The 56,533-nt window shown below is 70.4% G+C and carries 55 protein-coding genes (2 of these 55 cut by a window edge); 29 read left to right on the plus strand and 26 right to left on the minus strand.

Features of this window, described 5'->3' with window-relative positions:
* On the plus strand, positions 1-31 hold the end of the coding sequence (locus ACLQ2S_RS14145) for an amidohydrolase (RefSeq protein ID WP_309222700.1). The gene continues 1,229 nt to the left of window position 1, outside the view; only the last 31 of its 1,260 coding nucleotides appear in the window; its start codon lies beyond the left edge, outside the window; it ends in the stop codon at positions 29-31.
* Here ACLQ2S_RS14145 and ACLQ2S_RS14150 read toward each other — a convergent pair.
* On the minus strand, positions 1-959 hold the 5' portion of the coding sequence (locus ACLQ2S_RS14150; protein ID WP_425701829.1) for a DUF4349 domain-containing protein. The gene continues 13 nt to the left of window position 1, outside the view; only the first 959 of its 972 coding nucleotides appear in the window; its start codon is at positions 957-959; its stop codon lies off the left edge, out of view. The two genes, ACLQ2S_RS14145 and ACLQ2S_RS14150, sit on opposite strands and share 44 nt — an antisense overlap.
* 114 nt (positions 960-1,073) lie before the next feature.
* Between ACLQ2S_RS14150 and ACLQ2S_RS14155 the strand changes: the two genes are divergently transcribed.
* From ACLQ2S_RS14155 to ACLQ2S_RS14165, 3 genes are all read left to right on the plus strand, one after another.
* On the plus strand, positions 1,074-1,706 hold the full coding sequence (locus ACLQ2S_RS14155; protein ID WP_155215155.1) for an MBL fold metallo-hydrolase: 633 nt from the start codon (positions 1,074-1,076) through the stop codon (positions 1,704-1,706).
* A gap of 4 nt (positions 1,707-1,710) precedes the next feature.
* Positions 1,711-2,634 (plus strand): hypothetical protein, encoded by a 924-nt coding sequence (locus ACLQ2S_RS14160; RefSeq protein ID WP_155215154.1) that lies wholly within the window; start codon positions 1,711-1,713, stop codon positions 2,632-2,634.
* Between the two features lie 71 nt (positions 2,635-2,705).
* Entirely contained in the window at positions 2,706-3,443 is a 738-nt protein-coding gene (locus ACLQ2S_RS14165) for an SCO6745 family protein (RefSeq protein ID WP_155215153.1), read from the plus strand.
* A gap of 94 nt (positions 3,444-3,537) precedes the next feature.
* Here the strand turns inward: ACLQ2S_RS14165 and ACLQ2S_RS14170 are convergent, their stop codons facing one another.
* Positions 3,538-3,993: a gamma-glutamylcyclotransferase gene (locus tag ACLQ2S_RS14170; RefSeq protein ID WP_093406228.1), complete on the minus strand. Its 456-nt coding sequence runs from the start codon at positions 3,991-3,993 to the stop codon at positions 3,538-3,540.
* A 106-nt stretch (positions 3,994-4,099) separates the two neighbouring features.
* On the opposite strand from ACLQ2S_RS14170, the gene ACLQ2S_RS14175 reads away from it, so the two are divergent.
* Positions 4,100-5,503 carry an NAD(P)H-quinone dehydrogenase gene (locus tag ACLQ2S_RS14175; protein WP_309222770.1) on the plus strand — a complete coding sequence of 468 codons (1,404 nt, stop codon included), beginning with the start codon at positions 4,100-4,102 and terminating at the stop codon, positions 5,501-5,503.
* Here ACLQ2S_RS14175 and ACLQ2S_RS14180 read toward each other — a convergent pair.
* A complete protein-coding gene (locus tag ACLQ2S_RS14180; RefSeq protein ID WP_425701830.1) occupies positions 5,437-6,117 on the minus strand; it encodes a DUF998 domain-containing protein in 681 nt (226 codons plus the stop codon). The two genes, ACLQ2S_RS14175 and ACLQ2S_RS14180, sit on opposite strands and share 67 nt — an antisense overlap.
* A gap of 117 nt (positions 6,118-6,234) precedes the next feature.
* Positions 6,235-6,849: a DedA family protein gene (locus ACLQ2S_RS14185; RefSeq protein WP_309222699.1), complete on the minus strand. Its 615-nt coding sequence runs from the start codon at positions 6,847-6,849 to the stop codon at positions 6,235-6,237.
* 488 nt (positions 6,850-7,337) lie between these two features.
* Between ACLQ2S_RS14185 and thrS the strand changes: the two genes are divergently transcribed.
* On the plus strand, positions 7,338-8,558 hold the full coding sequence (gene thrS, locus ACLQ2S_RS14190) for a threonine--tRNA ligase (protein ID WP_155215151.1): 1,221 nt from the start codon (positions 7,338-7,340) through the stop codon (positions 8,556-8,558).
* A gap of 293 nt (positions 8,559-8,851) precedes the next feature.
* On the opposite strand, the gene ACLQ2S_RS14195 is transcribed toward thrS, so the two are convergent.
* From ACLQ2S_RS14195 to ACLQ2S_RS14205, 3 genes are read right to left on the minus strand one after another with little or no spacing between them, the layout of a single operon-like run.
* Positions 8,852-10,291, minus strand: a complete 1,440-nt coding sequence (locus ACLQ2S_RS14195) for a GuaB1 family IMP dehydrogenase-related protein (protein ID WP_309222698.1) — start codon at positions 10,289-10,291, stop codon at positions 8,852-8,854.
* A 14-nt stretch (positions 10,292-10,305) separates the two neighbouring features.
* The gene (locus ACLQ2S_RS14200) at positions 10,306-10,902 is read right to left on the minus strand and encodes a LysE/ArgO family amino acid transporter (protein WP_155215150.1); all 597 of its coding nucleotides are present in this window, start codon (positions 10,900-10,902) and stop codon (positions 10,306-10,308) included.
* A 56-nt stretch (positions 10,903-10,958) separates the two neighbouring features.
* On the minus strand, positions 10,959-12,710 hold the full coding sequence (locus tag ACLQ2S_RS14205; RefSeq protein ID WP_309222697.1) for an acetyl/propionyl/methylcrotonyl-CoA carboxylase subunit alpha: 1,752 nt from the start codon (positions 12,708-12,710) through the stop codon (positions 10,959-10,961).
* 185 nt (positions 12,711-12,895) lie between these two features.
* Between ACLQ2S_RS14205 and ACLQ2S_RS14210 the strand changes: the two genes are divergently transcribed.
* Together ACLQ2S_RS14210 and ACLQ2S_RS14215 are read left to right on the plus strand one after the other, a co-directional pair.
* On the plus strand, positions 12,896-13,855 hold the full coding sequence (locus ACLQ2S_RS14210; RefSeq protein WP_155215149.1) for an ATP-binding cassette domain-containing protein: 960 nt from the start codon (positions 12,896-12,898) through the stop codon (positions 13,853-13,855).
* A 17-nt stretch (positions 13,856-13,872) separates the two neighbouring features.
* Positions 13,873-14,628, plus strand: a complete 756-nt coding sequence (locus tag ACLQ2S_RS14215) for an ABC transporter permease (protein WP_155215148.1) — start codon at positions 13,873-13,875, stop codon at positions 14,626-14,628.
* A gap of 103 nt (positions 14,629-14,731) precedes the next feature.
* Here the strand turns inward: ACLQ2S_RS14215 and ACLQ2S_RS14220 are convergent, their stop codons facing one another.
* The 5 genes from ACLQ2S_RS14220 to ACLQ2S_RS14240 form a co-directional block, all read right to left on the minus strand.
* Complete coding sequence (locus ACLQ2S_RS14220; protein WP_155215147.1) at positions 14,732-15,385, minus strand: O-methyltransferase; 654 nt, start codon at positions 15,383-15,385, stop codon at positions 14,732-14,734.
* A gap of 9 nt (positions 15,386-15,394) precedes the next feature.
* A complete protein-coding gene (locus tag ACLQ2S_RS14225) occupies positions 15,395-16,051 on the minus strand; it encodes a Maf family protein (RefSeq protein ID WP_309222696.1) in 657 nt (218 codons plus the stop codon).
* Between the two features lie 92 nt (positions 16,052-16,143).
* A complete protein-coding gene (mycP, locus tag ACLQ2S_RS14230) occupies positions 16,144-17,307 on the minus strand; it encodes a type VII secretion-associated serine protease mycosin (RefSeq protein ID WP_425701831.1) in 1,164 nt (387 codons plus the stop codon).
* 1,319 nt (positions 17,308-18,626) lie between these two features.
* A complete protein-coding gene (locus ACLQ2S_RS14235) occupies positions 18,627-19,094 on the minus strand; it encodes a hypothetical protein (RefSeq protein WP_425701832.1) in 468 nt (155 codons plus the stop codon).
* Positions 19,095-19,217: 123 nt separating this feature from the next.
* Positions 19,218-19,430, minus strand: a complete 213-nt coding sequence (locus ACLQ2S_RS14240; RefSeq protein WP_155215144.1) for an acyl-CoA carboxylase subunit epsilon — start codon at positions 19,428-19,430, stop codon at positions 19,218-19,220.
* Positions 19,431-19,521: 91 nt separating this feature from the next.
* Between ACLQ2S_RS14240 and ACLQ2S_RS14245 the strand changes: the two genes are divergently transcribed.
* Complete coding sequence (locus ACLQ2S_RS14245) at positions 19,522-21,885, plus strand: serine/threonine-protein kinase (RefSeq protein ID WP_155215143.1); 2,364 nt, start codon at positions 19,522-19,524, stop codon at positions 21,883-21,885.
* 123 nt (positions 21,886-22,008) lie between these two features.
* Here ACLQ2S_RS14245 and ACLQ2S_RS14250 read toward each other — a convergent pair whose 3' ends face one another.
* Positions 22,009-22,761: a GH25 family lysozyme gene (locus ACLQ2S_RS14250; RefSeq protein WP_155215142.1), complete on the minus strand. Its 753-nt coding sequence runs from the start codon at positions 22,759-22,761 to the stop codon at positions 22,009-22,011.
* Positions 22,762-22,913: 152 nt separating this feature from the next.
* Here ACLQ2S_RS14250 and ACLQ2S_RS14255 point away from each other — a divergent pair, with 152 nt between their 5' ends.
* The 3 genes from ACLQ2S_RS14255 to ACLQ2S_RS14265 all read left to right on the plus strand — a co-directional run bounded on the left by ACLQ2S_RS14255 (position 22,914) and on the right by ACLQ2S_RS14265 (position 25,096).
* Entirely contained in the window at positions 22,914-23,654 is a 741-nt protein-coding gene (locus tag ACLQ2S_RS14255; protein ID WP_155215141.1) for a M50 family metallopeptidase, read from the plus strand.
* 67 nt (positions 23,655-23,721) lie between these two features.
* Complete coding sequence (locus ACLQ2S_RS14260; RefSeq protein WP_309222695.1) at positions 23,722-24,222, plus strand: SigE family RNA polymerase sigma factor; 501 nt, start codon at positions 23,722-23,724, stop codon at positions 24,220-24,222.
* Entirely contained in the window at positions 24,215-25,096 is an 882-nt protein-coding gene (locus tag ACLQ2S_RS14265) for a hypothetical protein (protein WP_155215140.1), read from the plus strand. Before ACLQ2S_RS14260 ends, ACLQ2S_RS14265 begins: the two co-directional genes overlap by 8 nt.
* A gap of 69 nt (positions 25,097-25,165) precedes the next feature.
* On the opposite strand, the gene ACLQ2S_RS14270 is transcribed toward ACLQ2S_RS14265, so the two are convergent.
* Positions 25,166-26,749: an acyl-CoA carboxylase subunit beta gene (locus ACLQ2S_RS14270; RefSeq protein ID WP_309222694.1), complete on the minus strand. Its 1,584-nt coding sequence runs from the start codon at positions 26,747-26,749 to the stop codon at positions 25,166-25,168.
* 75 nt (positions 26,750-26,824) lie between these two features.
* Between ACLQ2S_RS14270 and ACLQ2S_RS14275 the strand changes: the two genes are divergently transcribed.
* A complete protein-coding gene (locus ACLQ2S_RS14275) occupies positions 26,825-27,700 on the plus strand; it encodes a biotin--[acetyl-CoA-carboxylase] ligase (protein WP_309222693.1) in 876 nt (291 codons plus the stop codon).
* Positions 27,701-27,816: 116 nt separating this feature from the next.
* Complete coding sequence (locus ACLQ2S_RS14280; protein WP_309222692.1) at positions 27,817-28,374, plus strand: PH domain-containing protein; 558 nt, start codon at positions 27,817-27,819, stop codon at positions 28,372-28,374.
* Between the two features lie 77 nt (positions 28,375-28,451).
* Here ACLQ2S_RS14280 and ACLQ2S_RS14285 read toward each other — a convergent pair whose 3' ends face one another.
* Both ACLQ2S_RS14285 and ACLQ2S_RS14290 read right to left on the minus strand, forming a co-directional pair.
* Positions 28,452-29,165 (minus strand): GtrA family protein, encoded by a 714-nt coding sequence (locus tag ACLQ2S_RS14285; RefSeq protein WP_155215138.1) that lies wholly within the window; start codon positions 29,163-29,165, stop codon positions 28,452-28,454.
* A 63-nt stretch (positions 29,166-29,228) separates the two neighbouring features.
* Entirely contained in the window at positions 29,229-29,810 is a 582-nt protein-coding gene (locus ACLQ2S_RS14290) for a GtrA family protein (RefSeq protein WP_425701852.1), read from the minus strand.
* A 391-nt stretch (positions 29,811-30,201) separates the two neighbouring features.
* Here ACLQ2S_RS14290 and ACLQ2S_RS14295 point away from each other — a divergent pair, with 391 nt between their 5' ends.
* The 3 genes from ACLQ2S_RS14295 to ACLQ2S_RS14305 all read left to right on the plus strand — a co-directional run bounded on the left by ACLQ2S_RS14295 (position 30,202) and on the right by ACLQ2S_RS14305 (position 33,858).
* Positions 30,202-32,052 carry a phosphoenolpyruvate carboxykinase (GTP) gene (locus ACLQ2S_RS14295; protein WP_425701833.1) on the plus strand — a complete coding sequence of 617 codons (1,851 nt, stop codon included), beginning with the start codon at positions 30,202-30,204 and terminating at the stop codon, positions 32,050-32,052.
* Positions 32,053-32,083: 31 nt separating this feature from the next.
* Positions 32,084-32,929, plus strand: coding sequence for a hypothetical protein (locus ACLQ2S_RS14300; RefSeq protein WP_155215135.1), 846 nt, complete (start codon positions 32,084-32,086; stop codon positions 32,927-32,929).
* Between the two features lie 158 nt (positions 32,930-33,087).
* Entirely contained in the window at positions 33,088-33,858 is a 771-nt protein-coding gene (locus tag ACLQ2S_RS14305; RefSeq protein WP_155215134.1) for an isoprenyl transferase, read from the plus strand.
* A 21-nt stretch (positions 33,859-33,879) separates the two neighbouring features.
* Here the strand turns inward: ACLQ2S_RS14305 and otsB are convergent, their stop codons facing one another.
* The 3 genes from otsB to ACLQ2S_RS14320 all read right to left on the minus strand — a co-directional run bounded on the left by otsB (position 33,880) and on the right by ACLQ2S_RS14320 (position 35,726).
* The gene (gene otsB / locus ACLQ2S_RS14310) at positions 33,880-34,704 is read right to left on the minus strand and encodes a trehalose-phosphatase (protein WP_309222691.1); all 825 of its coding nucleotides are present in this window, start codon (positions 34,702-34,704) and stop codon (positions 33,880-33,882) included.
* A gap of 67 nt (positions 34,705-34,771) precedes the next feature.
* Positions 34,772-35,125, minus strand: coding sequence for a hypothetical protein (locus ACLQ2S_RS14315; protein WP_155215133.1), 354 nt, complete (start codon positions 35,123-35,125; stop codon positions 34,772-34,774).
* A gap of 160 nt (positions 35,126-35,285) precedes the next feature.
* Positions 35,286-35,726, minus strand: coding sequence for an XRE family transcriptional regulator (locus ACLQ2S_RS14320; RefSeq protein ID WP_425701834.1), 441 nt, complete (start codon positions 35,724-35,726; stop codon positions 35,286-35,288).
* Positions 35,727-35,990: 264 nt separating this feature from the next.
* Here ACLQ2S_RS14320 and ACLQ2S_RS14325 point away from each other — a divergent pair, with 264 nt between their 5' ends.
* The 5 genes from ACLQ2S_RS14325 (at position 35,991) to ACLQ2S_RS14345 (ending at position 40,363) form a co-directional block, all read left to right on the plus strand.
* The gene (locus tag ACLQ2S_RS14325) at positions 35,991-36,335 is read left to right on the plus strand and encodes a hypothetical protein (RefSeq protein ID WP_309222689.1); all 345 of its coding nucleotides are present in this window, start codon (positions 35,991-35,993) and stop codon (positions 36,333-36,335) included.
* Positions 36,336-36,363: 28 nt separating this feature from the next.
* A complete protein-coding gene (locus tag ACLQ2S_RS14330; RefSeq protein WP_155215131.1) occupies positions 36,364-36,792 on the plus strand; it encodes a hypothetical protein in 429 nt (142 codons plus the stop codon).
* Between the two features lie 440 nt (positions 36,793-37,232).
* Positions 37,233-38,648, plus strand: coding sequence for a PhoH family protein (locus ACLQ2S_RS14335; RefSeq protein WP_309222688.1), 1,416 nt, complete (start codon positions 37,233-37,235; stop codon positions 38,646-38,648).
* 283 nt (positions 38,649-38,931) lie between these two features.
* The gene (locus ACLQ2S_RS14340) at positions 38,932-39,609 is read left to right on the plus strand and encodes a lytic transglycosylase domain-containing protein (protein WP_309222687.1); all 678 of its coding nucleotides are present in this window, start codon (positions 38,932-38,934) and stop codon (positions 39,607-39,609) included.
* Positions 39,610-39,709: 100 nt separating this feature from the next.
* Complete coding sequence (locus ACLQ2S_RS14345) at positions 39,710-40,363, plus strand: rhomboid family intramembrane serine protease (RefSeq protein WP_309222686.1); 654 nt, start codon at positions 39,710-39,712, stop codon at positions 40,361-40,363.
* Here the strand turns inward: ACLQ2S_RS14345 and ACLQ2S_RS14350 are convergent.
* The gene (locus ACLQ2S_RS14350) at positions 40,293-41,309 is read right to left on the minus strand and encodes a DMT family transporter (RefSeq protein ID WP_155215370.1); all 1,017 of its coding nucleotides are present in this window, start codon (positions 41,307-41,309) and stop codon (positions 40,293-40,295) included. The two genes, ACLQ2S_RS14345 and ACLQ2S_RS14350, sit on opposite strands and share 71 nt — an antisense overlap.
* Positions 41,310-41,314: 5 nt before the next feature.
* Positions 41,315-42,346, minus strand: a complete 1,032-nt coding sequence (glpX, locus tag ACLQ2S_RS14355; RefSeq protein ID WP_155215130.1) for a class II fructose-bisphosphatase — start codon at positions 42,344-42,346, stop codon at positions 41,315-41,317.
* Positions 42,347-42,490: 144 nt separating this feature from the next.
* Between glpX and ACLQ2S_RS14360 the strand changes: the two genes are divergently transcribed.
* The 3 genes from ACLQ2S_RS14360 (at position 42,491) to ACLQ2S_RS14370 (ending at position 45,062) form a co-directional block, all read left to right on the plus strand.
* Positions 42,491-43,117 (plus strand): DUF4245 domain-containing protein, encoded by a 627-nt coding sequence (locus tag ACLQ2S_RS14360; protein ID WP_309222685.1) that lies wholly within the window; start codon positions 42,491-42,493, stop codon positions 43,115-43,117.
* 144 nt (positions 43,118-43,261) lie between these two features.
* Positions 43,262-44,059 (plus strand): hypothetical protein, encoded by a 798-nt coding sequence (locus ACLQ2S_RS14365; protein WP_309222684.1) that lies wholly within the window; start codon positions 43,262-43,264, stop codon positions 44,057-44,059.
* Between the two features lie 172 nt (positions 44,060-44,231).
* Positions 44,232-45,062 (plus strand): hypothetical protein, encoded by an 831-nt coding sequence (locus tag ACLQ2S_RS14370; protein WP_155215129.1) that lies wholly within the window; start codon positions 44,232-44,234, stop codon positions 45,060-45,062.
* A gap of 82 nt (positions 45,063-45,144) precedes the next feature.
* On the opposite strand, the gene ACLQ2S_RS14375 is transcribed toward ACLQ2S_RS14370, so the two are convergent.
* Positions 45,145-45,375 carry an exodeoxyribonuclease VII small subunit gene (locus ACLQ2S_RS14375; protein WP_375335285.1) on the minus strand — a complete coding sequence of 77 codons (231 nt, stop codon included), beginning with the start codon at positions 45,373-45,375 and terminating at the stop codon, positions 45,145-45,147.
* Positions 45,376-45,422: 47 nt separating this feature from the next.
* Complete coding sequence (xseA, locus tag ACLQ2S_RS14380) at positions 45,423-46,589, minus strand: exodeoxyribonuclease VII large subunit (RefSeq protein WP_425701853.1); 1,167 nt, start codon at positions 46,587-46,589, stop codon at positions 45,423-45,425.
* Between the two features lie 208 nt (positions 46,590-46,797).
* On the opposite strand from xseA, the gene ACLQ2S_RS14385 reads away from it, so the two are divergent.
* The 4 genes from ACLQ2S_RS14385 (at position 46,798) to ACLQ2S_RS14400 (ending at position 48,857) form a co-directional block, all read left to right on the plus strand.
* Positions 46,798-47,787, plus strand: a complete 990-nt coding sequence (locus tag ACLQ2S_RS14385) for a 4-hydroxy-3-methylbut-2-enyl diphosphate reductase (RefSeq protein WP_309222683.1) — start codon at positions 46,798-46,800, stop codon at positions 47,785-47,787.
* 56 nt (positions 47,788-47,843) lie between these two features.
* A complete protein-coding gene (locus ACLQ2S_RS14390; RefSeq protein ID WP_155215125.1) occupies positions 47,844-48,290 on the plus strand; it encodes a hypothetical protein in 447 nt (148 codons plus the stop codon).
* A gap of 70 nt (positions 48,291-48,360) precedes the next feature.
* Positions 48,361-48,585: a hypothetical protein gene (locus ACLQ2S_RS14395; RefSeq protein WP_425701835.1), complete on the plus strand. Its 225-nt coding sequence runs from the start codon at positions 48,361-48,363 to the stop codon at positions 48,583-48,585.
* Complete coding sequence (locus tag ACLQ2S_RS14400; protein WP_425701836.1) at positions 48,543-48,857, plus strand: hypothetical protein; 315 nt, start codon at positions 48,543-48,545, stop codon at positions 48,855-48,857. Before ACLQ2S_RS14395 ends, ACLQ2S_RS14400 begins: the two co-directional genes overlap by 43 nt.
* Positions 48,858-48,956: 99 nt before the next feature.
* On the opposite strand, the gene ACLQ2S_RS14405 is transcribed toward ACLQ2S_RS14400, so the two are convergent.
* The 3 genes from ACLQ2S_RS14405 to ppc form a co-directional block, all read right to left on the minus strand.
* Positions 48,957-52,217 (minus strand): S8 family serine peptidase, encoded by a 3,261-nt coding sequence (locus tag ACLQ2S_RS14405; protein WP_425701837.1) that lies wholly within the window; start codon positions 52,215-52,217, stop codon positions 48,957-48,959.
* Positions 52,218-52,380: 163 nt separating this feature from the next.
* Positions 52,381-53,550, minus strand: coding sequence for a DNA recombination protein RmuC (locus tag ACLQ2S_RS14410; protein ID WP_155215123.1), 1,170 nt, complete (start codon positions 53,548-53,550; stop codon positions 52,381-52,383).
* Between the two features lie 67 nt (positions 53,551-53,617).
* Complete coding sequence (gene ppc, locus ACLQ2S_RS14415; RefSeq protein WP_425701838.1) at positions 53,618-56,404, minus strand: phosphoenolpyruvate carboxylase; 2,787 nt, start codon at positions 56,402-56,404, stop codon at positions 53,618-53,620.
* Positions 56,405-56,533: the final 129 nt, after the last annotated feature.

The raw sequence follows: 56,533 nt of genomic DNA on the forward strand, positions 1-56,533 counted from the left end.
CGCGCTCCAGGCACTGACGGCGGCACGCTGACACTCGGCGGTGGTGGCGCGCCGACCGGTGCCGTCGGTCGGTTCCGGCGGCGGCGACGGACCAGCCACCACAGCGCAGCCACCGGCACGCCGAGGACCAGCAGCCACGGCAGGATCGCCCCGAGCACGGTGAGCAGGACGTTCATCGAGGCCAGGAAGACCTTCCAGCCGCCCTTGAGCCCGACCAGGAAACCGGTCTGGTTGTCCTCCTCGTCGCTGATGGTGACACCCGGACCCACCAGGGTCACGGTGATGGTGGACAACGCGGTCAGGTCGGCGAGCCGCCGCTTCTTCGCCTCCAGCGAGGCGAGGTCGGCCTCCCGCCGGCCCAGTTCGTTCTCGATGGCGACCAGGTCACTGATCGAGTCGGCCTGGGCGAGCAGCCGTCGCGCGCTCTCCACCCGGGCCCGCTGGGTGGTGATCCGGGCGTCGAGGTCGACGGTCTCCTCGGTGACGTCCTGCGTGCTGATCTCCCGGCGTTCCTGACGGCCGAGACCGGCCAGCTCCTCCACCACCGCGTGGAACCGCGGCGCCGGTACCCGCAGTTCGAGATCGGCGACCGCGTCGTCGTCGGAGCTGCGGCGTTGGTCCCCGCCGACGAAACCGCCGGCCCGGGTGGCCGCGGCGGCGGCATCCCGTGCGGCGGCATCCACATCGTCCACCTGCACCCGGATGGATCCGGTGTAGATGATGGCCCGCTGGTCGACCCGGGTGTCCGTCGCCGCACCGGCACCGCCTTGCGCGTCGGCCCGGGCGCCGCCGCCCTCCTGCGCGGCGGCACCCTCCCGCGCCACCGCGGGCGCCTCGGCCGCCGCGTGGTCGGACCCGGAGTCGCTGCCGCCGCCGCTGCCGCAACCGGCGAGCATCAGCAGCGCGGCAAGTATCGCCACCGCCGTGGTCCCACGGCGGTGGGTTCTGCCCATTCTCATCCCCGTTCCCCTTTCGACTGCCCGAGTGGGCAATGGCTCGGACGTCGCACACCACCGCCCGGGTTCCGGCAGACTGCGCTCAGGACGTCACGAATCGATATGGGAGGCATCACGATGCGGCTCACCAAGTACGCCCACTCGTGCCTGCGGATCGAGCACGACGGGGGAGTGCTGGTCATCGACCCGGGGGTGTTCAGTGATCCGGCGGAGGCGCTGGACGGGGTCGACGCCGTGCTGATCACCCACGAACATCCGGATCACCTCGACCTGGCCGCGGTGAACCAGCAGCTGGCGCGACGCCCGTTCGCCATCCACGGCCCGGCGTCGCTGGCCGGTGCCCTCGGTGACGCGGCTGACGTGCTGCGCCCGGTGGCCCCCGGGGAGTCGTTCACCGCCGCCGGGATCCCGGTACGCGCCCACGGTGGCCGGCACGCGGTCATCCACCCCGACATCCCGGTGATCGACAACCTTGGCTACCTGGTCAACGAGGTCGTCTACCACCCCGGCGACGCCCTGTTCGTCCCGGAGGACGTCGAGGTCGACACCCTCTTCGCGCCGATCCACGCGCCGTGGTCGAAGTTCTCCGAGGTGGTCGACTTCATCCGGGCGGTGGCACCACGTCGGGTCTTCGCGCTGCACGACGCCCTGCTCAACGACAACGGCTACATGGTGCTCGACCGGCAGTACACGGCGCTGTCCGGCAGCGAGTACCAGCGGTTGGAGCCGGGCACCCGGATCGACGGCTGAGCCGATGCCCGACCCCCCACCGGACCTCGTCGAGCAGCTGTACCGCACGCCGCCCGACCGGTTCGTCGCCGCCCGCGACGCCGCCGTCGCGCAGGCGCGTCGTGCCGGTGATCCGCGTACCGCCCGGGAGATCGCCCGGCTGCGTCGGCCCACCGTGGCCGCCTGGCTGGTCAACCTGCTCGCGCTGGAGCGGCCCGAGCTGGTGTCCGAGCTGGTGCAACTGGCCGAGGCGCTCCGGGAGGCCCAGCGCGAGCTGCGCGGCCCGCGACTGCGGGAACTGTCCGCACAGCGGCGGGCGGTGGTCGGTGCCCTGGTCGCCGAGGTCCGTCGGCTCGCCGCCGACGTCGAGGGTGCCCCGTCGGGCGGGAAGTTGCCGCTGGCCGAGGTCGAGGCGACGCTCAACGCCGCGCTCTCCGACGTCGAGGTGGCCGAGCAGGTGCGTTCCGGACGGCTGCTGCGGTCGGCGCACTACGCGGGGTTCGGCGAGGTGCCCCGGCCGCAGTTGCGTCTGGTGACCGGCGGCGAGGAACCGCCGCCCGCCGCGCCGGTCCGGCAGCGCCCAGCGGACCGTGGTGCGCTGCGTACCGAACAGGCGCAGCGAGCCGCACGCGCCGAACGGGCCCGGCGCCGCCAGGCGCTGGAGAAGGAACTGGACCGGGCGCGTACCGACCAGGAACGGGCCGAGGCGGACCTGGCCGGCGCGGCGGCGGCCGAACGCGACGGCGCCGCCGCGCTGGATGCCGTCGAGGCGGAGCTGGCCGAGCTGGAACGCCGCCGGGCCGTCGCCGAGCAGGAACTCAGCCGGTCCCGGCTGGCCCGCCGGGCTGCCGAACGGGCGCTGACCAGCGCGCGGCGACGTACCGGCGAAGTTGAGGCCGCAATGGAGGCGTTGGCCGCCGAGGAGGGGGATGCCGACCCCGACGGTTGACCGGCAGACTTGTCCCTCATGGACGGACCTTCGGGCGGATCCTTCATGTGCGCGGGTGTGGGCGGGGCGGGATGACGCCGGAGCAGGTCGCGACGGCGAGCAAGCCGGCGGTGCTCGCCCTCGGCGAGGCGTACACCCGATGCCCCACCACGTTGCGCCGGGCGCGGCTGCTCGGCATCTCCGGGTGGGCCTTCTACGTCGCCGGTCGAGCCGGCGCGCTCGGTGACGTACGGGCCGAGACCGTGGCCGCGGCGCTCGGCTTCATCGCCCCCGACGCCGTGGCCGACGGCTGGGACGCCGCCGTTCGCGTGGTCCGGCCGTCCGAGGTGGCCGCTGTCAGCCTCGCCGAGTGTTGTCGGTGGGGTGAGGAGGTGCTCGGTGATCTGCCCCGCCTCGACCGACTCACCGTGCTGGTGGAGCGGGCCGTGGCGGCGGCCGACGCCAGTGGGATGCCGCTGTTCGCGGCGTGGCGGGCGATGCCGTTGGACGTGCCGACCCCCGGCGCCCGGGTCGCCGCCGGCCTACGCCTGCTGCGGGAGCACTTCACCGGCGCGCACCTGGTGGCCGTACGCGCCAGCGGGATGACGCCGCTGGAGGCGGTGCTGGCGGGCCCCGAGGGAGCCAGCGGCGCGTTGGCCTGTGGGTGGCCGCCGCCCTACCCGCCGGTCGGGCCGTTGGTGCGACGGCGGCTGTGGGCCGAGGCGATGACCGACCGGCTCGTCGCGCCCGCCTTCACCGCGCTGGGCCCCGCCGAGGGCGCGGAGCTGGTCGAGTTGCTGACCACGGCACGTAGCCACGCGGAGGGCTGAGAATCCGCCCATTCTGGGATGATCCACCCGGAGCACCGGGGTCGACGCCCGGTGCCATGACGCCCGGTAGCAGACTGGAGAGGTGGAAGACGCGCTACGCCGACGCGGTGCCGGTGGGCCGGGACCGCAGCTCGATGACGTAGTCGTCCGGCGCGCCGGCCTTCTCGGCGGCGTTCGCGATCTCCGAGAGGTACCACGAGGTGGGCAGCCCGCCCTCGTAGCCGTCGAAGACGTAGACCCAGGCCGTCACGTCGCCGTCCAGCGTCGAGACGCGCACGGTCAGCTTCCGGTACGTGCCGGAGGTGACGCCCTCGATCTCGTCCAGCTGGGCCGCGTCGTAGGGGTGGATGTCGTAGAGCGCCACGAAGACCCGGTCGCCGGGCGACTCGACCACGGTGCTGACCGCGCCCTCCCAGCCGATGACGTCCTCACCGGCGAAGGTCAGGCGCCATCCCTCCAGCCAGCCGATGCCCACCATCGGCGAATGCGGGCAGTAGGCGCGCATCCGAGCAGGGTCCAGGTTCGAGCCGTAGGCGGCGTAATGACGCACGGCGATGACGATAGCCCGGCTGGCGCGTGGGGGAGAATACGACGGTGCGTGTCGGACGCGTCGGGGAGAAGAAAGTCACTGTGAGTACGGAGAAGGGGCGGTCGTGGTGAGCCGGATCGTGATCATCGGCGGGGGTCCGGCGGGCTACGAGGCGGCCCTGGTAGCGGCGCAACTGGACGCCGACGTCACCGTCGTGGAGGCGGAGGGCGCGGGCGGCGCCTGCGTGCTGTCCGACTGCGTGCCGTCGAAGACGTTCATCGCCAGCTCCGAGGTGGTGACCGGCTACCGGGACACCGAGGTGTTCGGGGTGCACTCCGACGGGCTGGAGGCGGTCACCGTCGACGCGCAGGCGGTCAACGAGCGGGTCAAGCGGCTCGCCCTGGCGCAGTCCGGCGACATCCACTCGAAGCTGGTCAAGGCCGGGGTCACCTTCGTCTCCGGGCGCGCCCGACTCGGCGAGGACACGCTCGGCCACACCCACCGGGTGATCGTCACGCCGCACGGCGAGGAGGCCGCGTACGCGATCGACGCCTCGACGGTGCTGATCGCCACCGGTGCCACGCCGCGCCAGTTGCCCACCGCACTGCCCGACGGCGAACGCATCCTGACCTGGCGACAGGTCTACGACCTGCCCGAGCTGCCGGAGCACCTGATCGTGGTCGGCTCCGGGGTGACCGGTGCCGAGTTCGCCAGCGCGTACCTCGCGATGGGCGTCGAGGTGACCCTGGTCTCCAGCCGGGACCGGGTGATGCCGCACGAGGACGCCGACGCCGCACAGGCGATCGAGCAGGTCTTCCGGGCCCGGGGCATGAGCATCCTGAACAACTCCCGCGCCGAGAGCGTCCGCCGCGTCGGTGACGGCGTCGAGGTCGAGCTCTCCGACGGGCGTACGGTGACCGGCTCCCACGCGTTGATCGCCGTCGGCTCGATCCCCAACACCGCCGAGCTGGGCCTGGCCGAGTACGGCGTCGAGTTGGCCCGGGGCGGCTACGTGACGGTGGACCGGGTCTCCCGGACCAACGTGCCGGGCATCTACGCGGCCGGTGACTGCACCGGAGTGCTGCCGCTGGCCAGCGTCGCCGCGATGCAGGGGCGGATCGCCATGTGGCACGCGCTCGGCGAGGCGGTTCGGCCGCTGCGGCTGCGTACCGTCTCCGCGAACGTCTTCACCGACCCGGAGCTGGCCACGGTCGGGGTGTCGCAGGACGAGGTGGACTCCGGCAAGGTGCCGGCGCGTCAGGTGATGCTGCCGCTGGACGGCAACGCCCGGGCGAAGATGGGCGAGATCGCGGACGGTTTCGTCAAACTGTTCTGCCGACCGGCCAGCGGCCAGGTGATCGGTGGCGTGGTGGTGGCGCCGAAGGCCAGCGAACTGATCCTGCCGATCACGATGGCGGTGGAGAACAACCTCACCGTCAACGAACTGGCCCAGACCATCACCATCTACCCCAGCCTCTCCGGCTCGGTCACCGAGGCGGCCCGCCAGCTGATGCTCCACGAGCTGGAGTAGGCGGCAACGACGGTGAGCAGGCCCACCTCGGCGAGGATGAGGGCTCGTTCGATCAGGCCGTAGTAGGCGCGGTCGCCGGGGTAGGCGGACCAGGCCATGGCGACGGCCAGCAGCAGGCTGGTCACGGTCAGGGCGCGCAGCCAGCGCCCGGCCCGGTCCCCGGCGGGAAGCCGGGCGGCGACCAACCAGCCGGCGATCGGCAACGCCACGAAGGCGATCACCGAGGCGTACCGGTGCACGTAGGCGGCGGTGCCCATGTCGGTGCCGGGTGGGTTCGTCGGCACCAGGCCCGACACCAGTAGTCCGCCCGCCCAGACCCCCAACAGCCACTGGGCTGCCCGGCCACCGCGCCCGAGCGGGGCGGGCGCACCTGCGGGCCGATCCGACCGGAGACGGTCCAGCCGACCCAGGGTCGGGACGAGCACGGCGGAGGCGGCGGCGAGCAGCAACATCGCCACGTGGATGACCTCGCCGGAGTCGGAGACCGCGTAGTCGCTGACGGTCAGGCTTACCGGGTCGAGGTCGCTGACACCGGCGTGACCGATGACGGTGAGCAGCGCCGCGAGGACGATCCCACCGAGGGCCAGTGCACCGTTGTTCCGGATTCCAGGCATGCCTTCAGCCTGTCGTCGCGGGCACCTCAGACGGATCCGGGACGAGCACCGAAATCTGACCCGGGGACCACCCCGACAGGCACTCCGGCATTTCCCCCGGGTGAACGACCAGAGCGATCAGTCGGCGGGGACCTCGGCCGGGGCCGGGTAAAGCCGTGCGGTGACGGAGGCCAGCGCCCAACCGGTCAGCGCGAAGCCAGCGGCAGCCGCCGCCGCGACGACCACCATCCGCCAGGCGGACCCGGTCAGCGCGGCGCCGCCCAGATGCCCCACCAGCCCGCCGTACGCCGCCCAGCCCGCAGCCGCGATGCCGGCACACGGCAGGAACAGCCGGACCGGGTACCGGCTGCGGCCGGCGGCGAAGCAGGCGGCCATCCGTCCGCCGGGCACGAAACGGCACAGCAGGATCATCATCGGCCCAGGGCGACGCAGGCCCCGGGTGAGGCGGCCGGCTATCCGTCGGGCGCGACCCGTACCCGGCGGCTGCGGTGGCCGACGTCCCAGCGTGTAACGGCCGAGCAGGTAACAGGCCAGATCACCGGCGAGGACGCCGAGCGCGCCGACGGCGACGGTCTTCGGCAAACTCAGCCCGCCGTACACGGTGAGTGCCCCGCCGGTGAGCATCAGCAGTTGGGTGGGCACCACCGGCACGAAGGCGTCCACGGCCAGCAGGATGAACAACGCGAGGTACGCCACATCGGGGGATGCCACCTGGATGAGTAGTTCAGGCACCGGGCCACCTCGCGTGCTGTCCGACGGAACCTACCGAGCCTGACGTGGTGTGCGACATCACCCGCGACGGCCCTGGCCTGGCGTGACCAGTGACACCCACGCCTCGCTGCGCCCCAGCTGGGCCCCCCGAGCGCCGTTCACCGCATAATATCGATGGAGATTGACGGTAGGGCACGGTCGCCGAAAACTCGTTCGGCGGCGTACCGTTGACACGCGGTCCGGCGAGCGTCGGGTCCCCCGTTCCTGATGCCCGGGCCGCCTCCGGGCCGCTGGCAGGTCCCGTGCCAGCGGCCCGGTCCCAATCCTGTGTCGCAATCTGCGCGGCGGGCGTACGCTCGGCGCATGTGCAGTGCGGTGCTGACGACGACGCCGGGGAAGCCTGGCGCGCCGCACTGACGTATTCGACTGTCGAGTGCCCCGGGCGATCCGCCCGGGGCACTCGTGCGTCGTGGGTTCGGTCGTCGGGGCGTACCGCCAAGGAGCCAGACATGATCGACCACCGCCGGCTGGGCCGGGACCTGGACCTGTTCGCCACCGATCCGCTCTCCGGGGCCGGTCTGCCGCTCTGGCTGCCGGCCGGCGCCGCCGCCCGACACGCGGTCGAGGAGTACCTGCGTGACCTGGAACGCCGGGCCGGATACCAGCAGGTGTACACCCCGCCGATGGGGCGACGTGAGCTGTTCGAGGTCTCCGGGCACCTCGGCTACTTCGCGGCCGAGATGTTCCCTCCGATGCGGCTGGCAGACGGCGACGACGAGCTGATGCTCCGTCCGGCGCTCTGCCCGCACCACGCCCTGGTCTACCGGTCACGGGGGCGCTCCTACCGGGAGCTGCCGCTGCGGATCTCGGAGATCGGGGGCATGTACCGGGCGGAACGGTCCGGGGTGGTCGGTGGCCTGTCCCGGGTACGCGCCATCACCCTCAACGACGCGCACAACTTCTGCACCCTGGAGCAGGTCGGCGAGGAGGTGGCGGAGATCCTGCGGCTGATCCGGGCCGCGCACGCGGCGCTGGGCGTGCGGCCGGCGGGCGTACGGCTGTCGCTGCGTGGGCCGGGGGAGAAGTACGTCGGCGACGACGCGCAGTGGGCGCGGGCCGAGGACCTGCTCCGCGCCGCCCTCGACGGGGTGCCGTACACCGAGGCACCGGGTGAGGCCGCCTTCTACGGTCCGAAGATCGATGTTCAGGTGCGGGACGCGGCCGAACGCGAGTACACCCTCTCCACCGTCCAGATCGACTTCGACAAGCCCGAGCGGTTCGACCTGTCGTACACCGATGCCGACGGCGGGCGACGCCGCCCGGTGATGGTGCACCGCAGCCTCGCCGGCAGCATGGAACGGCTCTTCGCGTACCTGATCGAGGTGCACGGGGGCGCTTTCCCGCCCTGGTACGCCCCCGTGCAGTTGGTCGTCCTGCCGGTCGGCGAGGACCAGGCCGAGGCCGCGCTCGACCTGGCCCGACGGGCCACCGAGGCGGGCCTGCGGGCCGAGGTCGACCACGGCGGTTCGCTCGGTGCCCGGGTCCGCGACGCGGCACGCCGCCGGATCCCGTACGTCGCCGTGCTGGGTGCCCGGGAGGTGGCCGACGGTCGGGTGGCGTTGCGGTTGCGGGACGGGAGATCGCTGGAGCCGCAGCCGGTCGCCGAGGCGATCGGGCTGGTGAGCGCGGCGGTGGCCGCCCGCTCGGCGGATCTGCTGCCCACCGGCTGAGCCGGTGCCGAGGTGCGGTCGGGCCACGATCCGGGATCGGTCATGGCCCGACCGCGACGGCGGCGACGTGGCTGCCCGGTCGGTGATCCGGCACCTCTTCACCCCGACCGGGGAGACCGGCTGAGCGGCCCGGCCGGTCTTGGGACACGCCGACCGGCCCCGGTCACGCCGACCGGCCCCGGTCACGCCGACCGGCCCCGGTCACGCCGACCGGCCCCGGTCACGCCGTCCGGCCCCGGTCACGCCGTCCGGCCCCGGTCACGCCGACCGGCCCGGGGCGCGGCGAGTCGGCCTCACCAACTGGTCGGCAGGGGCATCCCCTCGGTGTATCCGGCGGTGCTCTGCACGCCGACCAGTGCCCGCTCGTGGAACTCGGCGAGGGTGCGTGCGCCAGCGTAGGTGAAGGCGCTGCGCACCCCCGAGATGATCTCGTCGATCAGGTCCTCCACGCCGGGTCGGGCCGGGTCCAGATACATCCGGGCCGTGGAGATGCCCTCCTCGAAGATGGCCTTGCGGGCACGGTCGTAAGGGCTGTCGTCACCGGTACGCGCACTGACCGCCCGCGCCGAGGCCATGCCGAAGCTCTCCTTGTAGCGCCGGCCGTCCTCGTCGGTGTAGAGGTCACCGGGGGACTCGTAGGTCCCGGCGAACCAGGAGCCGATCATCACGTTGGACGCCCCGGCGGCCAGCGCCAGGGCCACATCCCGTGGATGCCGCACCCCACCGTCCGCCCAGACGTGACGGCCCAGCTTCCGGGCGGCCGTCGCGCAGTCCAGTACCGCCGAGAACTGCGGTCGGCCGACGCCGGTCATCATCCGGGTGGTGCACATCGCGCCCGGACCGACCCCGACCTTGACGATGTCGGCACCCGCCTCGACCAGATCGCGTACCCCGTCGGCGGTGACCACGTTGCCGGCGGCCACCGGGACCGCCGGGTCGAGGCCGCGTACCGTCCGCAGCGCGGAGAGCATCCGCTCCTGGTGGCCGTGCGCCGTGTCCACGACCAGGGTGTCCACCCCGGCCTCCAACAGTGCCTTCGCCTTGCCCGCCACATCGCCGTTGATGCCCACCGCCGCCGCGACCCGCAGGCGACCCTGGGCGTCCACCGCCGGCTTGTAGAGCGTCGCCCGCAGCGCCCCGGCCCGGGTGAGGACGCCGACCAGCCGACCCGCGTCGTCGACCACCGGCGCGAGTCGCCGCCGCCCCGCCGACAGCCGGTCGAAGCCGGTACGCGGATCCGCGTCGACCGGCACGGTGTGCAACTCGGTCGACATCACGTGCCGCAACTGGGTGAAACGGTCCACGCCGACGGTGTCCGCCTCGGTGACCACTCCCATCGGCCGGCCGTCGTCGTCGACCACGATCACCGCACCGTACGCCCGCTTGGGCAACAGGTGGATGGCGTCACCGACGGTGTCGTTGGGGCCCAACGCGATCGCCGTGTCGTGCACCAGGTGCCGCTGCTTGACCCAGGCGATCACCTCGGCCACCACGTCGATCGGGATGTCCTGCGGGATCACCACGATGCCGCCGCGTCGGGCCACCGTCTCAGCCATCCGTCGCCCGGCGACCGCGGTCATGTTCGCCACCACCAGGGGGATGGTGGTGCCGGTGCCGTCACCGGTGGCCAGATCCACGTCGAGCCGTGAACCCACCTCCGAGCGCACCGGCGCCATGAAGACGTCGTTGTAGGTCAGGTCGTATCCGGGCGTCACGTCATTGAGGAACCGCACCCGGCAATCATGACTCAGCCCAACAGCAGTGCCACGGCCACGGCCACCATCACCACCGCGATCACGCCGTCGAGCACCTGCCAGACCCGTCCACGCGCGAGCAGCGGAGCGAGCCGGTACGCCCCGGCACCGAGCGCGGTGAACCAGCACACGCTGGCCGCCATCGCCCCGACACCGAACAGCCACCGGTGCGGATGCTGCTGAGCGATGCCGCCGAGCAGCAGCACCGTGTCGAGGTAGACGTGCGGGTTGAGGTAGGTGAAGGCGAGGCAGGTCAGCAGCGTCGGACCGAGCCGGGCCGGCGGCCGGTCGGCCGGTGTGAGCGCGCTGGGACGCAACGCGCGGCGGGCGGCGAGTGCCGCGTACCCGAGCAGGAAGGCCGCCCCACCCCAGCGGATCGCGGTGAGCAGGACCGGACGTCCGGCCACCACCGAACCCAACCCGGCGATGCCCACCCCGATCAGCAGCGCGTCGGAGAGGGCACAGGTCAGGACCACCGGCACCACGTGTTCCCGGCGCAGCCCCTGGCGCAGCACGAAGGCGTTCTGCGCGCCGATGGCGACGATGAGGGCGATGGACAGGGAGAAGCCGGCGACGGCCGAGGTGAGCATGCGCCCGACCTTAGAAGCGCGCCGCTACGCCGACCACCGCGGTCCGCGCCGGACGCTCAGGCGATGGTGCAGATCGGCGCACCGGCGGTGATCACCGCGCCGACCTCGGCCGACAGGCCGCTGACCGTGCCGGCCTTGTGCGCGTGCAGAGGCTGCTCCATCTTCATCGCCTCCAGCACCACGACCAGATCGCCCTCGGCGACGGTGTCGCCGTCGGCGACCGCGATCTTCACGATCGTGCCCTGCATGGGCGAGGTGAGCGAGTCACCGCTGGCCGCCGCGCCCACCGTGGTCCCGCCACCCCGGCGGGTGGGCTTGCGGGCGGCTGGCGCGGAACCGGCCGTACCGGCGCCGAGACCGGCGGGGAGGCTGACCTCCAACCGCTTGCCGCCCACCTCGACCACGACGGTCTCGCGCTCGGCCGGGCTGGCAAGCGGCCCGGCAGCGGCGGCGAACGGCGGCACGGTGTTGTCGAACTCCGTCTCGATCCAGCGGGTGTGCACGCTGAACGGCTCGGCGGTGAACGCCGGATCACGAACCACCAGACGGTGGAACGGCAGCGCGGTGGCCATCCCGTCGACCACCATCTCGTCCAGCGCGCGGCGGGCCCGCTCCAGCGCCTCGGTCCGGGTCTCACCGGTGATGATGACCTTGGCCAGGAGGGAGTCGAAGTTGCCGCCGATCACGTCGCCCGCCGAGATGCCGGTGTCCACCCGCACCCCGGGGCCGGTGGGCAGCCGCAACGCGGTGACCGTGCCGGGGGCGGGCAGGAAGTTACGGCCCGGGTCCTCGCCGTTGATCCGGAACTCGATGGAGTGCCCGCGCGGGGTCGGGTCCTCGGTGAACCGCAGCTTCTCACCGTCGGCGATGCGGAACTGCTCGCGTACCAGGTCGATGCCGGCGGTCTCCTCGGTGACCGGGTGCTCCACCTGGAGCCGGGTGTTGACCTCCAGGAAGGAGATGGTGCCGTCGTTGCCGACCAGGTACTCGACGGTGCCCGCACCGTGGTAGCCGGCCTCCCGGCAGATCGCCTTCGCGCTGTCGTGGATCTGGGCCCGCTGCGCGGCGGTGAGGAACGGGGCCGGTGCCTCCTCGACCAGCTTCTGGTGGCGGCGCTGCAACGAGCAGTCCCGGGTGCCCACCACGATCACGTTGCCGTGCTGGTCGGCGAGGACCTGCGCCTCCACGTGGCGGGGGCGGTCGAGGTAACGCTCGACGAAGCACTCGCCCCGCCCGAAGGCGGCGACCGCCTCCCGGGTCGCCGACTCGAACAGCTGCGGGATCTCCTCCATGGTGCGGGCCACCTTCAGTCCGCGTCCGCCGCCGCCGAAGGCTGCCTTGATCGCCACCGGCAGACCGTGGTCGACCGCGAAGGCCATCACCTCGTCGGGGCTGCCGACCGGGTCAGCGGTGCCCGCGACCAGCGGAGCCCCGGCCCGCTGGGCGATGTGCCGGGCGGTCACCTTGTCACCCAGGTCGCGGATCGCCTGCGGGGTGGGACCGATCCAGGTCAGGCCGGCGTCCATCACCGCCTGGGCGAAGTCGGCGTTCTCGGAGAGGAAGCCGTACCCGGGATGCACCGCATCCGCGCCGGAACGGTTCGCGATATCGATCAGCTTGTCGATGCGCAGGTAGGATTCGGAGGCGGTGTCACCGCCCAGGGCGTACGCCTCGTCGGCGAGCGTGGCGTGCAGGGCGTCCCGGTCGGAGTCGGCGTACACCGCGACGCTGCCGAGGCCCGCGTCCCGGCACGCCCGGATGACCCGGACGGCGATCTCGCCCCGGTTGGCGATGAGTACCTTGCGCACCTGGTAGCTCCTCCCGGCAGGTTACTGACCGGGAGTTTATCGGCCACCCCGGCGGCCCTAACGGTGACTAAGTGTGGGATGCCGCACTGTCAGGGCCAGGTAATTGAGCGGCGTGGTGTCGTACCGATGTGGTCGAGTGCCAGTGACGATGATGGCCGACACAGGCCACGAGCGGGGAGCTAGACATGATCCAGACCAGAGGACTGCGGAAATCGTTCCGCAGTCGAGCCGGTCGTGAGGTGAAGACCGTCGATGCGGTACGCGGCGTCGACCTCGACGTCCCGGCCGGTGAGATCTTCGGATTTCTGGGCCCGAACGGAGCCGGCAAGACCACCACACTGCGGATGCTCGCGACGTTGATCGAGCCGGACGGCGGCCAGGCCACCATCGCCGGTGCCGACCTGCTCAAGAACCCGGGCGAGGTGCGGCGCAGGATCGGCTACGTCGCCCAGGGCGGGAGCACCTGGGACGAATCCACCGGCCGCGAGGAACTGGTGCTCCAGGCCCGGATGTACGGCATCGGCAAGGCCGAGGCGCAGCGGCGGGCCATCCGGGCACTGGAGGCGTTCCAGCTCACCGAGTTCGCCGACCGCAAGTGCAAGACGTACTCCGGTGGCCAGCGGCGTCGCGTCGAGATCGCGCTCGGCATCATCCACGAGCCGAAGATCGTCTTCCTGGACGAGCCCACCACCGGGCTCGACCCGCAGAGTCGCGCACACATGTGGGACGAGATCCGCCGGTTGCGCACCGACGGGATGACCGTCTTCATCACCACGCACTACCTCGACGAAGCCGACGCGCTCTGCGACCGCATCGCGATCATGGATCACGGCGAGGTGGTCGCCGAGGGTACGCCGACCGAACTCAAGCGGGAGATCTCCGGCGACGTGGTGCAGGTCGGGCTGGACGTCAGCGCCACCGGCGAGGCCGAGAAGCTGCTCGACGGCGAGGAGTACGTCAACCGGCTGGAACTACTCGACGAGGGCGGGCTACGCCTCTTCGTCGACGAGGGCGCCACCGCCATCCCGAGGATCCTGCGCCGGGTCGACGCGGCAGGGCTCGACCTCAAGTCGATCGAGCTGCACCGCCCGAGCCTCGACGACGTCTTCCTCACCAAGACCGGCCGCTCGCTGCGCGAGTCCTGACCCGACCCGGAGAACTCATGAAGCTCGCCCGTGACACTTGGCTGATCTTTCAGCGGCAACTGAAACTGCTGCTGCGCAACCCTGTGTGGGTCTTCGTCGGTGTCTTCCAGCCGGTGATGTACCTGCTGCTCTTCGCTCCGCTGCTCAAGCCCGCGCTGAACGCGCCCACCCAGGCCGAGGCGTACAAGATCTTCGTGCCTGGCCTGCTGGTCCTGCTGGCCATCTTCGGTGGCCTGTTCCAGGGCTTCGGCCTCATCGCCGAGCTTCGGGCCGGGGTCATCGAACGGTCCCGGGTCACCCCGATCAGCCGGTTCGCCCTGTTGCTCGGCCGGTCCCTGCGGGACGTGGTGTCGCTGATGGTCCAGGCCGTCATCATCACCCTGCTGGCGCTCCTGTTCGACCTGCGGGTGTTCATCGGTGACCTGCTGTTGGCGTACCTCATGCTCGCCCTGATCGCGCTGATGACCTCGGCGGTCTCCTACGGCGTCGCGTTGAAGGTGAAGAGTGAGGACGCCCTCGCACCGTTGATGAACACGGTGGCGCAGCCGGTGCTGCTGCTCTCCGGCATCCTGCTGCCGCTCGCCTTCGCGCCGGGCTGGTTGCAGGGCGTCGCCAAATGGAACCCGTTCTCCTGGGCGGTCGACGGCACCCGGGCGCTGTTCAACGGCGACATCGGCAACGACCGGGTCTGGCAGGGGTTGAGCATCATCACGGTGCTCGCCGCCGCCGGTGTCTACTGGGCCGCCCGCCAGTTCGCCCGCAGCGTCCGCTGACCTGCGCCGATCGCGGCCGGCCGGTCCCGGTTGCGGCATGTCGAGGTTCCCGGAACACCCCCGACATGCCGCAACCCCTGCGCGGGTCACACCCGCGCCGGTGTCAGCGCACGTAGGCGAGGGTCAGGCCGTCGGCGATCGGCAGCATCACCGCGTCGACCCGCACGTCGGCCAGCACGTCATCGTTGAACGCCGCGATCGCCCGGTCGGCTTCGCTCTGCGGGGCCAACACCCGGCCGTCGCGCAGCACGTTGTCGACGGCGATCACGCCACCGGGCCGCATCCTGGGCACCAACTCGGCCCAGTAGATCGGGTAGCCGGTCTTGTCGGCGTCGATGAAGGCGAAGTCCAGGTAGCGGTCGTGCGACAGCTCGCGCAGCGTCTCGCCGGCCGGGCCGATACGCAGGTCGATGCGGTCGTCGATGCCGGCCCGCGCCCAGTAGCGGCGGGCGATCGCGGTGTACTCCGTCGAGATGTCGAAGCAGGTCAACCGCCCGCCGTCGGCCAGCCCGCGAGCGATCGCCAGCGACGACAAGCCGGTGAAGGTACCCACCTCGACGGCCTGCCGGGCACCGAGTAGCCGGGTCAGGAACGTCAGGAAGGCGGCCTGCTCCGGCGCGACCTGCATCGACGCCTCCTCGGGGAGCAGCGTCAGCGTTTCCCGCGCCAGGTCACTGACGATCTCGTCCGGTGGTGAACCGTGCGCCACGAGATAGCGGTGCAGGTCGTCGGTGAGTGGAATCGACTTCAAGGTCATACTCGGAACCTAACCGAGTGGTTCGACAACCTGGTTACCAGGCGCAACCTTCGTCCACAGGTCGGTGATCCGCAGATCCAACTCGGCGAGCAGCTTCCGCAGCAACGGCAGGGAGAGCCCGATGACGGTTCCCGGGTCACCTTCGATCCGTTCCACGAACGGTCCGCCCAACCCGTCGATCGTGAACGCGCCAGCCACCGCAAGCGGCTCACCGGTGGCGATGTAGGTGGCAATTTCGTGGTCGCTGAGGTCGGCGAAATGCACCACCGTGGAGGCCACCGCCTCGGCCCGCCGTCCGGCCACAATGTCCACGAGACAGTGACCGCTGTGCAGGATGCCGCTCCGCCCGCGCATCCGCTCCCACCGCTGCTTGGCATCCGCCTCGTCGTCGGGCTTACCGAGAATCTGTCCTTCGAAGGCGAGCACCGAATCGCAGCCGAGCACCAGGGTGCGCTCGTCGTCGGTCGGCCGCAGCCGGGTGAGCACCGCCTGTGCCTTGAGCCGGGCCAACTCCAGGCAGAGGTCCTCCGCCCGCTCAGTCACCACGAGCGATTCGTCGACCCCACTGACCAGCACGTCCGGCTCGATGCCGGCAGACTGGAGAGACTTGCGGCGGGCAGGGCTCGCCGAGGCGAGCACGAGGCGAAGCGGCAGAGCGTCAGGCACCCCGCCGACGTTACCGTCTGACCGCGTACGCCACGCCACACACCATCCGCTTGCCCGTCGGTGCGCGTCCGGGTGCGCTCGTACGGCTGGACTCAGCGTGAGATTGGCGGCGGCGGATCATCAGAGCGACGTCGACGGCGGACGACCAGCGCCCAACCGGCTCCCGCCGCCACCAGCACCCCCAGCGTGACCAGGCCGCGAATCGTCGCCACGCGCTGTCCGTCGGCACGCGGCCGGTCAGCCGCCGCCGTGGTGGGGCCAGCCCCGTCCGGCCCGACCGTCGGCACCGACTCAAAACCCCTCGGCGGTACGTCTGCCGTCAGCGCCGCCACCAGATCGATGACCCCGTAGCCGTACTGGTCGTCCCGCCCCGGCGGCCCCTTGTCGATCGCAGTCGCAGTCAGCCGATGAACCACCTCGTCAGCCGGCAGATACGGATACTTAGCCCGAACCAGGGCCGCTGCCCCCGCCACAATCGCCGCCGCCCCAGACGTCCCCGTGCCGACCCGATACCCGCCATCAAAGCTGGTGCTGACCAACTCAACAGCCGGCGCAACAATGTCAATTTCCGACCCGGTTACGGATACCGCAGCATGTCTCCCGCTTCGATCAATCCCGCCTACCGCAACTACGCCAGGATAGGCTGCCGGAAAACCGACCCTTCGGTCGTCGGGGCGGTTACCAGCCGCCGCCACGATTACGACATTAGCGTGTACAGCCGCCTGGATTGCGCGTTGTAGCCCTGGATCGGGGTCTCCGGTTGAGGAGATGCTCAGGACTGTCGCTCGTTGCCTTATTGCATAATCAATCGCTTTGCTCAGGTTCTCGGCTGTTCCTTCGGGTCCGTATTCCTTAAATCGAACAGGAAGAAGCGTCGCTTTAGGTGCGATTCCACGGATGCCTGTACTGCTCGTGCGGCCATGGGCGCCGATGAGTCCTCCCATGCCTGTACCGTGTCCATCACGATCATGGTTGCCACCCCGATCGGTGCCAGTTAGATCGATCCCCGGAAGGAGATTTCTTTGGAGGTCGGGATGAGGGGAAACGCCGGTGTCTAGGACTGCAACGACAACGCCATCGCCCTGCGTGATCTTGTGCGCTTTCTCGGCGGCGAGAATTTCGAGGTGCCACTGCTTGGTGTGAACCTCTTCGTCGGCCGAAGGCGGCTGTCTAACTGCATCTTTCGCAGAAGGTGTGAGGGTTGGAAGGATGGCAACAACTGCCACGATAAGTAATTGATGCAGCCGTCGCACCATGAAACCTCAACGGTCTAGGCCGATGGCGGGGCCGGGATCGATTGGCCCATCATCGTCGGGTGGTCGGATAACTGGGCTGACGCCTTGATCTGTCTGCCACGGCTCGGTCGCCACCAGTCGGCGCAACTCGCCTGTGTTGTCGTGTGCGGGTTTCGCATTAGGGCTGCCGAGTACGCCGGTGTTCGGCATTGCTATATGAGGGGATCCACCAACCGGTGGAGGATGGGGGCCGCCGAGTCCTTTTCCGCTACCTGGCCGGGATCCGGCGCTGCCAGTTGGAGTAGTGCCGGCGCTTCCTCCTCCGATAACTCCCCCAATCGGGTTGATTCTTTTGTGCGTGCTCGTTGGGGTTTGGCTGATCCCCGAAGCTGAAGGCCCGCCTATCGTGCCGCTGGGTGGCAGTGCTCGACGTGTGGCACTCGCGTCATTGTCTACTGCGGCAGGTCGAGCCGGGTTCCGTCCTTGTGGGGGAGTTAAGCCTCCCAGCATTGGAGGAACAGAGGAGGTGGTGGACCTCGATGAAGGTGAGCTGGAAGATTGAGGGCTTGAACTTGGGTTGGCTCCGCCGAGTATCAGGCCCGCATTTGTTCCTGCGGGCTTGGATGCGTGGCGGACTGTCGAGCCCGGTTTACTGGCTGAGCTAGGCGAGGGTGTCGATATAGGCATGATGGGCGGAATGATGGGTGCGATGCCGCCTGTAAAAGGGTGGTCTTCTGTTGGGATTCCGTCTCGGGCTGGTTGTGTCGGAATCCGTGGTGGGGGTGGGTGGCGGAGGAGGGTTTGGGCTTGTTGGAGTTCGGCGCTGAGGCCGTACATGATGTTGCGGGCCTGGATGTTCAGCCGTTCCAGGTCGGAGTCCGTGACCGGTGACTGGATGCTCCTGCTGGCGGCGGCTGCTTTCGGGTCGGCGGCCGTTTCTTCCCAGGCGCGCCGCTGTCGCAGTTTGGCGGCGTACTCGTCGTAGAGCTTCTGGATTTCGGTTCGGCTGCTGCTGAGCGCCTGGGTCGCGGCGGAGAGCGCGGTCTGGTTGGTGCTGGCGGCGGCCTGCGTACGCAACACCTGCTCGATCAGCTCGTCCAGTTTGGCGAGGTAGGCGTGTGAGGCCGCGTTCGTCTCAGGTGGCCAGACCTGGGCGAGGCGTGCCCGGTAGCTCTTCAATGTTGCAAGGTGCTGACCGGCCAGCTCGGCGACCTTGCGCCAGCCAGCGACGTGCCGCCAGTGGCTGTCGGGGTGGTGGCCTTGAAGGCAGGCCCACATGTCGGCGACGTTCATCAGGTGCCACTCGGTGAGGCCACCGTTGCGGCCGACGCCTGGTTCTCTCACGGCATCACCACCGCGCTGGTGCCGGTCGGGTCGGTGAGCGAGGGCGACGCCGTGGCCAGCGAGGTCACGGTCGACGGTGGCGGTGTGTCGGGGTGTCCGAGCGCCCGGTGGATGTCGGCCACCCGGGCGGCGGCGAAGGCGTCGGTGTCGGCGTACTGCTCGGCCACGAGTTTGGCGGCCTCGGCGAGGTGGCCGGTGGCGTCACCGACACCCCAGACGGCGTTGGTCGTCGCCTGTTGGGTCTCCCAATGGGTACGCATGAACTGCACCAGCTCGATGAACGCGTCGGCCGGGTTGGGCACCCTGGTGAGCATGTCGTCGGCGATGTGCCGAAGGTGTGGCGCGTAGCCGCTCTCCACTTCGGCGCGGAGCTGCTCGGCGAAGTCGCGTAGCTGGCGGATGTCGGCCTCGACGCCCCCGGAACCTCGTAGCCAGGATGCTGGTCGATCCTCCTCAGGGATCATCGGCCCTCCCAATCTGTCACGGGCTCGCTCCCCTGAGTGAGGTTAGACCGTCCCCGCCGCCCGCCGCAGCCCTGACAACTCCTCACTCACGCTGCGCAGGACGACGATCGCGTACCCGATTGGTCAGCGTGGGAGGCCGGAGGTGCGCCAGGCACCGGCACCGGGCGTCAGCGCCGCGCCCACCGGGCGGCCACTGCGCGCCCAGACCGACGCCGGGGCCGGTGCGGGCCGGACCGCCGGGCGGGAGCGCGCGGTGATGACGCCCACCAACGCGGCCAGTTCCTCGGCGGTCGGAACGCCACGCACGATCCGGAACAGCGGCTCTTCGGCAGACATGACCTCAGGGTACGCGGCGTGAGCTTGATCTTCGTCGCACAGTGGCGTGCCGACGGTGTGACGATCCGCGCTGCCGGGTACCGTCTCAGCGATGTCAGAAGCTTCCCCCCAACTCGTCGCCGACCGGTACCGGCTCATCTCGCCGCTCGGTCAGGGCGGCATGGGTCGGGTATGGAAGGCGCGCGACGAGGTGCTGCACCGCGATGTCGCGATCAAGGAATTGGTTCCGCCGCCGGGCCTGACCAATGACGAGCGCCGCGAGATGCGCGAGCGCTCGCTGCGCGAGGCACGCGCCATCGCGCGGCTCAACAACATCAACGTGGTACGCATCTTCGACGTGCTCCGCACCGACGGTGATCCGTGGATCGTCATGGAGTACGTGGCGTCCAGGTCGTTGCAGGACACCATCGCCGAGGACGGTCCGCTGCCACCGGCGCGAGTGGTCGAGATCGGCCTGGGCGTGCTGAACGCACTGAAGGCGGCGCACAAGGCCGGCATCATGCACCGCGACGTCAAGCCCGGCAACGTGCTGCTCGGCACCGACGGTCGGGTGGTGCTGACCGACTTCGGCCTGGCCACGATCCCCGGTGACCCGAACGTCACCCGTACCGGCATGGTGCTCGGCTCGCCCGCGTACATCGCGCCGGAGCGGGCCCGCGACGGCACCTTCGGCCCGGAAGCGGACCTGTGGTCGCTCGGTGCCACCCTGTACGCCGCTGTGGAGGGCAAGTCCCCCTACGCGCGTCCCTCCGCCATCAGCACGCTGGCCGCGCTGGCCACCGAGCCGGTGCCACCGGCCCGTAACGCCGGGCCGCTCAAGCAGGTGCTCGCCGGGCTGCTCCGCAAGGATCCGCAGGAGCGGATCACTGCGGAGGCGGCCGAGCGCATGTTGCGCAAGGCCGGCGGCCGGCGCTCTCGGATCTCGCTGCTCGACGGCGTACGCAGGCCGGGGCCGAACGGCCCGCGCGAGCCGCGCCCACCCCTGGTGCCGGCTCCACGCCCGTCCGGTGAACGCCCGGCGAGCCCCGTCACGCCGCCCGCGCCCCGCACACCACCCACCTCCGGGCTGCTGGCGGGCGGTGTTGCGGCGGCAGGCTCCTCCCCGGACCGGTCGACCGGTGTACAGCCCGGCAGCGACGTCGACCCGACGGCGAAGATCGCCGGGCCGGTCGATCGTGTCGACGCCGCGCCGACGGCGAAAGTCTCGATGACCAATCCGTCGGAGGCGGCTGCGGTCGACGCGGAGAGCGAGCGCTCCGGTGCCGCATCGCCGACCTCGACGGGTGAGCGGGACACCGCGCTGGCCGCCGCTGCGGGTACCGCCTCGACCGCCGCTGCGGCAGGAGACACCACCGAGCCGGCCACCCCCGGCGACGAGCAGGCCGGAACCGACGGCAGCGGCGGCGAGCGGAGCGATTCGGGGTCGACGGGTGCCGACGCGACGCAGACCGGCGCGACGGCAAACCAGGCACACGTCGAGGACGCCGAGTCGGCGGCCCCGGCCGGGACGGACACCGACGGCACCCAGCGCGCCACCACCACTGTGGACAGCGCGGTCTCGGGGACGTCGGCCGCGACGGCGACCGGTGCGTCCGGCGGGGCCGTGAGGGCGGCGGCCGAATCGGACGGCGGCACACGGGTGGGCCTGCCCACAGCGGGCGACCCGCGACGAACTCCGCAGCCGACCTCGGTGATGCCGGCGGCATCGGTGAGCCCGGCACCGGCCCGCGGCTCCGTCTTCAAGGCCGGGCAGTTCCGCTCGGAACGGGCCCGGCGCGCAGTGCTCGTCGGTGCCTTGGTCGCGGTGCTGCTGCTTGGTCTGGCGGTGGTCGTGCCGCTGCTCACCGGCGGCGACGAGGACGGCGGCTCACCGCCGGTCACCGACGGCACCAGCAGTGCATCCCCACCGGCCACCTCGGCTCCGGCCGCCCCGCCGAGCGCCGCGTCGCCCAGCCCGTCCGTCTCGCCCAGCCCGTCGGCTTCGCCCAGCGCGACGCAGTCGGCTGGCGGGCTGCCGGAGGGGTGGACGCTGCGCACCGACCCGGTCGGTTTCAAGGTGCCCGTGCCGGACGGTTGGCGGCGCAGCGCCCGTGGCACCTGGGTGCTGTACAAGGAACCGAACGGTGTCCGTGAGCTGCTCATCGACCGCACCGACCGGCCGCAGCGCGACGCGGCCGCCGCGTGGCGCGCCATCGAGCCGGGGCGGAAGAACCTCGTCCGCAACTACGAGTTCATCAGCATTCAAGAAATCGACTGCAAGTGGCGGACCTGCGCGGACTGGGACTGGCGGGAGAGCCGGGACAACACTCGCATCCGGACCCGCAACCGGGGCTTCGTGACCGCCAGCAACCGGGGCTTCGCGCTGCGCTGGGAGGTCGCGGACCGGGAGTGGGACGCGCAACTGGCGAACTTCGAGATGATCTTCCGGGAGTTCGTGCCGGACCGTCAGGACTGATCGCCGGGTAGGGCCTCCGCCATTCGGAGGTGCGATGAGCCGGGTGACGCGCTGGGATCGTGGTGACGCGGTGGCAGGCCGACGCCGTCCGAGCGGGGGCGTCAGCCTGCCACGCGCGGTACGTCAGGTGTTGTTGGCGAGCGCGATCAGCCGGCTACGGTCGCCGTTCCAGTAGTTGCGGTCGACGTTGCCGCTGATGCCGGAGACCCGGCCGGAGTCGGTGTACTGCCAGAAGCTCCAGAACGGTGCGCCGGGCGGCAGCGTGCCGACCGAGGACGACCAGCGGGCGATCCACAACGGGTGGTTGTTCCACGGCCCGCTCCAGGAACCGGTGCACTGGTTCCAGAAGCTCGTGGTGGTGTAGATGACCGCGTAGCGGCCGGTGCGGGAGCGGTAGGTGTTGAGGAAGTCCTGCACCCAGTTGCGCATGGCGGTGGTGCTCAGGCCGTAGCAGTATCCGCCGCTGTACGGGTTCGCCTCCAGGTCCAGTGCCGCCGGCAGGGTGCGGCTGTCCGCCGACCAGGCCCCGCCGTTGGAGGCCAGGAAGTTCGCCTGGACCGCGCCGGAGGAGATGTTGGGTCGGGCGAAGTGGTACGCGCCGCGGATCACCCCGGCGTGGTACGCGTTGACGTAGTTGGTGTTGAACTTCGGGTCCTTGTAACTCGTACCCTCGGTGGCCTTGATGAAGGCGAACTGGATGCCGGCGTTGCGGACGCTGGTCCAGTTGATGGTGCCCTGATAGTGCGAGACGTCGATGCCCGGCACGGTGGCGGCGGCGGCCGGGGTCGCGGTGGCGACGAGCCCGGCGGCGGCGGTGGCGAGCACGGTGATGGCGGCGGCGGTCAGCCGACGCAACGATGATCTGGTCCGACCCATGGCGTCCTCCTGAGACGTTGATCGATAGACAGACATCTTTGGAGATCGCTACTCGTCAGTGCAAGAGGGGGTTAAAGAAACTTTCAACGCCATGATGTGTGGGCGGTCCACCTTGTGATCACCGCATGGCCGGAGCGGTAGGCTCGCGCCTCATGGTGTCGATCGAGGGCATGACCGAGTTCTGGGACCGCCTGTTCGGCGCGCAGCCCGACCCGCCGCCGCTGCTGGTGGTGCTCACCGGCCTGGTCGCGTTGCTGGTGGTCGTCACCGGGCTGCCGTGGCGGATCGCCCGCAACATGATCACGATTGCTCACGAGGGCGGCCACGCGCTGGTCGCCGTGCTCACCGGCCGCAAGTTGCAGGGCATCCGGCTGCACTCGGACACCTCCGGCCTGACGCTCTCCGCCGGCCGCCCTACCGGACCGGGCATGGTCTTCACCCTGCTCGCCGGTTATCTCGCCCCGCCTCTGGTGGGTCTGGGCGGGGCGTGGCTGCTCGCCGGTAACCGGATCACCCTGTTGCTGTGGATAGCGGTGATCCTGCTGCTGGCCATGCTGGTCATGATCCGCAACCTTTACGGTGCGTTGACGTTGGTGGTCACCGGTGGCGCGGTGCTCGCCGTCTCCTGGTACGCCAGTCCACAGGTGCAGGCCGCGTTCGCCTGGACCGGTGTGTGGTTCCTGCTGCTCGGCGGCGTACGCCCGGTGGTGGAGTTGCAGCGGCTGCGGGCCCGGCGCGGGATGCCCGCCTCCGACGCCGACCAGCTCGCCGGTATCACCCCGCTGCCGGCGTTCTTCTGGGTGGTTTTCTTCGGCCTGGTCAACCTCGCCGTGCTGGTGGCCGGTGGCCTGCTGCTGGCCGGCCCGCTGCTCGCCGAGGCCGGTCTCACCTGATTCGTCGGCAGATCGGCAACCTGCCCCGCCCCCGGTGCGTGTGTTCTGTCAGGTAGGGGAGGTGCGGGTGGCGGACGTCGAGGGGTTCGACGAGTTCTACCGGGGCAGCCGGCAGCGGCTGCTCGGCTACGTCTACGTGTTGACCGGCGACCTCACCGAGGCCCAGGACGCCGTGCAGGAGGCGTTCATCCGGGCCTGGCAGCGCTGGTCCACGGTGGGCGCCTACGACGACCCGGAGGCGTGGGTACGCGTGGTGGCGGCCCGGATCGCGGTGAGCCGCTGGCGCAGCCTGCGCAGCCGGGCTCGGGCGTACCTGCGGCACGGCGCGGCCGAGAGCGTCCCGGCACCCACCACCGACACGGTCGAGGTGGTCGCCGCACTGCGTCGGCTCCCCGAGGAACAGCGCGTCGCGATCGCGCTCTACTACCTCGCGGGCCTACCGGTCGCCGAGGTGGCCCGGCAGACCGCGGCCCCGGTCGGCACGGTCAAGGCCCGGCTCTCCCGGGGGCGTGCCGCGCTCGCCGGGCTGCTCGCCGTCACTGACCTGGAGGAGGCGCCCGGTGCGTGACGAGATGAGGTTCCTTGAGCGGGTGCAGCACGAGCTACGGGAGGTTCGCTGGGCGACGCCCGAAGAGCTGCGCCAGCGGGCTGCCCGCCGCCGTCGACATGCGGTGGTGGGCGCGGCGATCGCCGTGGTGATGGTGGCGGCCTTCTCCGCCGTCGTCACGAAGCGACTGTCCGCACCCCCACCTCCACCGTCACTACCGGTGGCTGCTCCGCTGGCCGCGCCGACCGTCGCGGCGGCGCCCGCTGCGGAGATCCCCCGGGAAGCCCTGGTGCAGCCGGATGACCTCTCCGCGCGGACGGAACCACCGCTGGGTCGGACCGGGCTGGGAGAACCCGTACAGGTCGACCCGATGTTGCTCGCCTGCCACCAGGAGCAGGGCCGGGCCGCCGACTGGGAGCTTTCCCGCTACTCGCGCTCCCAGACGCTGCTGCGGTCGCAGGGCGGCCGCAGCGCGCCTGGCCTGGCGGAGCTGTTGTTCAGCCAGGACGTCTACCGACTCACCCCGCAGGTGGCTGACCGGATCGTGGTCCGGATCGACGCGCTGCTCACCCCGTGCGCGAGCTGGCTGTCCAGGGGCGAGGCAATCTGGGGGGACGATGTCGCTGCCGTGGAGGCCGAGCACCGGTGGGAGGTGACCGACCGCGACTTCGTCGGAGACCAGGCCATGATGATCGAGCACCGCGTCACGGAGGTGCGCAACCTGGAGACCGGCGAGAGCCGACGGCAGGATCATCTCGACCGGATCGCTGTGGTGCGTGTCGGCGACCTGGTCACGGTGATGGGTCTGGGGCCAGACGGTACGGCGAGGGAACTGCGCCGCCTCGCCGCCGTGGCCGCGAAGCGGCTCTGCACCGCCGCCAACCCACCCTGCTGACCCCGCGCGAGTGCAAGGAAGGGCCCCTTCCTATACACCAGGCGTTAGGAAGGGGCCCTTCCTTGCAAGCTAGAGCGGGATGTTGCCGTGCTTCTTGGGAGGGAGGGACTCGCGCTTGGTACGCAGCACCCGCAGCCCTCGCACGATCTGGGTACGGGTCTCGTGCGGCGGGATCACCGCGTCGACGTACCCGCGCTCGGCGGCCACGTACGGATTGGCGAGGGTGTCCTCGTACTCGGCGATCTTCTCGGCGCGTACGGCGGCGGGGTCCTCGGCAGCGGCCAACTCCTGCCGGTAGAGGATGTTCACCGCGCCCTGCGCACCCATCACCGCGATCTGGGCGGTAGGCCAGGCGAAGTTGAGGTCGGCCCCCAGGTGCTTGGAGCCCATCACGTCGTACGCCCCGCCGTACGCCTTGCGGGTGATCACGGTGACCTTCGGCACGGTGGCCTCGGCGTACGCGTAGATGAGCTTCGCGCCCCGACGGATGATGCCGTCCCACTCCTGGCCGGTGCCGGGCAGGAACCCGGGAACGTCCACGAAGGTCAGTACCGGGATGTTGAAGGCGTCGCAGGTGCGGACGAAGCGGGCCGCCTTCTCGCTGGCCGCGATGTCCAGGGTGCCGGCGAAGTGCATCGGCTGGTTGGCCACCACACCGACCGGGCGACCCTCGACCCGACCGAAGCCGACCACCATGTTCTGCGCGTAGAGCGGCTGGACCTCCAGGAACTCCCCGTCGTCGAGCACGTGCTCGATCACCCGGTGCATGTCGTACGGCTGGTTGGCCGAGTCGGGGATCAGCGTGTCCAGTTCCCGATCCTCGTCGCTGATCTCCAGGTCGGCCGGTGCCTCGAAGACCGGCGGCTCGTCCAGGTTGTTCGAGGGCAGGTGGGACAGCAGCGCCTTGACGTAGTCGATCGCGTCGGCCTCGTCGGTGGCCAGGTAGTGCGCGTTGCCGCTACGGCTGTTGTGGGTGTGCGCGCCGCCCAACTCCTCCATGCCGACGTCCTCGCCGGTGACGGTCTTGATGACGTCCGGCCCGGTGATGAACATGTGCGAGGTCTGGTCGACCATCACGGTGAAGTCGGTGACCGCGGGGGAGTAGACCGCGCCCCCGGCGCACGGGCCCATGATGAGCGAGATCTGCGGGATGACGCCGCTGGCCCGGACGTTGCGGAAGAAGATCTCGCCGTACAGGCCGAGCGAGGCCACGCCCTCCTGGATCCGCGCACCGCCGGAGTCGTTGATGCCGATGACCGGGCATCCGATCTTCATGGCGAGGTCCATCACCTTGACGATCTTCTCGCCGAAGACCTCGCCGAGGGAGCCGCCGAAGACGGTGAAGTCCTGGGCGAACACGCAGACCTGCCGGCCGTCGATGGTGCCGTAGCCGGTGATCACGCCGTCGCCGTAGGGGCGGCTCCGGTCCAGCCCGAAGTTGGTGGACCGGTGCCGGGCGAACTCGTCCAGCTCGACGAACGACCCCTCGTCGAGCAGCATCTCGATGCGTTCCCGAGCGGTCTTCTTGCCTCGCGCGTGCTGCTTCTCCACGGCGCGGGCCGACCCGGCATGCACCGCCTCGTCGACCCGTCGTGCCAGGTCCGCCAGCTTGCCCGCGGTGCTGTGGATGTTGGTCCCGGTCTCGGTAGTCACCCTGGGAATATAACGATGGTTCAGGTCGCCGCAGCTGTGCATTTCGCCTCACCGGCCTACCCGTAGGCTGGTCAGGTGCCGGGTTCGCCGTACACCGATCTTGATCGCCCGCCGCTGTCGGAGGCCCGGCTGCGTCGCGCGCTGGCCGCGCCGTACGGTCCGTGGTCCCGGCTAGAGGTGCGGACGGAGACCGGGTCCACCAACGCCGACGTGGCCGAGGCCGCCCGGAGCGGCGAGCCGGAGGGCCTGGTCGTGGTGGCCGAGCGGCAGACCGCCGGCCGGGGACGGCGCGGGCGGGTCTGGCAGTCACCGCCGCGTGCCGGCATCGCCACCAGCGTGCTGCTGCGGCCCGGCGAGGCGGTGCCGACCCGTGGCTGGTCGCCCGCACCCCCCTCGGGGTACGGCTGGCTGCCGTTGCTGGCCGGTGTGGCGCTGGTCGAGGCGGTGACCCTGCTGGCCGAGCTGGACGCCTCCCTGAAGTGGCCGAACGACCTGCTCATCGGGGGTGCCAAGTGCGCCGGGATCCTCGCCGAGGGGGTGCCCGGACCGCAGCCGAGCGACCCGCCCGCGGTCGTGCTCGGCATCGGGCTGAACGTGACGCTGCGCGCCGACGAACTACCGGAGCAGCCCACCGGCCTGCCGGCCACCTCGCTGCAACTGGCGGGCGCGGCGGCCACCGACCGGGATCCGCTCCTGCGGGCACTGCTCCGGTCGGTCGCCGACTGGTACGCGCGGTGGCGTGACGCCGGTGGGGACGCGACGGCCAGCGGGCTACGCGAGGCGTATCTGACCGCCTGCGGCACCATCGGCCGCGAGGTCCGGGCCCAGCTCCCCGACGGCACTGCCGTCACCGGGACGGCCACCGGCATCGACCCGGACGGTCAGCTCCTCGTCACCACGGCGACCGGGCGGCGATCCCTGGCCGCCGCGGACATCCGTCACCTCCGCTGACGCCGCACCGGCGCGGGTGTGCGCCGGTGGCGGTGCGTAACGAGCCGCGTGGCGGATGTAGGGCGGTGGCGCTGGGGGGTTACGGTCTGCCCGTCCGTTCCTGCGAGGAGGTTTCCGTGGCGTTCCCCGAAGACGTGCTCACCGAGGACGAGCACGTCGTGTTGCACCTGCATCCGCACTGGAAGGCATTGGTCTGGCCGGTGGTGGTGCTGGTGCTGTCCATCGCGGCGGTGGTGGTCGGCTTCGTGTTCCTGCCCTCCGGCGGCGGCGGTTCCCTGACGCTCGCGGTGATCGGCGGGTTGGCCCTGCTCGCCGTGCTGGTGCTGACGGTGTGGCCGTACATCTCCTGGCGCACCACGCACTACCTCTTCACCAACGAACGAGTCCTGCTCCAGCACGGGGTGCTCTCCCGGGAGCGCCGGGACATCCCGCTGAGCCGGGTCAACGACCACTCGATGAGTCAGCAGCTCGCCGGGCGGCTACTCGGCTACGGCACCCTCACCATCGAGTCGGCCGGGGAGCGTGGGCAGTCGGTCCTGCACGATGTGCCGAAGGTCGACCGGGTCCAGACCAAGCTCTACGAACTCGTGGAGGCGTTCCACGACCGGCACTCGCTCGGTGACGGTGAGCTTCGCGAGATTCTCAGCGAACGCGACAAGAGCGCCGGGGCGTAAACCCCGGAGCCGGTCCAGCGGGGCTGGCCTGGCTGGTTGGTCCGGCGGTGTTGGCCTGGCTCGGCTGGCTGGGTCGGTCAGCGGCGGCGGAGGCGGCGGGGGGCCGGGGCGGGCTGCAACTGGGCAGCCAACTCGGCCTCCAGCTCGGCGTCCAGGGCCGCCGTCAACTCGGCTTCGTCGGGCACTGACGCGGACCTGGGCTGGAGCGGTTGGGCAGCCACGCCGGGCCGGGCGGGTGGTTGCTCCTCCTCCAGCTCCGTCACGGACTCGGCCAACTCGGCCACCGGGTCCATGCCGGCCATCGTGTCCCACTCGTCGCGGGGTAGGCCGTGCCAGTGCTGCGTCGACTCGGCGGGTGCGGCGGGCTGGAAGACGAAGGTCCGGTACGACCAGAACCGGAACAGGGTCGCCAGCACCACGCCGCCCGTCTTCGCCACGTTCAGCGCCAGCAGCCCGGTCACGCCCAGCCCGTACTTGGCGGCGGCGAGCACGCCGAGTTCAATGAGCAGCCCCGCCCCGTTAAAAAGGAAAAACAGGGCGTATTCGCGCTGCATTGCAGATTTTGGGCGATCGCGGTACGTCCAGTGCCGATTCATCAGATACGACGTGATAGTCGCAACGATGGTGGCGACGACGGTGGCCTTCAGTTGGCCATCGACGAAAACGGTGAGTGCGAGCGCGTTGAACACGGCGTAATTGATGACCGTGTTGATGCCTCCGACCAGGCCGAACTTGAGTGCCTCGTGGATGAACTTCTGCCAGCGCTCCGGCAGCAGACGGACGAGAGGCATGGGCAACACCTTAGGGCAGCGGGTCGGGGTCGGCTGGCTCCGACCGAACGAGTGGGCGGCAGGTCACGCCCGACGGTCCTGGTTCGTTTCCGCGACGGGTGGCGTTCCCTCTTCGACGAAGACGAACCGTCGGTAGGACCAGAATCGGAACAGCGTGCCGAACCCGGTGCCCACGACGAAGCTGGCGATGTTGTCGGCCAGCCGGGTCTGGAAGACCGCCGGCCAGATGCTGCCGAGCCCGTAGTGACTGATGGCGAGGCAGGCCACCGCGATGCCCAGGCCCACCGCGTTGAAGAAGAAGAAGAGCGCGTACTCGCGCGCCGGGTGGGAGCGCTTGCGGTGGCGCCACGTCCAGAACCGGTTGCCCAGGAAGGCGACGGTCGCCGCGATGACCGTCGCGATCGTCTTGGCCGTGACCTGCTCGACGCCCTGCGGCCCGATCAGGTAGTTGAACAGGACGAAGTCGATGACGAAGGCGACGCCGCCGACGGTGGCGAACTTGCTCATTTCCCGTACGAGGTGACCGAAGCGGTCGATCAGGGAGTGAACCAGACCCGGACGGGTCTGCCGGGAGCCTGGCTCCCCGGTCATTGTCGCGGCCACTGTGCGAGCGTACCGGTTGGCGGGCTCGGGAGCGGGTAGCAACGGGCGTCGAGGAGCACCGTCACGTGGCCGGTCGGCGGTGTGGCGGCCCGGACCGACATGGACGGAGCGTAACGGCATCCGTGTGATCGGGTGTTGTTGACGCTTCGGCGCGCCAGGTCACAAAACGCTGCCACGGCCATCGGTGAGGCGCCGCCAGCAGGAGGTCCGCCGGAGAATTTGCGTGAAACTGCGCGTGAAAGCGGGTAAAGGCTCGTGATGCCGCAGCGTGACCGCACCTTGTGCAGTTCTTCACAACCAGTCCCACTGACTGGGGAGGTTGCTCGGTTTACGCTGAGGCCAATCCCAGGTTTCCACGAAGGCGACGCGCATCGCGGCGCCGAGTTTCGTGCACTCCATAGACCGGTCAGCGTCGACCACAAGGAGATGTGTCATGGTTGCTCCGGCCACCGTTCGGGGTATCGATCAGGCCCCTACGTCCCACCCGAAACTTCTCGCCTGGGTCCGTGAGGTCGCTGAACTGACCACCCCTGACCAGGTCGTGTGGGTGGACGGGTCCGACGAGGAATGGCGTCGCCTCACCGACGAACTGGTCGAAGCCGGAACACTCATCCGGCTGAACCCCGAGAAGAAGCCCAATTCGTTCTACACGCGTACCGACCCGACGGACGTCGCCCGGGTCGAGGAGCGCACCTTCATCTGTTCCGTGGACGAAGCGGACGCCGGGCCCACCAACAACTGGATGGCGCCGGCCGAGATGAAGCGGACCATGACGGAGCTGTACCGCGGCGCGATGCGCGGGCGGACCATGTACGTCATCCCGTTCGTGATGGGTCCGGTCGAGGCTGAGAAGCCCATGTTCGGGGTGGAGATCACGGACAGCCCGTACGTGGTCGCGTCCATGCGGATCATGACCCGGATGGGTGCCAAGATCCTGGAGGCGATGGGCGAGGACGCGGACTTCGTGCGCGCCCTGCACTCGATCGGCGCGCCGCTGGCACCCGGCCAGCAGGACGTGGCCTGGCCGTGCAACGAGACCAAGTACATCTCCCACTTCCCGGAGACCCGCGAGATCTGGTCCTTCGGTTCCGGGTACGGCGGTAACTCGCTGCTCGGCAAGAAGTGCTACGCCCTGCGGATCGCCAGCGTGATGGGGCGGGACGAGGGCTGGCTCGCCGAGCACATGCTGATCCTGAAGATCACGTCGCCGGAGGGGCGGGTCTACCACATCGCCGGTGCCTTCCCGTCGGCCTGCGGCAAGACCAACCTGGCGATGCTGGAGCCGACCATCCCGGGTTGGAAGGTCGAGACGATCGGCGACGACATCGCCTGGATGCGGTTCGGCCCGGACGGACGGCTCTACGCGATCAACCCGGAGTACGGCCTGTTCGGCGTCGCCCCGGGCACCGACTGGAAGACCAACGCCAACGCCATGCGGACGCTGGAGCGGGGCAACTCCATCTTCACCAACGTCGCCCTCACCGACGACGGTGACGTCTGGTGGGAGGGCATGGGCGAGCCGCCCGCCCACCTGATCGACTGGAAGGGCAACGACTGGACGCCGGAGAGCGACAGCCTCTCCTCGCACGCGAACAGCCGGTTCTGCACCCCGATCACCCAGTGCCCGATCCTGGCGGAGGACTACTACAACCCGAACGGCGTACCGATCGACGCGATCCTGTTCGGTGGCCGGCGTCGCGACACCGTGCCGCTGGTGACCGAGGCCCGCGACTGGGTGCACGGCGTCTACATGGGTGCCACGCTCTCCTCGGAGACCACGGCCGCCGCGTCCGGCGCGGTCGGTGTGGTCCGCCGCGACCCGATGGCGATGCTGCCGTTCATCGGCTACCACGCCGGTGACTACTTCCGGCACTGGATCGAGATGGGCAAGGGCGTCGACGGCGACGAGTCGAAGCTGCCGAAGGTGTACTACGTCAACTGGTTCCGTAAGGACCCGGAGGGTGGTTTCCTCTGGCCGGGCTTCGGCGAGAACTCGCGGGTCCTCAAGTGGATCATCGAGCGGATCGAGGGCCAGGCGGACGCCGTGGAGACCCCGATCGGCATGGTCCCGACGCTGGACTCGCTGGACGTCGAGGGTCTGGACATGACGCCGGAGGACGTCCGCATCGCGCTGAAGGTGGACCCGCAGGAGTGGCGTGACGAGTTGCCGCTGATCACCGAGTGGTTCGAGAAGTTCGGCGACAAGCTGCCCGGGGTCCTCTGGGCCGAGCTGGACGCCCTGCGGGCCCGACTCGACGCGGAGCAGCCGCAGCAGCAGGTGTGATCGACGCCGGATCCGGGCATCATCGGATCCCATGAGGACGGCCGCCGAGACCGAGGTCCGGCGGCCGTCCGCCGTCCGGGCCCTGACCGCACTGTTGGCGGTGACCGCAGCGGCCACCGTCGTGGTCGAGGTGCTCAACTGGTGGTACGCGCCGGAGCAGGGTTTCGGACTCGCCGTGCGTACCGGGTGGGCGATGCTTCGCTCGTTCGGATTCCTGCTGCTCATCGGGCATGTGCGGCGCGGTCGGACGGTGGCCCGTCCGTTCGGCCTGATCCTCTCCGTCACCACGGTCTTCGCGGTCGGGCGGCTGATCGTGCCCCGTCAGGGCGTACCGCCGTTGCCCGGTCTGCTCGGTTTCGCCCTGCTCACCGCGCTCTGCGCCACCGTGGTCTGGCTGCTGTACCGGTCGCCGACGCTCGCCGAACACCTGGTACGACACCGAGCCCGACTGGTGATCGACCGCTCCGGCATCTCCTGGCGGGAAACACCTCCGCGTCGGCCGGAGGCGAGCGCCTGGCTGTTGACCAGCCGGGTCGCGGCGTTCACGTACAGCCCGCTGATGCTGGTTCCGGCCCTGGTCGCCACCGCCGCGATCCTGGACGGGCGGTTGATCGCCGTGCCCGCCGTGCTGTTCTGGCTGGGCGCCGGCATCGCGACCAGCTACCTGGTGCTGTTCTGCACCGCGTTCCTGATGCGTGGGCGGCGGTGGGCGGGCACGCTGCTCGTCGTCGTCACCGTCGTCGTGCTCGCCGTCGACCTGCCATTGTGCTGGTGGCTGCTCGGCGTCGACGGCCTGGTACGCGACGGTGCGCCGCTGGTAGTCGCCGCCGTCCTCACCGTCTACGCCATCCGCCGCGCCGCCCGCACCCACCCCTAACCCGGCCTCAAGATCCGGACAACTTCCCTGGTGTTGCTGCCTCAGCCCGAGGCGGAGCCAGCAACTTCCCTGAAGTTGTTCGGATCTTGAAGTGCCGGCAGGCGCGCATCGGCCACCGGCACACGGATCCACGCGGCGGCTCGCTACCCTGCTAGGTGATGACTCTGCGGAAACTTCTCTACTCCGTCTACGAGCGGCGGCTCACGGCCAAGCTCGCGGGCCGACCGGTGCCCCGCCACGTGGGTGTGATGTGTGACGGAAACCGCAGGTGGGCGCGGGACATGGGGTTCGTCGATCCGAACGACGGGCACCGGCGGGGCGCCGAGCGGATCAAGGAGCTGCTGCGCTGGTGTGACGCTGCGGGTGTCGGGCACATCACGCTGTGGCTGCTCTCCACGGACAACCTCTCGCGCCCGGCGACGGAGTTGGACCCGCTGCTCCAGATCATCGAGGACCTCACCACCGAACTGGCCGAGGAGGGCAACCCCTGGCGGCTGCGGATGGTGGGTGCGCTGGACGTGTTGCCGGCGCACCATGCGAACGCGCTCAAGGCTGCCGAGGAGCGGACCCGGCAGCGCACCGGCGGCGCTCAGGTCAACATCGCCGTGGGCTACGGCGGCCGGCGGGAGATCGCCGACGCGGTGCGCTCGTTGCTGCTGGAGCACGCGGCGAACGGTGGCACGCTGGAGGAACTGGCCGGATCGCTCGACGTCGACGACATCTCCGAGCACCTGTACACCCGGGGACTGCCGGATCCGGATCTGATCATCCGGACCAGCGGGGAACAGCGGCTCTCCGGCTTCATGCTCTGGCAGTCGGCGCACTCGGAGTTCTACTTCTGCGAGTTGAACTGGCCCGAGTTCCGGCGGGTCGACTTCCTTCGCGCGCTGCGCTCCTACGCCACCCGCCAGCGCCGCTACGGGGTCTGAGACCCGGCGCGGCTCGCTCGCTCAGCTGAGCCGGTGGGTGGCCTCGGTGAGGAAGTCACCCAGGTCGGCCGGGGAGTCGATGGTGAGGTCGGCGGCTTCGGCGACCTCGTCGCCGGTCTCCGGGTTGGCGACGGCGACGCAGACACCGATGAAGTCCGGGTCGGCCGCAGCGCGGGCGCGTAGCGCCGCGAACGCCTTGATGTCGGAGACATCGTCACCGAAGTACCAGGCCGCGCGTACTCCCTGCACGAGTTCGTCGATCACCATGCCCTTGTCCCGGTCGACCGGCGGCTTGATCTCCAGGACCATCCGGCCGACCTGCACCCGTAGACCGAGGCGTTCGGCCTGGTCGCGTCCCCACTGCTCGACGGTGGCGGCGAGGTGCGGCGTGGTCCGCCAGTGCAGGGCGACGGAGAGACGCTTGTACTCCACGAGGGTGCCGGGCGGTAGTTCGGCGCGGGCCACGTCGGCGAGTTCGGCCATTGTGGGCACCCACGGCAGGGCGGCCGGCTCGGTGACCGTGTCGCCGCCGGAATGGCTGTGTTCCAGGCCGTAGAGCCCGTACAGGTCGACGCCGCTGAGCCCGTCGAAGTGCTCGCGCAGGAAGTCGACCGGCCGGGCCGAGACGATCGCGACGCGCTGTACGACCGGGGCGAGCGCCTCGATGGCGGCCAGCACCTTCGGTGCGGGCTGCACCTGGGTCGGGTCGTCGGCGACCGGCGCGAGGGTTCCGTCGAAGTCGAAGAAGAGGACGGTCTCGGCGACCCGGTCGGCGGTCGCCCGCCAGGCATGGTCGGCGTTCAGCGGAGTCTTCGGCTGCTGGTTGCCCAGATTTAACGGCGGCACGCGCGACAGCGTACCCCGGGTTCGGCCGGTCAATCCTGACGTGAATGCGGCGTGAAAGTGAATGGATTCAGCGTTCGGCGGCTCCACGTCCCCGGCGTCCGAACGGCACCACCGCCGCGTCCTGCCCGTGACTGAGCAGGTAGCCCTCCACGAAGCCGGAGTTCCGGTCGCCGGTGTGTGCCTCGATCTCCCGCAACCGCTCCACCAGGAACTCGGTGAGCGCGGTGAGCCGATCGTTGAGCCGCTCGTGTAGTTCGGCGACGACGGCCAGCACGATCGCGGTGCCCGCAGTGGCGAGCGCGAAGAGGTTGACGAGCAGCGGAAGCTGCCCGCCGTTCAGGGTCAGGGTCACCGCGTTCCCGGTGACGCACAGCGTCACGGAGACCGTCGCGACCACGACAGCCAACCATTTCAGGGTCATGGAGCGACCCCTTTCTGTCCCGCAGGGCTGGGTTCGGCCTTGTCCCGTCCCCCCGCCGACGACGAGCCCAAGCAGTACAAACACGGACGCTAGCGCGCCCGATCCCGCCCCGAAGCGAAACGAATGAGGTTGACCTGCCGTTCTTTCGCCATCTGAGGAACTAGCTGGCGGCTTCTCCTCGTTTCCGGACACCGAGCGGCAGCGTCGGGCGGTATGCGAGGTAACGAATGGTTTCTCGGATGTGGAACTTCTCCGCGTCCGAGACGGCCGGGTCGACCAGCCGGCGGAGCAGCGCCTCGACGTCGGGGTCCATCGGTGGTGGTGACGGCGCGCTCCGGCGGGAGGCTGTCCGGTCCCAGCCCAGCGCCGTGAAGGCCGCGGCCGGGTCGAGCCCGAGGCCCTCGCAGAACGCCACCACCCGTTCGGCTTCCGGGTCGCTGGCCCAGTCACCGCGTACCCACCGGTTGATGGTCTGTCGGGAGACGCCGGTGCGTCGGGAGACCTCGGTGCCGCTCCAGGCCCGGGTCGCGCGGGCCTCGTCGAGGGCGCGCCGGACGAAGGTGGCGAAGGCGATCTTCCGCGCGCTGGTCGTCTCGGTCACCTCGTGACCGTACGGCCGCTGCGCCCGGGTAACGGTGCCTGCCACGCCTTTGTCACGCTTGCGTGACGTCATTGCAGTGTGGCCGGAGGGGGGTCCAGCACTCTTCCTGAGGGGTGCCACCTGGGCAGGATAGATGTACGTAGGTGTAGGGGCAAACGAACGAAAAGCTGATACTGTCACGTTCATGGGACAACCTACGGTGTGTCACGTGCATGAGACGATCAGTGCTCACCTGCGTCACGCGCCCGGTGCGAGGGGGACGCGGTGACCGAACTCGCAACCCGTGCCCAGGCGTTCGGCCTGGTGGCCGAGGGGGTTGCCGCCGGGCTGAGTGCGCCATGGCGCCTCTACCTCGCCCGCGGCTGCCGCTACCTCTCGCTCAGCGTCGGTGATCGAGCCGAATGGAACGCCTGGCGGACCCACCTCGGCTGCCCGGAACTGAGCGTGCGGGTCTACGACGCCGGCGGCGAGATCCGCCGTTCCTCCATGGCCGAGGTGGTGATGGACGGCTGCCGGATCAGCGTCGAGCTGGTAGAGGAGATCGGCACCGACGACCTCGACCGACTCCTGATGGCCGACCCCACCACCATCGAACCGGAGGAGCGATGACGGTCGCGCGGGGAACCGGAGCCGCCGGATGAGTCCATTCCTGGCGATCTTCCTGGTACTCGTACTCGCCGCGACGAGCTACGCGGCAGGGCGGCTGCACGGGCAGCTCAGCTACCGGATCGGCTATCGGTTCGGCTACCGGCAGGGCTACTTCGACGGGGATCGCGGCGCGTGGAACCGGCGTCGCCGGGACGCCCAGGCGGCCATCGCCTCCGCCCTCGCCGTCACGGCACGTCCGTCACCTGCCGCCCGAGTCTCGGCCACTGCGAACCCCCTGCCGCCCCGGGGCACCTGCCCGCCACCGGCGGCCCTGCGGTCCGACGGACCGTCTGGGGAGATCGAGCAGGGTTCCGGGGCCCGTCCAGGCACCACGTACACCGGTTCGTCCTTCGCGGAGCCGGCCGCCTCGATCACCGGGCGGCACCCGACCGGCACCCTCGTCCGACGGACCGGCTGAACCGGTCGACGGGCTCCGGCCCGTCCACACGCGCGGCGCGTACGCCTCTTCGCAGGTGGTGCCGCGGGGCCACGTCAGACCGGTGGCGGTGGTCCCACCGGCCGGGATGCGCGCAGGGGGCATGCATCCCGGCCGGTTCACCCCTGCTGGCGGCCAGTGCTACGCCGTACGCCGCCGGTTGCCGACGCCGTCCGGCCGCAGATCGTCACCAGGGATCCGGCGCGGCCGGGAGGCGTGGCCCGGTGCGGTGTCCAGGAGACGCACTAGCCGGGACGGGTGCGGGGAGCTAGCGTCTAGGCATGGCGCGGGGTTGTCCCGAGCCAGCCGGCCCGCCCGGCCTGCGACCTCGCGCACGGGGCCCGCATCCGACCCCGTGTCAGCCGGGCATCCGGAGGAGGCGGACCGCGGGTGGCCGGGTGCCCATCCGCCGGAGCAGGCCTGTGACGACTCGCCGTACGACCGCCGGTGCCGACCAGGGCCCGGCCGCGACTACCACGACCCGCCGCAGCACCCGGAGCCGCCGTGCGGCGGCCGCCGGTTCGGCCGATCCCCGGGAGCCCCGCCCAGCGGGCCAGTCCTTCGTGCTGGACACCTCCGTTCTGCTCAGCGACCCGGCGGCGTTCCACCGCTTCGACGAGCACGAGGTGGTGCTTCCGCTGGTGGTGATCTCCGAACTGGAGGGCAAGCGGCATCACCCGGAGCTGGGGTGGTTCGCCCGACAGTCGCTGCGCATGCTGGACGAACTGCGGGTGCGACACGGCCGGCTGGACCGGCCCGTGCCGGCCAACGACGTCGGCGGCACGCTGCGGGTGGAGCTGAACCACACCGACGACGGCGTCCTGCCGCCGGGTTTCCGCAACGAGTCCAACGACGCCCGGATCCTCTCCGTCGCGTTGAACCTCGCCGCTGAGGGGCGGGAGGTGACCCTGGTCAGCAAGGACATGCCGCTGCGGGTCAAGGCCGCCTCCGTGGGGCTGCGCGCGGACGAGTACCGGCACGGCCAGGCCAGCGACCCGACCTGGACGGGAATGGCCGAGCTGGAACTCGTCGAGGACGACATCGCCCGGCTCTACGCGGGAGAGGCCATCGACGTGGACGCGGCGGCGGGTCTGCCCTGCCACACCGGGCTGGTGCTGCACTCGTCGCGAGGCTCGGCGCTCGGCCGGGTGCTGCCGGACAAGACCGTACGGCTGGTGCGTGGTGACCGGGAGGCGTTCGGCGTGCACGGGCGCTCGGCCGAGCAGCGGGTCGCGCTCGACCTGCTGCTCGACGAGTCGATCGGCATCGTCTCGCTCGGTGGTCGGGCCGGCACCGGCAAATCCGCCCTGGCGCTGTGCGCGGGGTTGGAGGCGGTGATGGAACGTCGCCGGCACAAGAAGGTGATCGTCTTCCGCCCGTTGTACGCCGTCGGCGGGCAGGAACTGGGTTACCTGCCCGGCTCGGAGGCGGAGAAGATGTCGCCCTGGGCGCAGGCGGTCTTCGACACCCTCGGCGCGGTGGTGCACGAGAACGTGTTGGAGGAGGTCACCTCACGCGGTCTGCTGGAGGTGCTGCCGCTGACCCACATCCGGGGCCGCAGTTTGCATGACGCGTTCGTCATCGTCGACGAGGCGCAGTCGCTGGAGCGCGGTGTGCTGCTGACCGTGCTCTCCCGGATCGGTCAGGGCTCCCGGGTGGTGCTGACCCACGATGTCGCGCAGCGGGACAATCTGCGCGTCGGGCGCCATGACGGGGTAACCGCCGTGATCGAGGCGCTGAAGGGTCATCAGCTCTTCGCGCACGTGACGCTCAGCCGTTCGGAGCGCTCGCCTATCGCCGCGATGGTGACGGACCTGTTGGAGGACATCCCGACCTGACGGGCGGTTTGGGCGTTTCGCAGGGAAATATGGCGTGACCCACGTCACAATTGGGGTCCGTGGTTTCCCAACCGCCTCACTGTGCGCGATTGTGTCCCACGGGCGCCCACGCACCTCCCGCATCGTCGGTGATCGTTCGTCGCCACCAGGACGACGGAGGACGCCGGGATACGACAGGTGCGTCCACGGTGGCCGGCAAGCCGGCCACGGGCGCCCGTGGCGCGTCACGACCCAGTGCGGTCGCTGCGCGCCGCGTCCCTGAACCCGACGAAGGGATCACTTCGTGAGTCGGCCGTGGAGCCGGTTCGCCGCCCGCACCGCAGCCGTCGCGCTGCTCTCGGTGGGTGTAGCCGGCGGTTTCTACCTGAGCGAGGACCGCCAGTCGCAACGCTCGAATCCAGGCCAGCAGCAGGTGGCCGGCAGCGTCAGCGAGATCGACGTCAACGTCGAGTACCGGCAGGAGGAGACGGTCTCCCGCCAGGTCCGCACCGCCCGTCAGCAGGCGTCCGAGGTCCGGAAGCAGGCCAAGGCCGCCGCCGAGAAGGCCCGTAAGGCCGAGGAGGCAGCCCGCCGGAAGGCCGCCGAGAAGGCTGCCAAGGAGGCCGCCGCCCGAGCCGCGAAGCCGTACGACGGGCCGATCCCCGAGTCCTGCGAGGAGTACAGCGGCAACCGGAAGGTCGGCTGCGCACTCATGATCGACGCGGGCTTCAAGATCGACCAGTTCCCCTGCCTGGACAAGCTCTGGCAGAAGGAGAGCGGCTGGAACCACAAGGCCCGTAACCGCTCCTCCGGGGCGTACGGCATTCCGCAGGCGTACCCGGGGAGCAAGATGGCCTCGGTCGGCTCGGACTGGGAGACCAACCCGGTCACCCAGATCAAGTGGGGGCTCGGCTACATCAAGGGTCGATACAGCACCCCCTGCGGGGCGTGGACACACTCGCAGAACAAGGGCTACTACTGAGCCGAATCACAGCGGCGGGGCGCGGACGAACGCACCCCGCCGCTGTGTCGCGTCTCGGGAAGAGTGGCGGCTGCCCGCGTTTGCTGATAGCTGTTGACGGGTGACCCTGCTCCCCGGAAGTGGCGACCCCTACCGGTTCGGCACCGTAGCCTTCTACGCGTCCATCGGTCGGGCGTTCGTCGCCATGTGCGCGGTGGTGCCGGTGCTCTTCCTGATCGAGGGTCTCGATGTCTGGCTCGGCGCCGGGTTCGACTCCGCAGCCGGGATCATCCCGCAGCGCCTCGACGGGCTGGACGGCGTCTTCTTCTCACCGTTCCTGCACCACGGGTTCGACCACCTCTACAGCAACAGCATCCCGCTGATCCTCCTCGGCACCTTCGTGCTGGCGGCGGGCGCTCGGCGCTTCCTCTGGTCCACCCTGGTGATCGTCCTGGTCAGCGGGCTCGGCGTGTGGTTCACCGGCTCGCCCAACACGATCGTGGTCGGAGCCAGCGGGGTGATCTTCGGCTACCTCGGGATCCTGCTCACCCGGGGCATCTTCGAGCGGAGCTGGTGGAACTTCGCCGTGTTCCTGCTGGTCGGGCTCCTCTACGGCGGCCAGTTGGCCGGGGTGCTGCCCACCGACGAACGGATCTCCTGGCAGGGGCACCTGTTCGGGCTGCTCGGCGGCATCGTGGCGGCGATCATCTTCCGTCGACGCCGGTCCGACCTCGACGGGCCGTACCGCTCCGAGTCCTCGATGACCATGCCCTGACCCGTCCGCCGAGCGTCGCGATCGCCACGGCGGCCAGGGTCAGCACGACGCCGAGCAGGGTGGTCCCGTCGGGCCGCGCCGCAGCGGGCAGCAGCAGGTCCAGCAGCGCCGCACCGACCACCTGTCCGGAGACGGTGGCCAGGCCGAGTAGCAGCACGCCGGTGAGGCGGACCACTGCGGCGGCCACCGCGATGAAGGTGACGCCGACCGGTCCGCCGAGGTAGAGCCAGACATCGGAGGGGAGCCCGCCGGGCGGCAGGCCCCGGAACGCGAGGCTGACCACGAACGCGGCCAGGAGCACCGCCGTACCGACGGCGAAGTTCACCAGCGTGGCGGTCAACGTGCTGTCGCTGGCCACCCGCACCCAGCCGTTTACCGCCTGCTGCCAGGCCACCGCCACCCCGGCCAGCAGCGGCAGGACCGCCAGACCGAGGATCGCCGGCTGACCGATCCGGTCGCCGACCGCCACCAGCACCGCGACCACGGTCAGCACCGCGCCGGCCAACCGGGCGACGGTCACCGGGCGGCGGCCACCCGGGCCGATCCCCGCCCGGTCGACGAGCAGGCTGCTGGCGGACTGGCCGGCCACGATCGCCACGGTGAACACCGCGACTCCCAGGGTGCCGACCGTGACCCCCTGGCTGAACACCAGGAACGCGCCACAGGCGCCGCCGAGACACTGCCAGGGGCGAAGTGTCCCCCGGGAGAGGGCGGTCCGCAGCGTCGCCAGCCCGCGCCGCCCGGCAGCGGTGGCCGGGACCAGCACCAGCAACAGCACCAGGCCCGATCCGAACGAGATGACGGCGGCGGCGAGCCCGTCGCCGAGGCGTACGCCCAACTCGCCGTTGATCCGCGACTGCGTCGCCACCCCGACCCCGGCCACGGTCGCCAGCGCCACCGCGCCGAGCCGGCGACCCGCCGACACCGTCGGCCGGGTCGCCGTCAGGGTGCTCAAGCCTGTTCGTCCAGCGGTCGGCCGTCGAAATCCACCGCCGAGTAGAGCGCCAGCTTCTCCAACCGGTGGTACGAGTCGATCACCCGGATCGTGCCGCTCTTGGAGCGCATCACGATCGACTGGGTGTACGCCCCGCCAGCCCGGTACCGCACCCCGCGCAGCAGGTCACCGGAGGTGATGCCGGTGGCCACGAAGAAGCAGTTGTCGCCGGTGACCAGGTCGTCGGTGGTGAGTACCCGGTCCAGGTCGTGGCCGGCGGCGATCGCCTTCTCGCGTTCGGCGTCGTCCCGTGGCCAGAGCTTGGCCTGCATCATGCCGCCCATGCACTTGAGCGCGCAGGCGGCGGTGATCCCCTCCGGGGTGCCGCCGATGCCCATCAGCACGTCGACGTCCGACTCTCCCCGTGCGGCGGCGATCGCACCGGCGATGTCGCCGTCGGAGATGAAGCGGATGCCGGCGCCGGTGCGGCGGATCTCGTCGACCAGGCCGTCGTGCCGGGACCGGTCGAGCACACAGACGGTGACCTCGGAGACGCTGGTGCCCTTGGCCTTGGCGATGCGGCGCAGGTTCTCCACGGTGCCGGCCTCGATGTCCACCACGTCCGCGTACGCCGGGCCGACGGCGAGCTTCTCCATGTAGAAGACCGCGCTCGGGTCGAACATCGCACCCCGTTCGGCCACCGCCAGCACCGCGAGGGCGTTCGGCATCCCCTTGCTCATCAGGGTGGTGCCGTCGATCGGGTCGACCGCGACGTCCACCTCGGGGCCGTCGCCGTCGCCGACCTCCTCACCGTTGAAGAGCATCGGGGCGTTGTCCTTCTCGCCCTCGCCGATCACCACGACGCCCTTCATCGGGATCGAGTTGATCAGCTTGCGCATGGCGTCGACGGCGGCGCCGTCGCCGCCCTCCTTGTCACCCCGGCCGACCCACCGGCCGGCGGCCATCGCTGCCGCCTCGGTGACCCTGACCAGATCGAGGGCGAGGTTGCGGTCGAGGTTCTGGGGAATTCGCGTCCTGGTAGTGGTCATGTGAACGGCTCCTCCTCGCGGCGGTGCGGGGCGGGCCGGCGCTGCCGGCTTCGGTCCTGATCCTCACACGATGGCGGACGCGCGGCCGGGCCGGGGCGGTGATGGGAGGGATACCGCCGGTCGGGCGGCTGCCAGAATGGCGGGGTGGAACCTGCACAGCCTGCCGACCGCGTACCCGCTGATCAGCCTGGGCCCGCACCCGCTGCGGAGTCCGGGGCGACGCCGGGGGCAGCCGACCAACCCGTGCCGCCGCCCGCCGCCGTGAAATCCGACCGGTCCCCCCGGGACATGGCGATCTCGCTGCTGGTGCTGCTGATCCCGATCGTCCTGCTGCTCGCCTTCTACCGGGGTTTCCTCGGTGGGGACCAGCCGACCACTGTCGATCCCACGCCCGCCTTCGAGCAGGCGAGGGCGGCGGGTGCGTTCCCGGTGAGCGAACCGGCCGCACTGGGCGACGGGTGGCGCACCGTACGCGCGAGCTACCGCACGGCAGAGGGCGGGGCGGTCCTGCGGGTGGGATATGTCACCCCCGAGGGGCGGGGCCTGCAACTCGTGCAGAGCGACGTGCCGCCGGAGCGGCTGTTGCCGATCGAGTTGACCGAAGAGGGGCGGCCGCAGGGGCAGACCGACCTCGGGTCCAGCACCTGGCAGCGCTACACGGCCCGGGGCAACGAGCAGGCGTTGGTGCTGCTCCAGCCGGAGCGTACGGTGATCGTCGTCGGCGACGCCCGGGACAACGAGCTGCGGGCCCTCGCCATTGCCGTGGACTGATCCGGCCGCGCCCGGGACGGCCCCGGGGGCGCTCCGATCGGCGGTGGTGCCCCCTTTCTGTCGGTCGGGTCCGCTACGCTCCCCGGGTTCGATGCCTTGCCGGTTTCGACCGGCCAGGATTCCCGGCTTGAAGAGAGACAATCTGTGAACATTCGACGGTGGAGCGTCGGCCTCATCGCCGCCACGCTGCTCGTTCCCGCCCTCGTCGCCTGCAACAACTCCAGCGGCGACTCGTCCTCCACGGCGTCCGACGCGGGCGTTCCGTCCGACCCGAAGGCGGCGCTGGTCGCCTCCACCAAGGGGCTGGAGGAGGGCAACTTCACGTTCTCCATCGAGGCTGACTCGATGTCGGGCAAGGGCACGGTGCACAAGCCCAGCAAGAGCGCTCAGATGACGATGACCGTGGGTGGCGACGACTTCACCATGGACTTCGACCTCATTCAGATCCAGCCGGACACCTGGGTGAAGGTCGACCTGGGCGACCTCTTCGCCGGCATCCCCGGGATGGACGCCTTCAAGGACAAGTACCAGCACCTCGACGCCGCCAAGGCGAAGGGCGCCAAGAACCTCGACATCTTCAAGGACGGCACCGACCCGACCGACGCCAAGGGCATGTTCGACGGCCTCGTCGACGTGGAGAAGACCGGCGAGGGCACCTACCGCGGCACCTTCGACCTGACCAAGGTTGAGGATTCGGTCGCGGCCGACCAGGACCTGCTCAAGGAACTGGGCGACCAGGCCAAGTCGGTCCCGTTCACCGCGAAGCTGGACGCCGAGGGCCGGATCAACGAGCTGGTCCTGTCCATCCCGGCGGCTGGCGAGGCGAAGGCGCAGGACGTCAAGATCACCTACGGCGACTACGGTTCGGCGACGGAGGCGCAGAAGCCCCCGGCGGACCAGGTCATCGAGGCGAACGAGCAGACCTACGAGATGTTCAAGTAGGTCCAACGGCAGTGCTGCGGGGGTGGGCGCAAGCCCACCCCCGCTTCGCGTTCCGGCGACCGGGGTCGGGGACGCGTCCGGGGCCGGGTGATTGCGCGGGCGGGTGGCAGGGAACAGAGGAGAGCAGCCTCCGGGGCGAGAACGCGCCGGATGACCCTGCTGGGAGACACCGATGACCGTTCGACGACTGAGCGCCGGCCTCGTGGCCGTCGCCATCTTCACGCCCGGAGTCGCCGCCTGCACCACCACCGGTGACGCTGGGCCGACCGCCACGCCGTCCGTCACCGCCAGCGGTGCCGCCCCCGAGGCGGACGCCGACGCGAAGCAGGCGCTGCTGGACTCGACCCGGGAGATCCGCAACGGCAACTTCCGGTTCAGCATGTCCGGTGCCGGCTCGACCGCCGAGGGGCAGGTGCACCAGCCGAGCCAGAGCGCGGAGATCCGGCTACGCCTCGGCGAGCCGACCGACGACCTGGCGATCGGCCTCGATCTCGTCCACGCCAAGCCGGACAGCTGGGTGAAGCTGGACCTCAAGGGCCAGGCGGCCACCAGCGTGCCCGGGGTGGACCGACTCAACCTCGGCAAGTACCAGCACCTCGACCAGAACCGCATCCGGGGCAACCGCAGCCTCGGCTTCGACTTCGACAAGATCGACCCGGCCGGCAGCGAGGCACTGACCCAGGCGGTCACCGACGTCAGCCGGACCGGTGAGGGCGCGTACAGCGGCACCCTCGACCTGTCGAAGGCGGCCGAGGCCGGGTCGCTCGACCCGACTTTGATCACGACGCTCGGCGCGGAGGCGAACTCCGTGCCGTTCACCGCGACGACCGACGCTCAGGGGCGACTCACCGAGCTGGTCATCCGGCTGCCGGAGGCCGGCCGGGCCGCCGGGCAGGAGATCAAGGTGACGTACTCCGACTACGGCAACGCGACCGAGGCGACCAAGCCCACGCCCGACCAGGTCGTCGAGGCTCCGCCGGAGCTGTACCAGCTGTTCGACTGAGCCCGGGGCGTGGTGGACGCCGTGGCGACGCCCGCTCGGCCCGGTCAGCTCGCCGGGTCGGGCCGGGCGGCGCTCGGCCGGGTCAGGTCGCCGGGTCGGGCCGGGCGGCGTCGATGCGGGCCCGGGCACCGTCGAGCCAGCGCTGGCAGACGACCGCCAGCGCCTCGCCGCGCTCCCACAACGCCAGCGACTCCTCCAGCGAGGTGCCGCCAGCCTCCAGCCGCTCCACCACCGACGCTAGTTCGGCGCGGGCCTGCTCGTAGCTGAGCCGCTCGTCCGACCCGCTGGTCTTCTCGTCAGTCATCGCACCCATCTCAGCACAACCACCCGACACCCCGGACGACCGCACCACCGTCCGGGTCAGGTGTCGACCGTGGCGGACAGTTCACCGTCGGCGAGGCGTACCCGCAGCGGATCACCGGCGGCCACCTCGGCGGCCGCGCGGACGACCTGACCGTCGGCGCGTTGCACGATGGCGTAGCCACGGTCGAGGGTGGCGGCCGGCGAGAGGGCGCGCAGCCGGGCCAGACTGTGCCGGAGATCGTCGCTGGCGATGGCGAGGCGATGATCCAGGCAGCGACCGGCGCGCTGGCGCAGGGCGGCCACGTCGGCGGCCCGTTGCTCGACCATCACCTGTGGCCGGGCCAGCACCGGCCGGGAGCGCAGCGCGTCGATGCGGTGGGACTCCCGGTCGACGAGGTTGTGTACGGCCCGGTGCAGCCGGTGCCGCGCCTGCTTGATCAGGCGTACCTCCTCGGTCAGGTCGGGCACCACCCGCTTGGCCGCGTCGGTGGGGGTCGACGCCCGGACGTCGGCCACATAGTCGACCAGCGGTGCGTCCGTCTCGTGGCCGATCGCACTGACCACCGGCGTACGGCACGCGAAGACGGCCCGGCACAATGCCTCGTCGGAGAAGGGCAGCAGATCCTCGATGCCACCTCCGCCACGGGCCAGGATGATGACGTCGATGCTCGGGTCCGCGTCGAGCACCCTGAGCGCGTCCACGATCTGGGGAACGGCGCTCGGTCCCTGCACCGCCACGTTCACCGTGCGGAACTCCACTGCCGGCCAGCGGCGACGGGCGTTGGTCAGCACGTCCCGTTCGGCGGCGCTGGCCCGACCGGTGATCAGCCCGATGCGCTGCGGCAGGAACGGCGGTCGGCGCTTGCGGGCCCGGTCGAACAGCCCCTCGGCGGCGAGCAGCTTCTTGAGCTTCTCCAGCCGGGCGAGCAGCTCACCGAGACCGACCTGGCGGATCTCGTCCGCGCGCAGGCTGAGCGTGCCCCGGGCGGCGTAGAACTCGGGTTTGGCGTGCAGCACCACGCGGGCGCCCTCGCGCAGCTCCGGCGCACCGGAGTCGAGGACGTCGCGGTTGGTGGTGACCGTCAGGCTCAGGTCGGCGGACGGGTCACGCAGGGTCAGGAACACGGTGCTGGCGCCGGGCCGTCGGCTGATCTGCGCCACCTGCCCGTCGACCCACACCCACCCGAGCCGGGCCACCCAGGCACCGATCTTCTGGCTGACCACGCGTACCGGCCACGGCTCCTCCGAGCTGCTCTTCCCGCCCTCACCAGCCACCACCCCACCACCCTACGGCTCACCCGTACCAGCAGCGTTGATCATGAAGCTGTCGCCTGCGGTGCGGCGTGTCGCGGGGTGTCGACGGGGTGCTCGACGTGGGGTGGGCGGGGGCGCGACCACTGCCGGGTGTTTCACCGGCACGTACGATGGGCGGGTGACTGAGGTTGATGCGACGTCCCGGACCGGCAAGCGCGTGCTCCTGGCCAAGCCCCGCGGCTACTGCGCGGGCGTGGACCGGGCGGTGCAGACCGTCGAGGAGGCGCTCAAGCTCTACGGTGCCCCCATCTACGTCCGCAAGCAGATCGTGCACAACAAGCACGTGGTGCAGACACTGGAGGCCAAGGGTGCCATCTTCGTGGAGGAGAACGAGGAGGTGCCCGAGGGCGCCACGGTGATCTTCTCCGCGCACGGCGTGGCGCCGGAGGTCTACGAGCAGGCCAGGCAGCGCTCGCTCAAGGCGATCGACGCCACCTGCCCGCTGGTGACCAAGGTGCACCACGAGGCGAAGCGGTTCGCCGCCGAGGACTACGACATCCTGCTCATCGGCCACGAGGGGCACGAGGAGGTCATCGGCACCTCCGGCGAGGCACCGGAGCACATCCAGCTGGTGGACGGCCCGGAGGACGCCGACCGGATCACCGTGCGGGACCCGAACAAGGTCGTCTGGCTGTCGCAGACCACGCTGTCGGTGGACGAGACCATGGAGACCGTGGCCCGGCTCAAGAAGCGCCTGCCGATGCTCCAGTCGCCGCCCAGCGACGACATCTGCTACGCCACCAGCAACCGGCAGCACGTGATCAAGGAGATCGCGCCGCAGTGCGACGTGGTCATCGTCGTCGGCTCACGCAACTCGTCCAACTCCGTACGCCTGGTCGAGGTCGCCCTCGACGGCGGTGCTCGGGCAGGACACCTGGTCGACTTCGCCCACGAGATCGAGGACTCCTGGCTCGCCGACGCGCGGACGGTGGGCCTGACCTCCGGCGCGAGCGTGCCGGACGAATTGGTGCAGGAGGTGCTGGCGCACCTCGCCGAGCGCGGCTTCACCGACGTGGAGGAAGTGGTGACCGCGAACGAGCGGCTCACCTTCTCGCTGCCGCAGGAGCTCAAGCGCGACATGAAGGCCGCTGCGGCGGCCCGCGACTGAGCAGGGCCGGGAAGGCCGATGGGAACTGTTCACCGCGCCGGTGCGTCAGAGCTGGCATGAGGAGCCTTCGGATCGCCGCCACCGCGCTGATCGTCTGCACGGCGCTCGCCGCCTGCGGCGGTCAGGACGCGGGGGATGACACCATCACCCCCACCCCGACGGGAGCATCGCCGGTGACCGAGTTGCCGACCCCGGACCCGAGCCTGTCCGCACCCTCGCCCTCCGACCCGGTGGACCCGACGGCACCGCGCACCCGACCGACGGTGCGGCCGAGCGCCCCGTCGAAGCCGCCGACGACCGGTGAGATCACCCTGACCGGTCGGGTCGAGTCCGGTGTCGAGCCCGGCTGCCTCCTACTCGACGGCTACCTGCTGCTCGGCGGCCCCCGCGACGTGCTCACCTCGGGTGCCTCGGTGACCGTGACCGGGCGTCCCGACCCGACCATGATGTCCACCTGCCAGCAGGGCACCCCGTTCGTCGTCAGCTCCGCCAAGCGCAGCTGACGCGCGGCTCCGGGCATCCTCGGCGGCAGCACCGGCCAACGGTGTGATCGATTGATGGCAGTATGCCCGGGTGCGATACCGACCGATCCTTCCTGCGGCGGCCGGGGCACTCGCCGCCGTTCACGTCCTCGGCATCCTCACCGGCGTTCCCCTGCTGCGGCAGGCCGAGGTGGCCGCGCTGCTGCTGCTGCTGTTGGCGTACGCGTTGACCGCCCGGCTACCGGTCCGGCCGGCGTGGAGGTTGCCGCCGCCATGCTCGTGCCGCTCGCACTCGCCTTCGGCGCACTCGTGCTGACTGCCCTGCTGGCCGAACGCCGGCACCGGCTCGCTGCCGGTGCTGCCGTCCTGCTGGTGCCGGTCGCGCTGACCTATCTGGACATCGCACTGGAATCGTTGGCGCTGCCGCCGTACGCCGGACGTGGTGTCCTCGTCACCGCCGCGTCGCATGCCGCCGCGAGCCTGCCCGCCGTCGGACCGGCCGTCCTCGCCGGGGTCGAGTTGGTGGCTTACCTGCTGCTCGTGGTGGGTCTGGTCGGCCGCTACCCGCAACGGGCCGAGCCGGCCTGACGGATGCCGGGCGGCTGAGACCGCGCCGGGCAACCCTCGGTAGACAGACGGAAGCCCGTCTCCGGCGAACCGGAGACGGGCCTCCCTGTTGCGATGGTGTCAGTTCACCGCGCCGACCGAGACCGCGCCGCGGCCGACGACCGCGCCTTCGTCGGTCACCACGGACAGCTCACCGAAGAGCGAGCGACCCGCAGCCGGAGCGGACTGGGCGGTCACCGAGCCCGAGATGGTGCCGGTGGCACCGTTGGCGAGGGCGAGGTTGCCGCCCGACGCCGTGAGGGTGCCGAGCGCCGGGGAGGCGAACGAGTCCCGGTAGTCGTACTCGGTGCTGCCACCGGCACCGTCGACCGAGTACGCCTCGACGACGACGGTGTAGGTGCCCGCCGGCGGGTTGGCGATGGTCACGAACTCCTCGGAGTCACCGTCGGCGTTGTAGGCCACCAGGGCGCCGCCCCGGTAGACGAACAGGTCGAGGTCGGCACCGGCGTTCGAGGTGTTGCCGATGCGGGCGGTGAAGCTGGTGGCTCCCGCCGGTACCTCGACGGTGAACTCCTGCTCCGCGTGCTCCGCGATGGTCGGCCGCTCGCTGTGCGAGCTGGCCAGCGGACCACCCTGGCCGGTCACCGTGACCGGGCCGAAGGTGTTCTCCAGCGACCAGGTGACCGGGGTCGGGGTACCGGCGGTCACCGCCGGCAGTTCGACCACGGCCGGCTCGACGGCGACGCCCTGCACCCGTGCCTTGAGCTGGTACGGGTTGTTCAGCGCCGGCGAGGTCCGCCGGGACTCGACCTCGATCTCCCAGACACCCGGCATCGGGTTCTGGTAGTCACGCTCGAAGGCGTTGCAGGCGCTGGCGAAGTTGGTGAAGCAGGTCAGGCTGGAGGTGCTCTCCACCGGAACGCCCCACGGGTTGAACGCGATGAAGCGGGTCTGGGAGCCGGTGGCGATGCCGGAGAGGTTCACCTGCAGCGCACCGGCGCCCGGCGGCACCGTCACGAAGTACGACGTGGTGTTGTTCCGGTCCACCGAGCCCTGCGCCGAGTAGGTGAAGTTGGGCTTGCTGACGTCGTTCGAGGCCACCACGACGGCGGAGAACTCGAAGTCGATCGTGTTGGTGGCCGGGTCGTCGACGGTCACGATCGTGCTGTGCGCGCCCGCGGTCTTGGGCTTGGCGGTGATCGTGATGGTGACGGTCTGGTTGAGCGGCAGCTTGACGTCCTTCGGCGCCGAGAAGGTGCCGTTGTTGCCGCGCAGGCCGACCTTGTGCTTCACGTTGCCGGTCGGGCCGCTGGTCCGGGTCAGCTTGACCTGGTACGACTTCGACTGGTTGATCTTCTGGCCACCGTCTGCGGAACCGCAGCGGTTGTAGATGCCGGTGCCACGGTGCGGGGTGGCCAGCATGCCGGAGAGCGGCGTGCAGACCGGAGCGTCAGCGGTGTACGAGCGGGTCTGCACACCCTTCTTGATCAGCTTCCACGCACCCGGCACGTCGAACATGCCGTAGCCCTGCCCGTAGGTCGGGGTGTCGGCGATCGGCTTGGCCGAGGTGAAGATCGCCCGGCGCAGCATCTCCGGGGTGACGCCCCGGTCGGTCGCCTTGGCCGCCGACAGCAGCAGCGCGGCGGCGCCGGCTGCCTGCGGGGAGGCCATCGAGGTGCCGTTGAACATGCCGTAACCCGGCGGCAGCGAGTAGCCGGCCTCGGGGACCGGGCTGCCGGCCTGCCAGACCGGGGTGGTGGAGATGGCCGAGCCCGGCGCGGCGATGTTCGGCTTGGCGCCACCGTCCTCACGCGGGCCGCGCGAGGAGAAGTTGAACAGCGCGTTCTTCTTCTTGACCACCGAGCCGTAGTTGGCCAGCCAGGTGTCCTTGCTGACGCTGGCGGCGACGCTGACCACATTGGTCGACGCCGACGGGTCGCCGATTGTGTTCACGCCCGGGCCGGAGTTGCCGGCCGAGATGAACATCTGCACCCCGTACGTGGTGATCAGGTTGTTGTAGAGGGTGGCGCGGGCGTTGTTGCCGTCGTTGAGCGCCGGCAGACCACCGATCGACATGTTGATCACGTCGACGCCGCGGTTGATCACCAGATCGGCCATGCCGGTGGTGAGTGCGGCGGCCGTGCAGCCACCGCCCCAGGAGCAGGCACGGGAGGAAACGATCTTGGCGCCGGGTGCCGCACCGTCGAACGCGCCGTTGCCGAGCATGTCGTTGGCGGCGGTGATGCCGGCGACGTGCGTGCCGTGCGCGCTCTCGATGATGCCGATGTTGACGTAGTCGACCAGACCGGGACCGCCCAGCGGAGTGGTGTCCACGTTCTTGCGGTACTCGACGACGAACGACATCCGCTCCTTGACCGGAGTGTCGGGGTTGTCGGTGCCGAAGTAGCCGACGTCGAACTTCTCCTTGTACGGCCGCATGACGGCCTCGTCGGTGAAGTCGCCGTCCTGGTCGGTGTCGACCCAGATGTTGTTGGTGGCCGGGTCGAACAGAATGCCGAACTGGTCGGTGTTGTCGCCGTCGCGGTTGACGTCACCGGCCGGGTCGCTGTTGTTCGTGATGTTCTCGCTGAACAGGTTGAACCGGTAGTTGCCCGCCGGCGCGGTCCACGTGCGACCGGCCAGGGTGAACGTCGGCCCGGTCACCTGGTTGATCATCGGCCGCCAGGTGGGGTCCTCGAACGGGTCGGTGGCGGTCACCCAGTCGACGATCTTGCGCTCGCCGGTGGTGGTCTTCTGCAGCGCGGGGTGCTCCAGGTCCACACCGGAGTCCATGATGCCGATGGTGACGCCGCGGCCGTCCCACTTCGGGTTCTGCTTGACGAACTTGACCGCGCCGGTCTCGTTCGTCGGCATGTACGGGTTGTCGGCCTTCGTCTTGGCACCCGGGCCGGGCAGCGTGCTGCCCTGCTTGTCGGCCTTCTTGCCGTTCGGGGCGACGTCCGGCGTCGGGTCCGGGAGCTGGATCTCCTCGTCCAGGTCGATCGCGGCGACACCGGGCAGCTTGGCCGCCTTGACCGCCTTGCTGGTCGGCACCTTCGCGAGCACATATCCGATGGTGTCGTAGCGCTCGGTAACGGCGGCGCCGAGGTCCTTCAGGTCGTCGGCGACGTCCTTCGCCTTGCCCTTGTCGGTGGCGACGATCATCGTGACGGTGGGGGCGTTCTTCGCCTCCGCCTCGGCGAGCAGCTTGGCGTCGTGCTGGCCCAACGCCTCGGCGGGGGTGGCCTGCGCGGCGTCCGGTCCGGCAGGAGCGGCGCTCGCGGTGGCGGCACCGCCCGCCACGGTCACGGCGCTGGCCGCCATCACCGAGGCGAAGAGCGCGGCAGAGGTACGCCGGCTCAGGTTTCGGGGTTTACTCACGTTCTCTTTCCTCCAGAGAACTCAGGCGCCCTCAGATGCAGGGCACGCGTGAGCGAAATCCTTCGTGGTGCCGCCCGTCGATGTCACTACCGGCAGGTACGTTGTGACCATCTCGTGATACGCGAGACGCACATTGTCATATCGAAGATGGTAAAGGTCGGCATCAGGTGGACCGACTTCGATCATCTGGAGTGGATTCCGCAAGCAGTTCTGGCGCTTGCGGCTGCCGGGGTGCCAACTCCACCTGCCCCGGCGTGGGCAGTTCCTGATCTGACACGCCCAGCTCGGCCAGCTTGCGGGCACTCACCAAGACGCGGGCCTCCAACGAGCCCACCGCCCGGTTGTACGCGGTGACCGCGCCACCGAGTGAGGCACCGAGCTTGCCGACGTGCTCACCGAGCGTCGACAGCCGTCCGTACAGTTCCCGTGCCAGTGTGTGCACGGCCATCGCGTTACGGGTCAACTGCTCCTGCCGCCACGACCAGGCGACCGTACGCAGCAGCGCGACCAGGGTCGCCGGGGTGGCCAGCACCACGTTGCGGGCGAACGCGTGCTCCAACAGCGTCGGATCGCGTTGCAGGGCGACGTCCAGGAACGGGTCGGCCGGCACGAACAGCACCACGAACTCCGGTGTGGACTCGAAGGCGGCCCAGTACGACTTGGCGGCCAACGCGTCGACGTGCGCCCGGAGGTGCTTCGCGTGCAGGTCGAGGTGGGTGTCCCGGCCCCGCTCGTCGCGCGCCTCCATCGCGGTGAGGTACGCGTCGAACGGCGCCTTGGCGTCCACCACCACGCTCCGGCCGCCGTGCAGGCGGACCACCAGGTCGGGGCGTACCGTCTGCTGGTCGGTGGTGGCGGTGACCTGCTCGGCGAAGTCGCAGTGCTCCACCATGCCGGCGGCCTCGACGATCCGGCGCAACTGGTGCTCGCCCCACCGGCCGCGTACCTGTGGTGCGCGCAGCGCCGCCACCAACTGTTTGGTCTCCGTACGCAACTCACCGGAGACCACGCTCATCGAGCGCACCTGCTCCCGCAGTTCGGCGTACGCGTCGACCCGCTCCCGTTCGAGGTCGGCGACCCGCTGCTCGTAGCGCCGCAGCGTCTCGTGCAGCGGGGCCACCGCCCGGGCGACCGCCTCCTGCGACTGGGCCGTCGCCTCGTAGCTCAGCGCGCGCATCGACTGCTCCAGCCGCCCCTCGCCCTCGCGGGTGGCGCGCAGCGTGGCATCCAACCGGGCGATCTCGCTCGCCGAGCGGGCTCGGGCGGCGAACCAGCCGACCGCGCCGCCGGTACCGAGACAGACGACGACAACCGCGAGGGTCGAGAGCTCCATCCTCATGAGCTTGCCAAAGACAGGCCCTTCCCGCCCGTACGGGTGCCGGGTGGCTTCCGCGCGTGGCTCAGCCGGTGTTGCGCATGCCGGCGGCGATGCCGTTGACCGTGGTGAGCAGGGCGCGCTCCAGGGCCGTGCCGTCGTTGGGGGCCCGTCGGCCACCCGGCGCGGTGGCCACCGCACGCCCGGCCGCCCCCGACTCGCGGTACTGCCGCAGCAGCGCCACCTGGAGGTGGTGCAACGGTTCCAGGTAGGTGTCGCGGACGGCAAGGGTGCGTTGCAGCACCGGGGAGTTCTCCAGCAGGTCCGGTGAGTCGGTGACCGCCAGCACCTCGCGCCGGGTCAGCTCGTACTCCTGCTCGATCTTGTCGAAGATCGGGTGCAGCTTCTTCGGGACGAGGGTCTCCACATACCGGCGGGCGATGCTGAGGTCGGTCTTGGTCAGCATCATCTCCACGTTGGACAGGAACGTGCGGAAGAAGTGCCAGTTGCGGTGCATCTCGGCCAGCACGTCGGCCAGACCGGCCTCCCGGGCGGCGGCCAGGCCGGAGCCGACGCCGAACCAGCCGGGGACGATCTGCCGGGTCTGGGTCCAACCGAACACCCACGGGATGGCTCGCAGCCCGGACAACCCGGCCCCGGTGTTCGGCCGCTTGGCGGGCCGGGAGCCGATGTTCAGCGCACCGAGCAACTCCGTCGGGGTGGAGGCCCAGAAGTACGCGGGCAGGTCCGGATCCTCCACCAGCGACCGGTACGACCGGAAGGCCGACTCGGACACCACGTCCATCGCCGCGTCCCAGCGTTCCAGCATCTCGGCGGGTTGCCGGGGCGCGGTGTGCAGCAGCGTCGCCTGGAGCACGGCGGCCACGCTCAGCTCCAGGTTCTCCCGAGCCAGCGCGGGCAGGGTGTACTTGTCGGAGATCACCTCACCCTGCTCGGTCACCTTGATCGCGCCGTCCAGGGTGCCGTACGGCTGGGCCAGGATCGCGTCGTGCGTGGGGCCGCCGCCGCGCCCGACGGTGCCACCCCGGCCGTGGAAGAGCCGCAAATGCACCCCGTGCCGGGCGGCCACGTCGCGCAGTGCCCGCTGCGCCCGGTGGATGGACCACTGACTGGTGGTGATGCCGGCCTCCTTGTTGGAGTCGGAGTAGCCGAGCATCACCTCCTGCACGTCTCCCCGCGCGGCCACCAACGCCCGGTACGCGGGCAGTGACAGCAGCTCGTCGAGCAGGTCGCCACCGGCGTTCAGCTCGGCCGGGGTCTCCAGCAGCGGCACGAAACCGATCCGGGCCCGGCCGCTGTGCACGTCGACCAGACCGGCCTCCCGGGCGAGCACCACCGCGGCGAGCACGTCGTCGACACCGAGGGTCATCGAGATGATGTACGACTCGATGACCTCGGAGCCGAACCGGTCCTGCGCCTCACGGATGGTGGCGAACACGTCGAACGTCTTGCGGGCCGACTCGCTCAGCGGGGTGTCCGCCGTCGACAACGGTCGTCGGCCGGTCAACTCGTCGGCGAGCAGCTTGGTGCGCTCCAGCCGGCTCAGCGCCGGGTAGTCGTCGACCTCGCCCACCGCCGCGTACAGCTGGCTGAGCACCTCGTGGTGCTTCTCGGCGTGTTCGCGGACGTCCATGGTCGCCAGGTGCAGGCCGAACGCGGAGACGGTACGGATGGTCGAGGCGAGCCGACCGACGGCGGTGAGCTGGCCGGAGTTGCGGGCCAGCGAGGCGCGCAGCAGGTCCAGGTCGGCGATCAGCTCGGCCGAGCCCCGGTAGTCCCGTCCCGGCACATGCGGCGTGCCCTGACGCAGCCGGGCCCGGGTGTTGGCGAGCTTGGCGCGGATGCAGCGGGCCTTGAGCCGGTACGGCTCCTCGGCGTTGACCCGGCGGAACCGGGGTGCCACCTCGGGCAGCGCGTCGAGGTCGGCGGCGAGGCTGGCGGAGAGGTCGAGCGACACCCCGCGCAGTCGGCGGGAGACCGACACCTCGTTGATCAGCTCATCCATCGCCGCCTCGGTGGCGGTCAGCCCGTGCTCGTGCTGGATGGCCAGCACCTCGCGGGTCACCGTCGGGGTGACGAACGGGTTGCCGTCCCGGTCGCCGCCGATCCAGGTGCCGAAGGTCAGCGGGCGGGCCGTGGGGGAGGTCTCCACACCGAGGGTGCGCAGCGTCTCGGCCAGGTCGTCGAGCACCTGCGGAGCGGCCTCGGCGTAGAGGTCACGCAGGTAGTAGATGGCGTTACGCGCCTCGTCGGTCGGATCGGGCCGATCCAACCGCAGCTCGTCGGTCTGCCACATCAGGTCGAGCAGCTCGGCCAGTCGCCGGTTCGCCGGACCCTCGTCGCTGGCCCCGTAGAGGATCGCGTTGGCCGTCTCGGCGTCCAACTCGTCAGCGATCGCGCGCAGCTTGGACAGGATCGACCGGCGGGCGGCCTCGGTCGGGTGGGCGGTGAAGACCGGGCGTACCGCCAGCCGGCGGGCCACCGACGCGATCTCCTCGGCCGGCACGCCGCGCTCGGCGATCATCTTGGCCGCCTGGTCCAGCCAGCCGCCCTGGACGGCCCGGCGGCGGCGCAGGTCCCGGGCCCGGTGCACCTGCTCGGTGATGTTGGCCAGGTGGAAGTAGGTGGAGAAGGCGCGCGCCAGCTTGGTGCCCGTGCTCACGTCGAGCCCGGCGAGCCGGCGGGCGGCGGCCGGGGCGTCGGTGCGGACCTGGGCGCGGATCTCCTCGACCAGGTCGAGCAGCGGGCGGCCCTCCTGGCGAGCCAGGGTCTGCCCGAGTAGCGTGCCCAACCTGCGGATGTCGGCGCGCAGGGCGGCGTCGGGGCCGTCGTGATCGTGCTGGTCGGTCACCATGCGCTCCTCACGTCAGTACGAAGGACAGCGCTGTCCGACTTCCTCCGATCGTATCCGCGCCGCCCCCCGTGCAAGGAAGGGCCCCTTACTAACGCCTGGCGTTGTACAAGGGGCCCTTCCTAACGT

It is taken from the genome of Micromonospora sp. DT48, from assembly GCF_049844495.1.
GTDB lineage: Bacteria > Actinomycetota > Actinomycetes > Mycobacteriales > Micromonosporaceae > Micromonospora.

What these genes read in the sequence shown, in the direction of transcription:
- ACLQ2S_RS14155 (WP_155215155.1), top strand. Translation starts at nt 1,074, where the DNA reads ATGCGGCTCACCAAGTACGCCCACTCGTGCCTGCGGATCGAGCACGAC.
- ACLQ2S_RS14215 (WP_155215148.1), top strand. Translation starts at nt 13,873, where the DNA reads ATGAAGCTCGCCCGTGACACTTGGCTGATCTTTCAGCGGCAACTGAAA.
- thrS (WP_155215151.1), top strand. Translation starts at nt 7,338, where the DNA reads ATGATCGACCACCGCCGGCTGGGCCGGGACCTGGACCTGTTCGCCACC.
- ACLQ2S_RS14390 (WP_155215125.1), top strand. Translation starts at nt 47,844, where the DNA reads ATGAGGAGCCTTCGGATCGCCGCCACCGCGCTGATCGTCTGCACGGCG.
- ACLQ2S_RS14165 (WP_155215153.1), top strand. Translation starts at nt 2,706, where the DNA reads ATGACGCCGGAGCAGGTCGCGACGGCGAGCAAGCCGGCGGTGCTCGCC.
- ACLQ2S_RS14330 (WP_155215131.1), top strand. Translation starts at nt 36,364, where the DNA reads ATGAGTCCATTCCTGGCGATCTTCCTGGTACTCGTACTCGCCGCGACG.
- ACLQ2S_RS14400 (WP_425701836.1), top strand. Translation starts at nt 48,543, where the DNA reads ATGCTCGTGCCGCTCGCACTCGCCTTCGGCGCACTCGTGCTGACTGCC.
- ACLQ2S_RS14370 (WP_155215129.1), top strand. Translation starts at nt 44,232, where the DNA reads ATGACCGTTCGACGACTGAGCGCCGGCCTCGTGGCCGTCGCCATCTTC.
- ACLQ2S_RS14285 (WP_155215138.1), bottom strand. Translation starts at nt 29,165, where the DNA reads ATGCCTCTCGTCCGTCTGCTGCCGGAGCGCTGGCAGAAGTTCATCCAC.
- glpX (WP_155215130.1), bottom strand. Translation starts at nt 42,346, where the DNA reads ATGACCACTACCAGGACGCGAATTCCCCAGAACCTCGACCGCAACCTC.
- ACLQ2S_RS14375 (WP_375335285.1), bottom strand. Translation starts at nt 45,375, where the DNA reads ATGGGTGCGATGACTGACGAGAAGACCAGCGGGTCGGACGAGCGGCTC.
- ACLQ2S_RS14245 (WP_155215143.1), top strand. Translation starts at nt 19,522, where the DNA reads ATGTCAGAAGCTTCCCCCCAACTCGTCGCCGACCGGTACCGGCTCATC.
- ACLQ2S_RS14235 (WP_425701832.1), bottom strand. Translation starts at nt 19,094, where the DNA reads ATGATCCCTGAGGAGGATCGACCAGCATCCTGGCTACGAGGTTCCGGG.
- ACLQ2S_RS14255 (WP_155215141.1), top strand. Translation starts at nt 22,914, where the DNA reads ATGGTGTCGATCGAGGGCATGACCGAGTTCTGGGACCGCCTGTTCGGC.
- ACLQ2S_RS14160 (WP_155215154.1), top strand. Translation starts at nt 1,711, where the DNA reads ATGCCCGACCCCCCACCGGACCTCGTCGAGCAGCTGTACCGCACGCCG.
- ACLQ2S_RS14220 (WP_155215147.1), bottom strand. Translation starts at nt 15,385, where the DNA reads ATGACCTTGAAGTCGATTCCACTCACCGACGACCTGCACCGCTATCTC.
- ACLQ2S_RS14180 (WP_425701830.1), bottom strand. Translation starts at nt 6,117, where the DNA reads ATGCCTGGAATCCGGAACAACGGTGCACTGGCCCTCGGTGGGATCGTC.
- ACLQ2S_RS14300 (WP_155215135.1), top strand. Translation starts at nt 32,084, where the DNA reads ATGAGGACGGCCGCCGAGACCGAGGTCCGGCGGCCGTCCGCCGTCCGG.
- ACLQ2S_RS14210 (WP_155215149.1), top strand. Translation starts at nt 12,896, where the DNA reads ATGATCCAGACCAGAGGACTGCGGAAATCGTTCCGCAGTCGAGCCGGT.
- ACLQ2S_RS14315 (WP_155215133.1), bottom strand. Translation starts at nt 35,125, where the DNA reads ATGACCCTGAAATGGTTGGCTGTCGTGGTCGCGACGGTCTCCGTGACG.
- ACLQ2S_RS14305 (WP_155215134.1), top strand. Translation starts at nt 33,088, where the DNA reads ATGACTCTGCGGAAACTTCTCTACTCCGTCTACGAGCGGCGGCTCACG.
- ACLQ2S_RS14250 (WP_155215142.1), bottom strand. Translation starts at nt 22,761, where the DNA reads ATGGGTCGGACCAGATCATCGTTGCGTCGGCTGACCGCCGCCGCCATC.
- ACLQ2S_RS14200 (WP_155215150.1), bottom strand. Translation starts at nt 10,902, where the DNA reads ATGCTCACCTCGGCCGTCGCCGGCTTCTCCCTGTCCATCGCCCTCATC.
- ACLQ2S_RS14240 (WP_155215144.1), bottom strand. Translation starts at nt 19,430, where the DNA reads ATGTCTGCCGAAGAGCCGCTGTTCCGGATCGTGCGTGGCGTTCCGACC.
- ACLQ2S_RS14295 (WP_425701833.1), top strand. Translation starts at nt 30,202, where the DNA reads ATGGTTGCTCCGGCCACCGTTCGGGGTATCGATCAGGCCCCTACGTCC.
- ACLQ2S_RS14410 (WP_155215123.1), bottom strand. Translation starts at nt 53,550, where the DNA reads ATGGAGCTCTCGACCCTCGCGGTTGTCGTCGTCTGTCTCGGTACCGGC.
- mycP (WP_425701831.1), bottom strand. Translation starts at nt 17,307, where the DNA reads ATGGTGCGACGGCTGCATCAATTACTTATCGTGGCAGTTGTTGCCATC.